Origin of the sequence: Pseudomonas sp. UBA6310, from assembly GCF_002438225.1 — a bacterium.
GTDB lineage: Bacteria > Pseudomonadota > Gammaproteobacteria > Pseudomonadales > Pseudomonadaceae > Pseudomonas_O > Pseudomonas_O kuykendallii.
The window spans coordinates 94,568-137,765 of the sequence record NZ_DJTK01000024.1 but is presented as its reverse complement, the minus strand read 5'-3'; the positions used below and the strand labels follow the sequence as shown (position 1 = coordinate 137,765).

General features: G+C 65.4%; 34 protein-coding genes. 19 read left to right on the top strand and 15 right to left on the bottom strand.

What is annotated here, in order from left to right:
* On the top strand, positions 1-552 hold a 552-nt coding region (locus tag B3E91_RS05345), incomplete at its 5' end, for a nitrilase-related carbon-nitrogen hydrolase (RefSeq protein WP_287028624.1).
* Positions 553-668: 116 nt separating this feature from the next.
* Here the strand turns inward: B3E91_RS05345 and B3E91_RS05340 are convergent.
* The 5 genes from B3E91_RS05340 to xseA all read right to left on the bottom strand — a co-directional run bounded on the left by B3E91_RS05340 (position 669) and on the right by xseA (position 6,909).
* Complete coding sequence (locus B3E91_RS05340) at positions 669-1,730, bottom strand: NAD(P)-dependent alcohol dehydrogenase (RefSeq protein WP_273232190.1); 1,062 nt, start codon at positions 1,728-1,730, stop codon at positions 669-671.
* A gap of 181 nt (positions 1,731-1,911) precedes the next feature.
* Positions 1,912-3,588, bottom strand: a complete 1,677-nt coding sequence (gene leuA / locus B3E91_RS05335) for a 2-isopropylmalate synthase (protein ID WP_273232193.1) — start codon at positions 3,586-3,588, stop codon at positions 1,912-1,914.
* Positions 3,589-3,886: 298 nt separating this feature from the next.
* Entirely contained in the window at positions 3,887-4,555 is a 669-nt protein-coding gene (locus B3E91_RS05330) for a glutathione S-transferase (RefSeq protein WP_287028623.1), read from the bottom strand.
* A 92-nt stretch (positions 4,556-4,647) separates the two neighbouring features.
* Positions 4,648-5,478, bottom strand: a complete 831-nt coding sequence (locus B3E91_RS05325; protein ID WP_273232198.1) for a peptidoglycan DD-metalloendopeptidase family protein — start codon at positions 5,476-5,478, stop codon at positions 4,648-4,650.
* 54 nt (positions 5,479-5,532) lie between these two features.
* Positions 5,533-6,909 carry an exodeoxyribonuclease VII large subunit gene (gene xseA, locus B3E91_RS05320; protein WP_287028622.1) on the bottom strand — a complete coding sequence of 459 codons (1,377 nt, stop codon included), beginning with the start codon at positions 6,907-6,909 and terminating at the stop codon, positions 5,533-5,535.
* 106 nt (positions 6,910-7,015) lie between these two features.
* Between xseA and B3E91_RS05315 the strand changes: the two genes are divergently transcribed.
* From B3E91_RS05315 to B3E91_RS05295, 5 genes are all read left to right on the top strand, one after another.
* Positions 7,016-7,567: a sugar ABC transporter ATPase gene (locus B3E91_RS05315; RefSeq protein WP_273232204.1), complete on the top strand. Its 552-nt coding sequence runs from the start codon at positions 7,016-7,018 to the stop codon at positions 7,565-7,567.
* Positions 7,568-7,627: 60 nt separating this feature from the next.
* Positions 7,628-8,518, top strand: coding sequence for an alpha/beta fold hydrolase (locus B3E91_RS05310; protein WP_287028621.1), 891 nt, complete (start codon positions 7,628-7,630; stop codon positions 8,516-8,518).
* A 193-nt stretch (positions 8,519-8,711) separates the two neighbouring features.
* Complete coding sequence (gene guaB, locus B3E91_RS05305; protein ID WP_090227159.1) at positions 8,712-10,181, top strand: IMP dehydrogenase; 1,470 nt, start codon at positions 8,712-8,714, stop codon at positions 10,179-10,181.
* Between the two features lie 150 nt (positions 10,182-10,331).
* Positions 10,332-11,909, top strand: coding sequence for a glutamine-hydrolyzing GMP synthase (guaA, locus tag B3E91_RS05300; RefSeq protein ID WP_273232210.1), 1,578 nt, complete (start codon positions 10,332-10,334; stop codon positions 11,907-11,909).
* A 145-nt stretch (positions 11,910-12,054) separates the two neighbouring features.
* Complete coding sequence (locus B3E91_RS05295) at positions 12,055-16,677, top strand: ATP-binding protein (protein WP_287028620.1); 4,623 nt, start codon at positions 12,055-12,057, stop codon at positions 16,675-16,677.
* A gap of 445 nt (positions 16,678-17,122) precedes the next feature.
* Here the strand turns inward: B3E91_RS05295 and B3E91_RS05290 are convergent, their stop codons facing one another.
* The gene (locus B3E91_RS05290) at positions 17,123-18,058 is read right to left on the bottom strand and encodes a LysR family transcriptional regulator (RefSeq protein WP_287028619.1); all 936 of its coding nucleotides are present in this window, start codon (positions 18,056-18,058) and stop codon (positions 17,123-17,125) included.
* A gap of 89 nt (positions 18,059-18,147) precedes the next feature.
* Between B3E91_RS05290 and B3E91_RS05285 the strand changes: the two genes are divergently transcribed.
* Positions 18,148-19,164: an NADP-dependent oxidoreductase gene (locus tag B3E91_RS05285; protein WP_287028618.1), complete on the top strand. Its 1,017-nt coding sequence runs from the start codon at positions 18,148-18,150 to the stop codon at positions 19,162-19,164.
* A gap of 127 nt (positions 19,165-19,291) precedes the next feature.
* Here B3E91_RS05285 and B3E91_RS05280 read toward each other — a convergent pair whose 3' ends face one another.
* The 3 genes from B3E91_RS05280 to B3E91_RS05270 form a co-directional block, all read right to left on the bottom strand.
* On the bottom strand, positions 19,292-20,011 hold the full coding sequence (locus B3E91_RS05280) for an SDR family oxidoreductase (RefSeq protein WP_287028647.1): 720 nt from the start codon (positions 20,009-20,011) through the stop codon (positions 19,292-19,294).
* Between the two features lie 41 nt (positions 20,012-20,052).
* A complete protein-coding gene (locus B3E91_RS05275) occupies positions 20,053-20,718 on the bottom strand; it encodes a peroxiredoxin-like family protein (RefSeq protein ID WP_273232217.1) in 666 nt (221 codons plus the stop codon).
* A 68-nt stretch (positions 20,719-20,786) separates the two neighbouring features.
* On the bottom strand, positions 20,787-21,557 hold the full coding sequence (locus B3E91_RS05270) for an enoyl-CoA hydratase/isomerase family protein (RefSeq protein WP_273232219.1): 771 nt from the start codon (positions 21,555-21,557) through the stop codon (positions 20,787-20,789).
* A 130-nt stretch (positions 21,558-21,687) separates the two neighbouring features.
* Here B3E91_RS05270 and B3E91_RS05265 point away from each other — a divergent pair, with 130 nt between their 5' ends.
* Positions 21,688-22,572 carry a LysR family transcriptional regulator gene (locus B3E91_RS05265; RefSeq protein WP_287028617.1) on the top strand — a complete coding sequence of 295 codons (885 nt, stop codon included), beginning with the start codon at positions 21,688-21,690 and terminating at the stop codon, positions 22,570-22,572.
* A 51-nt stretch (positions 22,573-22,623) separates the two neighbouring features.
* Here the strand turns inward: B3E91_RS05265 and B3E91_RS05260 are convergent, their stop codons facing one another.
* Positions 22,624-23,385 (bottom strand): glucose 1-dehydrogenase, encoded by a 762-nt coding sequence (locus B3E91_RS05260; protein ID WP_273232222.1) that lies wholly within the window; start codon positions 23,383-23,385, stop codon positions 22,624-22,626.
* Positions 23,386-24,588 (bottom strand): MFS transporter, encoded by a 1,203-nt coding sequence (locus tag B3E91_RS05255; protein WP_287028616.1) that lies wholly within the window; start codon positions 24,586-24,588, stop codon positions 23,386-23,388.
* Positions 24,589-24,670: 82 nt separating this feature from the next.
* Here B3E91_RS05255 and B3E91_RS05250 point away from each other — a divergent pair, with 82 nt between their 5' ends.
* Positions 24,671-25,579 carry a LysR substrate-binding domain-containing protein gene (locus B3E91_RS05250; RefSeq protein ID WP_287028615.1) on the top strand — a complete coding sequence of 303 codons (909 nt, stop codon included), beginning with the start codon at positions 24,671-24,673 and terminating at the stop codon, positions 25,577-25,579.
* A gap of 96 nt (positions 25,580-25,675) precedes the next feature.
* Here the strand turns inward: B3E91_RS05250 and B3E91_RS05245 are convergent, their stop codons facing one another.
* The 3 genes from B3E91_RS05245 to B3E91_RS05235 all read right to left on the bottom strand — a co-directional run bounded on the left by B3E91_RS05245 (position 25,676) and on the right by B3E91_RS05235 (position 28,504).
* Positions 25,676-26,656 carry an aldo/keto reductase gene (locus tag B3E91_RS05245; RefSeq protein WP_287028614.1) on the bottom strand — a complete coding sequence of 327 codons (981 nt, stop codon included), beginning with the start codon at positions 26,654-26,656 and terminating at the stop codon, positions 25,676-25,678.
* An 81-nt stretch (positions 26,657-26,737) separates the two neighbouring features.
* A complete protein-coding gene (locus tag B3E91_RS05240) occupies positions 26,738-26,974 on the bottom strand; it encodes a hypothetical protein (RefSeq protein WP_090227195.1) in 237 nt (78 codons plus the stop codon).
* A gap of 291 nt (positions 26,975-27,265) precedes the next feature.
* Positions 27,266-28,504 carry a hypothetical protein gene (locus B3E91_RS05235; RefSeq protein ID WP_287028613.1) on the bottom strand — a complete coding sequence of 413 codons (1,239 nt, stop codon included), beginning with the start codon at positions 28,502-28,504 and terminating at the stop codon, positions 27,266-27,268.
* 35 nt (positions 28,505-28,539) lie between these two features.
* Here B3E91_RS05235 and B3E91_RS05230 point away from each other — a divergent pair, with 35 nt between their 5' ends.
* From B3E91_RS05230 to tadA, 9 genes are all read left to right on the top strand, one after another.
* Positions 28,540-29,436 (top strand): ATP-grasp domain-containing protein, encoded by an 897-nt coding sequence (locus B3E91_RS05230; RefSeq protein WP_287028612.1) that lies wholly within the window; start codon positions 28,540-28,542, stop codon positions 29,434-29,436.
* A complete protein-coding gene (locus B3E91_RS05225; RefSeq protein ID WP_287028611.1) occupies positions 29,433-30,311 on the top strand; it encodes a succinate--CoA ligase subunit alpha in 879 nt (292 codons plus the stop codon). The genes B3E91_RS05230 and B3E91_RS05225 overlap by 4 nt, the downstream gene beginning before the upstream one ends.
* Before the next feature lie 381 nt (positions 30,312-30,692).
* Entirely contained in the window at positions 30,693-32,024 is a 1,332-nt protein-coding gene (locus B3E91_RS05220; protein ID WP_287028610.1) for an MFS transporter, read from the top strand.
* Positions 32,025-32,093: 69 nt separating this feature from the next.
* Positions 32,094-33,341, top strand: a complete 1,248-nt coding sequence (locus tag B3E91_RS05215; protein ID WP_287028609.1) for a molybdopterin-dependent oxidoreductase — start codon at positions 32,094-32,096, stop codon at positions 33,339-33,341.
* Between the two features lie 11 nt (positions 33,342-33,352).
* The gene (locus tag B3E91_RS05210; RefSeq protein WP_273232237.1) at positions 33,353-33,688 is read left to right on the top strand and encodes a c-type cytochrome; all 336 of its coding nucleotides are present in this window, start codon (positions 33,353-33,355) and stop codon (positions 33,686-33,688) included.
* Positions 33,689-33,948: 260 nt separating this feature from the next.
* Positions 33,949-34,968 carry an iron ABC transporter substrate-binding protein gene (locus tag B3E91_RS05205; protein ID WP_090227221.1) on the top strand — a complete coding sequence of 340 codons (1,020 nt, stop codon included), beginning with the start codon at positions 33,949-33,951 and terminating at the stop codon, positions 34,966-34,968.
* Positions 34,969-34,970: 2 nt separating this feature from the next.
* Complete coding sequence (locus B3E91_RS05200; RefSeq protein WP_414708197.1) at positions 34,971-36,557, top strand: ABC transporter permease; 1,587 nt, start codon at positions 34,971-34,973, stop codon at positions 36,555-36,557.
* A gap of 189 nt (positions 36,558-36,746) precedes the next feature.
* Entirely contained in the window at positions 36,747-38,114 is a 1,368-nt protein-coding gene (locus B3E91_RS05195) for a multicopper oxidase family protein (RefSeq protein ID WP_273232241.1), read from the top strand.
* A 7-nt stretch (positions 38,115-38,121) separates the two neighbouring features.
* Positions 38,122-38,598, top strand: coding sequence for a tRNA adenosine(34) deaminase TadA (gene tadA, locus B3E91_RS05190; protein WP_273232242.1), 477 nt, complete (start codon positions 38,122-38,124; stop codon positions 38,596-38,598).
* Between the two features lie 43 nt (positions 38,599-38,641).
* Here tadA and mltF read toward each other — a convergent pair whose 3' ends face one another.
* Positions 38,642-40,123, bottom strand: coding sequence for a membrane-bound lytic murein transglycosylase MltF (gene mltF / locus B3E91_RS05185; RefSeq protein ID WP_287028608.1), 1,482 nt, complete (start codon positions 40,121-40,123; stop codon positions 38,642-38,644).
* A gap of 175 nt (positions 40,124-40,298) precedes the next feature.
* Between mltF and purL the strand changes: the two genes are divergently transcribed.
* The coding region (purL, locus tag B3E91_RS05180) for a phosphoribosylformylglycinamidine synthase (RefSeq protein ID WP_287028607.1) at positions 40,299-43,198 on the top strand (2,900 nt) is incomplete at its 3' end.

Here is a 43,198-nt window from a genome sequence, read left to right as displayed (position 1 = left end):
GATGCGGTCGTGACCGGCAGCCTGATCGTGCGCGATGCTTCCGGGTTTCACCGCAACCGGCTGCTCTGGGCAACGCCGGGCGGCGAACTGCTGCACTATGACAAACGCCATCTGTTCCGCATGGCGGGCGAGCACCAGCACTACACCCCGGGCGAGCGCCAGGTGCTGTTCGAACTCAAGGGCTGGCGGGTGCGCCCGTTGGTCTGCTACGACCTGCGCTTCCCGGTGTGGAGCCGCGATCCCCACGATACCGACCTGCTGCTGTACGTCGCGAACTGGCCGGCGGCGCGCCGGCAGCACTGGAACCGCCTGCTGCCGGCGCGGGCGGTCGAGAACCTCTGCTACGTGGCGGCGGTGAACCGCATCGGCGAAGACGGCAAGGGGCACGCCTACAGCGGCGACAGCCAGGTGCTCGACTTCCAGGGCGACTGCCTGCTGGATGCGCGGGATGCGGACGGCGTGTTCCGCGTCAGCCTGTCGGCGGCCGGGCTGAACGCCTATCGCGAGCGTTTCCCGGCCTATCGGGATGCCGACGCCTTTCATCTCGAATAGGCGGTGCACGCGGCGTACCCGCCGACGCAAAACGGCGCCAGGGGATCACTCCCGCTGGCGCCGTTCGGTTTTTCCGTAGGGTGCGCCGTGCGCACCCGTTTACCGTCGCAAGAACATCAGGCTGCGCTGGCGTTCTTCAGGGTCGCCATGTCGATCACGAAGCGGTACTTCACATCGCTCTTGAGCATGCGCTCGTAGGCTTCGTTGATGTCCTGCATCGCGATCATCTCGATGTCCGAGACGATGCCGTGCTCGGCGCAGAAGTCGAGCATCTCCTGGGTCTCGGCGATGCCGCCGATCAGCGAACCGGCCAGGCGGCGCCGCTTGAAGATCAGGCTGAACACTTCCGGCGACGGATGCGGCGTTTCCGGGGCGCCCACCAGCGTCATGGTCGCGTCGCGCTTGAGCAGGCCGAGGAAGGCGTCGAGGTTGTGCGGCGCGGCCACGGTGTTGAGGATGAAGTCGAAGCTGTTGGCATGCTCCGCCATCTCGTCCGCGTTCTTCGACACCACCACTTCGGCGGCGCCCAGGCGCAAGGCGTCTTCACGCTTGCCCGGCGAGGTGGTGAACAGCACCACGTGCGCGCCCATCGCCGCGGCGATCTTCACGGCCATGTGGCCAAGGCCGCCAAGGCCGACCACGCCGACCTTCTGGCCCGGCTGGACCTTCCACTGGCGCAGCGGCGAGTAGGTGGTGATGCCGGCGCAGAGCAGCGGCGCCACCGCGGCCAGGTTGTCGCTGTGGCTGATGCGCAGAACGAACTTCTGGTTGACCACGATGTTGTCCGAGTAGCCGCCGAAGGTGTTCTCGCCGCCGAATACCGGACCGTTGTAGGTGCCGGTGAAACCGCTCTCGCAGTACTGCTCCAGGCCTTCGCCACAGGACGGGCAGGACTGGCAGCTGTCGACCATGCAGCCGACGCCGGCGGCATCGCCGACCTTGAAGTTCTTCACGTTGGCGCCGACGGCGACCACCTTGCCGACGATCTCGTGGCCGGGCACGGACGGGTAGAGGGTGTTCTTCCATTCGTTGCGCGCGGAGTGCAGGTCGGAGTGGCAGACGCCGCAGTAGAGGATGTCGATCTGTACGTCGTCGGCACCGACTTCACGGCGCTGGAACGAGTACGGCGCCAGGGGAGCGCTGGGGTTCTGGGCGGCATAGCCGAGGGTCTTGATCATGTCGGGTTCCTCTTGCGGATGGTCAAAGGCAAAGCCTACGGCCGATGCCGCGCCAAACGGTTGCTCAGAGCTGCTCGGTCGTTGCCTGATCGTCCGAGAGAGAGAGGGCTGCAGCATCTCGGCAGCGACGGCAACGAAAAAGGGATGCCGAAGCATCCCTTTTGCGTTCCAGCGCGACGGATCAGGCGGCGCGGTGCTTCTGCCCGGCCTGTTTCAGCGCGCGGTTGAGGGCGCTGAACAGCGCGCGGAAGCTCGCCGTGGTGATGTTCTCGTCGATGCCGATGCCGTGCAGCGGGCGTTCGCCATCGAGACGGATCTCGATGTAGGACGCGGCCTTGGCGTTGGCGCCGGCACCGATGGCGTGCTCGTGGTAATCCATGATTTCCACCTTCACCGGCAAGGCGGACACCAGGGCTTCCAGCGGACCCTTGCCGATGCCGTGCAGGTGCCGGGCCTCGCCGTCGACCAGCACGTCGAGGTCGACCGCGCTGGTGCCGTTCTCTTCCTGCAGACGATGGCTCTTGAGTGCGTAAGGCGTGCTGGTCTGCAGGTATTCGCGCTCGAGCAACTGGTGGATCTGCTTGGCGGTCATCTCCAGGCCGAGACGGTCGGTCTCGCCCTGTACCACCTGGCTGAACTCGATCTGCATGCGGCGCGGCAGGCTGATGCCGTACTCCTGCTCGAGGAGGAAGGTGATGCCGCCCTTGCCGGACTGGCTGTTCACCCGGATCACCGCCTCGTAATCGCGGCCGATGTCGGCCGGATCGATCGGCAGGTACGGCACTTCCCAGAGGGTGCCTTCCTTCTGCTGGGCGAAGCCCTTGCGGATGGCGTCCTGGTGCGAACCGGAGAACGCGGTGTGCACCAAGTCGCCCACGTATGGATGGCGCGGGTGCACCGGCAACTGGTTGCAGTCCTCGACCACCTTGCGCACCGCGTCGATGTCGGAGAAGTCCAGCTGCGGGTCGACGCCCTGGGTGTAGAGGTTCAGCGCCAGGGTCACCAGGCAGACGTTGCCGGTGCGTTCGCCGTTGCCGAACAGGCAGCCTTCTACGCGATCGGCGCCGGCCATTACGGCCAGCTCCGAAGCGGCGACGCCGGTGCCGCGGTCGTTATGGGTGTGCACGCTGATCAGCACGCTGTCGCGCTTGTTCACGTGGCGGCCGAACCACTCGATCTGGTCGGCGTAGTTGTTCGGCGTGGCGCATTCGATGGTGGCCGGCAGGTTGAGGATCAACGGGTTCGCCGGGGTCGGCTGGAACACCTCGATCACCGCGTTGCACACCTCGACGGCGAAGTCGATCTCGGTGCTGCTGAACACTTCCGGCGAGTACTCGAAGCCCCACTGGGTGTCCGGCGCGGCGGCGGCCAGACGCTTGATGGTGGTGCCGGCGGCCACGGCGATGGCTTTGACGCCCGCCTTGTCCTGGTTGAAGACGATCTTGCGGAAGCTCGGCGCGCAGGCGTTGTAGTAGTGGACGATGGCCTTCTTGGCGCCCTTGAGGGACTCGAAGGTGCGCTCGATGAGGTCGTCACGCGCCTGGGTCAGCACCTGGATGGTCACGTCGTCCGGGATGTGGCCGCCTTCGATCAGCTCGCGGACGAAGTCGAAATCGGTCTGCGAGGCGGACGGAAAGCCCACTTCGATTTCCTTCAGGCCCACGGCGACCAGGCACTTGAAGAAGCGCATCTTCTTCTCGGCATCCATCGGCTCGATCAGCGACTGGTTGCCATCGCGCAGGTCGGTGGACAGCCAGATCGGCGCCTTGTCGATGATCTTGTCCGGCCAGGTGCGGTCGGGGATATCGATGCGCGTGAAGGGGCGGTACTTGTGCGACGGGTCTTTGAGCATGCTCATGGGGCGTTCCTGAAATCGTGGGTTGGCCAACCGGCCGGAGAGGTTGCGGGCGTCGATCAGAGGAAGCGACGCAGTCGCGGACTGACCAGGCTCAGGCAGGCGAGTTGGCGAAGCAGCAGGAGGGTTTGATCGTTTGGCATGGGTCCACACTAATCAGCGTGGATGCTTATGGCAAGGAAGTTGAAAAAAACGATAGAAAAGCGCGCTGGGAGACTTTTTTCTATATTTTCAGCCAAGCCTTGCGCTTGAAATGCAGAATTATTGCGAAGGTATGGCGCGCCGCGACGCGCCCGGGCGATCACTCGGCGTAGGCGTATTCGCCGCCACGCTCCAGGGCGCGCCGGTAGGCGGGGCGTGCGTGGATGCGTTCGAGGAAGGCCTTGAGCCGTGGCCGGCTGGCATCCAGTCCACCGCGCGAGGCGGCCGCTTCCAGGGGGAAACTCATCTGGATGTCGGCGGCGCTGAAGTCGTCGCCGGCGAACCATTCGCTCTTGCCCAGTTCGCTTTCCAGGTAATCCAGGTTGCGCCGCAGTTGCGGCTCGATGAAGGCGCCCTTCACCTTGCCGGCGATGCCGCGCGCGATGGGCTTGGCTAAGAACGGCATCGGCGCCGTCTCCATCTTGTCGAACACCAGCTTGAGCAGCAGCGGCGGCATCGCCGAACCTTCCGCGAAGTGCAGCCAGTAGGTGCAGCGCAGGCGTTCGGGCGAGCCGGCGGCCGGCAGCAGCCAATCGCCATAGCGGCCAGCGAGGTATTCGACGATGGCCCCGGACTCGGCCAGGGTCAGCTCGCCATCGGTGATCACCGGCGACTTGCCCAGCGGATGTATCGCGCGCAGTTCGGGCGGCGCCAGCATCGTCTGCGGGTCGCGCTGGTAGCGTTTGATCTCGTACTCGGTGCCGGTTTCCTCGAGCAGCCAGAGGATGCGCTGCGAGCGCGAGTTGTTCAGGTGGTGGACGGTGATCATGCAAAGCTCCCTGGAAGGATGTTGTTGTTCGAGTGACGCCTGCGCGCATCGTGCGGCCATTACCGGCTATCCACAACGGGTGTCGCGCGGCATCAGGGCTTGAACGCGCCGATGAAGATCGCCGGATCGACGCGCACGCCGTTGAGGCTGACGTTCCAGTGCATGTGCGGGCCGGTGGCGCGCCCCGTGGAGCCGACGCGGCCGACCACGCCGCCGCGCGGGACTTCGTCGCCGACCTTCACGTCGATCTTCGACAGGTGGCAGAACATGCTGATCAGGCCCTGGCCGTGGTCGACGAACACCGTGTTGCCGTTGAAGAACAGGTTGCCGACCAGGGTCACCTTGCCGGCGGCCGGCGCCTTGATCGGCGTGCCGGCGGGCACCGCGAAGTCCAGCCCGGAATGGGCGTTGCGTTCCTCGCCATTGAAGAACCGGCGCAGGCCGAAGGGCGACGACAGCGGTCCGTCCACCGGCTTGTCGAACAGCAGGTTGCTCGGCTGGCGCGCGGCGAAGTTGTCGTAGGCGCGGTTCTGTTCGGCCAGCTCGCGGTCGATGCGGATCAGGTCCTCGGCCAGCGGATTGACCTGGCGGGTGTTCTTCAGGGTGATGCGCTGTTCCTTGTAGTGCTTGGCGCCGACCTGGAACGCCAGCGTGCGCCCCGAGCCTTCGAGCCTGAGCGACTGCGCGCCGGGCTTGGCGCTCAGCGGGATGCCGACGATGGCGATCCACCGCTTGCCATCTTCCTTCACCACCAGCACCGGTTTGCCCAGGTAGCTGGCGCGTGGCGCCTGTGCCTCCTCGCCCAGCGGCACCACCGCCACGCCACCGGGCACCGGCTTGTTCAACAGGCGACTGACGAAGCCCTCGGCCTGTACGGGCAGCGCGAGGATCAGGGCGAACAGCATCAGCAGCGGGCGGGGCATCGGGGGTTCCTGGTGGAAGGCGCGGCCGGGGCCGCGCGGAGAAGGTCGAGTAACTCAGAGCAGCGGCAGTGTCACCGGTTCCAGGTGATTGTCTTCCACCCGGACTTCCAACTCGCCATCGCCCAGGCGCGCCTTCAGGCGTTGGCCGGGGTGGGTCTGCGCGGCGGCGCGGATCGCCTTGCCGTGGTCGTCGAGGAGTATCGAGTAACCGCGGCCGAGGGTGGCCAGCGGGCTGACCACATTGAGTGTCTGCGCCAGCGCATGAAGGTTCTGGCGCCGTTGCCGGAGGGCGTCGTTCATCGCCCGCGGCAGACGCGACTGCAGGTGTTCCAGACGCTGGCGCAGCAAGGTCAGCACGCGCCCCGGATGCTGCGCGGCGAGCCGTGTCTCCAGGCGCGCCAGGCGTTCGTGGGAGATCGCCAGGCGCCGTTCCAGGGCCCGGCTCAGGCGTTGTTCCAGATCGTCGATGCGCTGCGATTGCTGCAGCAGGCGTTCGCCCGGATGACGCAGGCGGCGCGCCAGGTGCTCCAGGCGCTGGGCATCGCGGTGCAGGCGATCCTGCATGCGCAGCAGCAGGCGGCGACGCAGGCCGTCGATGCGCAGGCGCAGGTCGGCGCTGTGCGGGGCGAGCAGTTCGGCGGCGGCGGAAGGCGTCGGCGCGCGCACGTCGGCGACGAAGTCGGCGATCGACACGTCGGTCTCGTGGCCGACGGCGCTGACGATCGGCGTCACGCAGGCGTCGATGGCGCGCGCCACGGCTTCCTCGTTGAAGCACCAGAGGTCCTCCAGCGAGCCGCCGCCGCGGGCCAGGATCAGCGCGTCGAAACCCTGGGCGTCGGCCAGTTGCAGCGCGCGCACGATCTGCGCCGTGGCCTCGCGCCCCTGCACGGCGGTGGGCACCAGGGTCAACGCGACCTGCGGCGCGCGACGGCGGAACACGCTGATGATGTCGCGGATCACCGCGCCGGTCGGCGAACTGACGATGCCGATGCGTTGCGGATGGGCGGGCAGGGCGACCTTGCGTCCGGCGGCGAACAGGCCCTCGTCGCCGAGCTTGCCCTTCAGCGCCTCGAAGGCCAGGCGCAGCGCGCCGTCGCCGGCGGGCTCCACCGAATCGAGGATCAACTGGTAGTCGCCGCGACCCTCGAACAGCGAGACCTTGCCGCGCACGCGCACCGCCAGGCCGTCGCGCAGGGCTTGGCGCACGCGCAGGGCGTTCTGCCGGAACAGCGCGCAACGCACCTGGGCGGTGCTGTCCTTGAGGGTGAAATAGAGGTGCCCGGAGGCCGGCTTGGCGAGGTTGGAAATCTCGCCCTCGACCCAGACCTGGGCGAACACGTCCTCCAGCAGCAGCCGCGCGCGGCCGTTGAGTTGGGTGACGGTGAGGATGTCGCGGTCGAGGCCGAGTCGTTCGAAGGAGTCTTTGCGCATGCCGGCATGATAAGCGCCACGGCCGCCGCGCAGAAACTCCCGGCGGACGGATGCGGCGGGCCCGGGTGATATAGTTTTGCCCCGTCGTGCCCAGCCGAGCCCGTTCATGAGCGACAACCAGGCGATCATCGTCCCGCGTATTTCCACCTTTCCCGGTCACGAGACCAAGGCCTGGGCGATCCTGCGCTGGCTGGTCCGCCTAGACGTGGTGGCCGAGCTGCCGACCACCTGCGGGCTGGGTGGCGCGCGCATGGCCTATGCCATCGGCGAGGGCGCGCGGCGGGTGGTCGAGCATCCCGAGCGGCTGCCGTTCGGCCTGCCGGCGAACGGCCTGGAGGTCGTCACCCGGCGCTGCATCTATACGCCGACCCGCGGCTTCAGGGAGGAGGCCGGCTGCCCGGAGTGCCGCCAGGAGATCGGCGAGGCGTTGTTCGATTCGCTGGACGAGTGGATGCCCGCCGAGACCGATCATTTCACCTGTCCGGAATGCCATTACGAGGACGAGATCAACAACTTCCTGTTCCTCCAGCCATGCGCGTTTTCCAACCTGGGCTTCATCTTCAACGGCTGGGCCGAGGCGCAATTTCGTCCCGGTTTCCTCGAACAGTTCGGCGAGCGGCTCGGCTTTCCGGTGGCGCTGGTGCGGGTCGACGGCTGAGGGAACCGAATCCTGCCGGGCGCTTCTACTGAGAAGTCCCTCGAACAGCAGGAGCGCCGCATGACCGCTACCGTCCGCGCCGGGGTTCTGGACGTCGCCTACGAGGCGCACGGCCCGGAGCAAGGCACGCCCGTGGTGCTGCTGCACGGCTTCCCCTACGACATCCACGCCTACGACGAGGTCGCGCCGGTCCTCGCCGGGCATGGCTGCCGGGTGCTGGTGCCCTACCTGCGCGGCTACGGACCGACGCGTTTCGTCTCCCGACACACGCCGCGCTCCGGGCAGCAGGCGGCGCTCGGCCACGACCTGCTGGCGTTCCTCGACGCGCTGGGCATTTCCCGCGCGCTGCTCGCCGGCTACGACTGGGGTGGGCGCGCTGCGGGGATCGTCGCCGCGCTCTGGCCGCAACGGGTGGCCGCGCTGGTGATCGCCGACAGCTATCCGATCCAGGACATCGCCGCCGCGTCGCAACCTGCCGATCCACAGGCCGAGTGGCGCTATTGGTATCAGTACTACTTCCATAGCGAACGCGGCCGCGCCGGCCTCGCGGCCAATCGGCAGGCGCTGTGCCGGCTGCTCTGGGAGCTGTGGTCGCCGACCTGGCGTTTCGATGCGGCCACCTTCGAGCGCAGCGCAACGGCCTTCGACAACCCGGATTTCGTCGAGGTGGTGATCCATTCCTACCGCCACCGCTACGGTCTGGTGGAGGGCGACCCGGCCTACGAGGACAGCGAGCGGGCCTTGCGGGCGCAGCCGCGCATCGAGGTGCCGACCACGGTGCTGGCCGGCGGCGACGACGGTGTCTCCAGCCTGCGCGGCGGCGCGGCGGAAGCCGCGCATTTCGGGGCCGCCTACCACTATGAGGCGATCGCCGACTGCGGCCACAACATTCCCCAGGAACAACCGCAGGCGTTCGCCGGGGCGATCCTGCAGCGGCTCGGTCTGGCCTGACGCATTCCGCGCCTGGCCCGGGTCTGGGCCGGCGTTGCAGCCCCGGGGCCCGCGATGGGCGTGCAGGTGCCGGCGTTTGCTGCCGGCGCAGGCCGCCGCGCCTGCCGCGAACCGCCTGCGAAATCGCATTGAGACGCCGCGTGCGGCTAGGTATAATGCCGCGCTTCCTTTTTCCCGCCTGGGAGCCCCCGCCATGCTGCGCATCAGCCAAGAAGCCCTGACTTTCGACGATGTCCTCCTGATCCCCGGTTATTCCGAGGTTTTGCCGAAAGATGTCAGTCTCAAGACCCGTCTGACCCGTGGTATCGAGCTGAACATCCCGTTGATCTCCGCGGCCATGGACACTGTCACCGAATCGCGCCTGGCCATCGCCATGGCCCAGGAAGGCGGCATCGGTATCATCCACAAGAACATGAGCATCGAGCAGCAGGCCGGCGAAGTCCGCAAGGTCAAGCGCTTCGAGGCCGGCGTGGTGAAGGACCCGATCACCATCGAGGCCGACGCCAGCGTGCGCGACCTGTTCGAGCTGACCCGCATGCACAACATCTCCGGCGTGCCGGTGCTGTCCGATGGCGATCTGGTCGGCATCGTCACCTCGCGTGACGTGCGTTTCGAGAACCGCATGGACGCCCGCGTCCGTGAAGTGATGACGCCCAAGGAGCGCCTGGTCACGGTGCGCGAAGGCGCCGACAAGAACACCGTGCGCGAGCTGCTGCACAAGCATCGCATCGAGAAGGTGCTGATCGTCGATGAAGCCTTCGCCCTCAAGGGCATGATGACCGTCAAGGACATCGAGAAAGCCAAGGCTTACCCGTTCGCCAGCAAGGACGACGCCGGTAGCCTGCGCGTCGGCGCTGCGGTCGGCACCGGTGCCGATACCGCCGAGCGCGTCGCCGCACTGGTCGCCGCCGGCGTCGACGTGGTGGTAGTGGACACCGCCCACGGCCATTCCAAGGGCGTGATCGAGCGCGTGCGCTGGGTCAAGCAGACCTACCCGCAGGTCCAGGTGATCGGCGGCAACATCGCCACCGGCGCCGCCGCCAAGGCCCTCGCCGAAGCCGGCGCGGATGCGGTCAAGGTCGGCATCGGCCCGGGCTCGATCTGCACCACGCGGATCGTCACCGGCATCGGCGTACCGCAGATCAGCGCGGTCTCCAACGTCGCCGCGGCCCTCGAAGGCACCGGCGTTCCGCTGATCGCCGATGGTGGCATCCGCTTCTCCGGCGACCTGTCCAAGGCCATCGTCGCCGGCGCCAACTGCGTGATGATGGGCTCGATGTTCGCCGGTACCGAAGAAGCGCCGGGCGAAGTCGAGCTGTTCCAGGGCCGCTCCTACAAGGCCTACCGCGGCATGGGCTCGCTGGGCGCCATGTCCCAGGCCCAGGGTTCCTCGGACCGCTACTTCCAGGATTCCTCCGCCGGCGCCGAAAAGCTGGTGCCCGAAGGCATCGAAGGCCGGGTGCCGTACAAGGGCCCGCTGAGCGCGATTATCCACCAGCTGATGGGCGGCCTGCGTGCGTCCATGGGCTACACCGGCAGCGCCGACATCGAAGAGATGCGCACCAAGCCGGAGTTCGTGCGCATCACCGGCGCCGGCATGGCCGAGTCGCACGTGCACGACGTGCAGATCACCAAGGAAGCGCCGAACTACCGGGTAGGTTGAAATCGATTTGCCGCCGCCGCGCGTCCTCTTTCGGCTTCGCGGCGCGGCAATCGATTCGAGAAAAGGCTGAAAGCACGGGGCTGTTCCATTCAGCCCCGTGTTGTTTCTGAATCAAGACTGTTTCCGAACCCTTTCAAGCGAGACCGAATCATGTCCCTCGACATTCACGCTCACCGCATCCTGATCCTCGACTTCGGCTCGCAGTACACCCAGCTGATCGCCCGTCGCGTGCGCGAAATCGGCGTGTACTGCGAACTTCATCCGTTCGACATGGACGATGAGGCGATCCGCGAATTCGCGCCAAGGGGCGTGATTCTCGCCGGCGGGCCGGAGTCGGTGCACGAGGCCGACAGCCCGCGCTGCCCGCAGGCGGTGTTCGACCTCGGCGTGCCGGTATTCGGTATCTGCTACGGCATGCAGACCATGGCCGAACAGATGGGCGGCAAGGTCGAGGGTTCCGACCTGCGTGAATTCGGCTACGCGCGCGTGGATGTGGTCGGCAAGAGCCGCCTGCTGGACGGCATCGAAGACCACGTCGACGCCGATGGCGTGCTCGGTCTCGATGTGTGGATGAGCCACGGTGACAAGGTCACCCGGATGCCGGAAGACTTCCACATCCTGGCCAGCACCCCGAGCTGCCCGATCGCCGGCATGTTCAACGACGAGCGCCGTTACTACGGCGTGCAGTTCCACCCGGAAGTTACCCATACCAAACAGGGCGGTCGCATCCTGTCGCGCTTCATCCTCGACATCTGCGAGTGCGAGGCCCTGTGGACGCCGTCGAAGATCGCCGAGGACGCCATCGCCCAGGTGCGCTCCCAGGTCGGCACCGACAACGTGCTGCTCGGCCTGTCCGGCGGGGTCGACTCCTCGGTGGTCGCCGCACTGCTGCACAAGGCCATCGGCGACCAGCTGACCTGCGTGTTCGTCGACAACGGCCTGCTGCGCCTGCACGAAGGCGAGCAGGTGATGGCCATGTTCGCCGAGAACATGGGCGTCAAGGTGATCCGCGCCAACGCCGAGGACCAGTTCCTCGCCAACCTCGCCGGTGAAGCCGACCCGGAGAAGAAGCGCAAGATCATCGGCCGCACCTTCATCGACGTGTTCGATGCCGAGTCGAGCAAGCTGCACAACATCAAGTACCTGGCCCAGGGCACCATCTACCCGGACGTAATCGAGTCGGCGGGCGCCAAGAGCGGCAAGGCCCACGTGATCAAGTCGCACCACAACGTGGGCGGCCTGCCGGAAGAGATGAACCTCAAGCTGGTCGAGCCGCTGCGCGAGCTGTTCAAGGACGAAGTGCGTCGCCTGGGCCTGGAACTCGGCCTGCCGTACGACATGGTCTACCGTCACCCGTTCCCGGGCCCGGGCCTGGGCGTGCGCATCCTCGGCGAAGTGAAGAAGGAATACGCCGACCTGCTGCGCCGCGCCGACCACATCTTCATCGAAGAGCTGCGCAAGGCCGACTGGTATCACAAGGTCAGCCAGGCCTTCGTGGTGTTCCAGCCGGTGAAATCGGTCGGCGTGGTCGGCGACGGCCGTCGCTACGCCTGGGTCGTTGCGCTGCGCGCGGTGGAAACCATCGACTTCATGACCGCCCGCTGGGCGCACCTGCCCTACGAACTGCTTGAAACCGTCAGCGGACGCATCATCAACGAGATCGACGGCATCTCGCGGGTCACCTACGACGTCTCGAGCAAGCCGCCGGCGACCATCGAGTGGGAGTGACTCCGCAGCGCAGCATGAAGGAACCGGCTTTTGCCGGTTTTTTCATGCCCGAGCAAATGACTTACTCTCGCTATTGAAAGAGCCGCATTGTGTTGGTGGCGGCTCTCTGTCGGTAGCTGGATATCGTCAAACACGGAAGATCAGAATGAAACTCCTCACAGATGATGAGATTAACGTTGCATACGCTCACGTCGAAGCCGTAGACGAAGGACGCGTGGGACCAGATAGAGCAAATTATCTTGCGTTAATGGACGCTGATTTTGAACTCCTCCTGTACAGCATCTATCGAGGGCGTGCATCTGGGTCGTCGTGGTACAGCAATGCTCGCTTGATGGTCACAGGAGCTGATCAAGGGCGGGATGTTTGGCTCACCAAGGATGAGCGGCCAGTTGGGCTTATTCAGTGCAAAAAGGTTAAGGCCGGTTTTACCCGGCCGGACACGCTCCGTGAGGTAATCAAGTTTCTTCTAAATGCCGTGCTTGAGCCGGCACTTATGCCGGAACCGGCCGATTTCCGATTTATTCTTGCCCTTGCTTCAGATCCTGCCAGCACTACAACCGATTTTTTCGATGCGCCACAGACTTGGTTAACTGCCAATGAAACAGAGCTTTTAGGTCTGGCTACCGACGTCATTAAAAAGTATGAAGCTTTCTCGATGCTGAAGATCGAGGCTGTCATGCCAAGCATTAGGGCGGGCCTGAAGAACTTAAAATATGAGCTTCTTAGACCAGTCGACCTCGATGCGTTACTGGAGTGCATCCCTGCTGTCCGTCAGCGGTTTTTCAAAGTTCAACTTGTCGTTGCTGTGGAGGATGCCGAGGCCATGATTGAGGCTCGGTTCGCCGCAGTTGGCTTGGTCTCAAAGACCACACAAACACTCACCAGAGCTGATGTTGAGGAAGACATTACGCGGGGGGCCCGCGGTCTGGCCGACTGGCCCCAACTGATTTGGGGGCAGCATATAGAGCGACCAGAGTTCGACGATCTGATCCACCGGATCAATCGGCATCCTGCAGGCTCCACGCTGGTTGTTGGAGGAGCAGGGACTGGGAAGTCAGCACTGCTCGCTGAGCTGTATTGTGCCATCAAAGCCCGCGGCCAGATTGTGCTAGCGATAAAGGCCGACATGCTTAGCCCTAATATTGTGAATTTCGCCGACCTCGCTCGCGATCTTGGTATGTCAGGTGATATCGAAAAGGAGCTTGTCTCGCTGGCGGTTGAAGCCCCGGTTGTGCTGATCATTGATCAGCTTGACGCTGTCAGTGAAGTGATGGACCAGAGTTCACAGCGCATGCAGGTCTTACTTCGCCTTGCGTCTCGGCTACAGGAGGCAAAGAGTCAAGAGGGCAATAAGCTTCCCATTCATGTCATCGTTTCTTCGCGACCATTTGAGGCGAAGTTCGACGCTCGATTTAGGTTGCTTGAAGCGGATGAGTTACTACTTGCTCTTCCTCCGTTCGAGCGGATATCCACACTGCTTGGTGAGCTCGGTATCGACTCCACTGTCGTGCCGGATAGTCTCAAAGAGGCGCTGCGTACACCGTTTGCTCTCGGTATATACGTCGATCTTTCCAAATCTGGCTTGAATCCTGCGGATTTTACGGCAGCAAACTTACTTGATCGATGGCTCGACAAAAAACTACCTGTAGGGCCCGCGCGTGCTTCGTGTCTGGCGTTCTTGCGCCAGCTCGCGGCTGACATGACGCAGTATGAGAGCCTCTGGCGGCCGGCCGCTTACTATGACCCGGACTACAGCGAGATGCTGCGTTGGGCCGAGTCGATTGGCATCGTCATCCGTGAAGACGCCAGCATTGGATTCAGGCATCAGTCATGGCTCGATGATTTCCAGGCTAAGACACTCCGAACTGCAGAAGGGCTGGCTGATTACGCGTGGAGTCGCCAAGAAGGGTTGTTTGCACGGGGAACAATCTTGCGCGGTCTTGAGCACATGCGAAGGGTTGATATGGCGTCTTATGAGGCGGCTATTCGCTTGTTGTTACCAAACCCCAAGACACGCAGACATTTGCGACATCTTGTGGCCGATTATTTGGCGAGTGCTGATGATCCGAGCGCAAGTGATATTGCTTGGGTCGATTGGATGGCGCGTAACGATTATGCACTTGCGAATCGGGCATTCAGGCAGGTAGCGCTAAGATGGCCGTGCTGGAGATCAGGGTTACTGCCGATCCTTCCTTTCCTTCTGCAGGACGAAAAGCATCGCTGGAATGCGACCATGCTGCTCGTTCGAGAAGTTGATGAGGACTCAAGCCAAGTTATGGATCTGGTCGACCGCTATTGGTCGGATGCGTCACATGATGGAGACGTGTTTAGTCTCTTTGAGCGTTCTGGTATTGCGACCGACCGTGCAATCGCCCATGTCCGTAAGATCTTTAATCGTACGAAGTTGGCAGATTGGGCGATATCCCATTACGCCAAGACTTTGCATGAGAACGGTAATACCCGAGTTGCTTTGAATCTCATCTCATTTTGGGCTGAGTTGCAGCCTGAGGATCGGTACAACGGCATCAGGGTTTATGGTGTTGAAAAGATTGCGGCAGCCGCACCGCTCTATTGTGCCGAACGGCTCCTGCCCTGGTTTGTCGGGGTGGTGTCGCGAGAGGTTGGTGATGGCCGGCCCGGGCATCGGTATCCGCGATCGATATCTGTTCCATACGATTGGAAATATGACGATGGCGAGGGGCATTTGACGCAGCTTCTGCGGAGTGTGCTCGAAGAGTCAGCAGTTTCTGATCCGCTAGGTGTGCGCGCCTTGCTTGCGACTTTTGTAGCTGTAGAAATTGACGAGGTTCAGTCGCTAGTGGCCGATACCCTGGCGGCGAACTCGGCTGTATTTGCTGAGTATGCGCTCGCGTTTCTCTTGGCCGATCAGCGGCGTCTTCATCTACGTAGCGACATGTTCGACGATGAAGAAGGTGTTGGTCAGATGATCTGTGGCTGGTCATCAAGTAATCTGATCGGCTTGATTATTCCCTACCTCTCCCCTGGAGATGTTGAGCAAATTCGTGACTATATCGAGTCATGGGAGCCTTGGAAGGAAGACCTACAGGAAGAGCGAGATCCTGCACAGCGAAGGAATTTGCTTCGTTGGTCTGATGAGCGGAGATTGCGGTTGCTTGCCGAGCTGCCAGTACAAGTGCTGACGGCCCGTCGTCGTAGGCAAGTTGAGGAGTGGAAGGTCGAGCAGCCCACACTGCAAGCAAAGCACCGAGGTCGGATGCTGGCGCGGATGGTTGAGTCCCCCATGGGCCATGATCAGATGGCCAAAGCAAATGACGACGCGATTATCAAAATGCTCAATGCAGTCAACGATCACGCTGGTCGCCATGAGCATGCGAAGCATTGGCTAAAGGGCGGTGTCACTGAGTTGTCTCGGGCTTTTGCCTCATTTTCGAAGTCGTTCCCAGATCGTGCTCTTCGTATCATCCCGCGTTTACAACCGGGTCTGCACGAGCAGGTCACGGGCGCTGCGATTAGGGAGTTGTCGGCGGTTGAGGCAGTTGACGCTCAAGCACTAAAGGCTTTGATCTGGGATTCCCAATCCCGTGGGTTTTCGTCGACTAGCTTTCGCCACGATGTTGCCAGCGCCATGGAGGCGCTCGCTAAACGTCTGAAAGGTCTTGAGGGGCGTAACATCGAGTTGCTCAGGGGTTGGCTGCAGCGCGACCCTAATGTATTGGCTGCAGAAACAGTGCGTCATGCCGAGCTAAACAAATCCAATCGTGAGCGGAATGAGAAGCCAGATCAGCGCCCTGAGGCCATGCTATTTGGCAGGGGCGGCGGGATGCATTTTCTTCCTCAGCGCAACTTCACGCTGCTGTCAGCGATCGCAGCGGGATATGTCCACCGTGACGGCGTGGATTGTGATGGTTGGCTCGCGGAGTTGGAACTACACGTTACTCATCCTGAAGATCCCGAGGTTTGGAGTGCGATCCTAATGTTCAGGTCGCATGAACTTTGGTGGGCAGATGCGGCAAGAGTGGGCGAGCTGACTGAGGCGATCTGGCGGAGGTTTCCAGCGGCGTTTGAAGATGCAGCTGTAGTCCAGTCGTTGTGGCGCCTGCGCGTTCGCATGCATACGAACCTACAGCAGGAGATTGTCAACTTTTGGCTCAGTCATAGCGATCATAAACTTAGGCAGATTGGTGGTGAGTTCTCTGCTGCTAGCGTAATTGTCGATAGTGCTGCTTCTTGTGGTATGGGCGAGATAGTCGAAGCGGTGATGGCCGGGAATGATATTTCTGCCAGGTCTGGCGTGTTATTTGCGGCTGCAGCGGGGTGGGGGGAACTTAATCTCGATATTCGAAGCCGCTCGCATGCCTACCTCATTTCTGTCGCCAGCATTGTCAGTGGCTTCGAGGCTCATGCTCTATCTACAGCTGTAGATCGTGGCGAGCGATTACCTCCCGATGAGATGACGCGAGCCCTGCTGGCTTCTGTTGCAGTAAATATTGATCTGCTCAGAGAATCGATGGGGCTGCTGTTTGTACGCTCGCTTCAGTACCTGTTGCTTTATCCTGGCTTTGAAATGCTGGTGCTTGAAATCGCAGAGGCTGCAACTGAGCTTGCACGTACATCGCCAGATAGGACCGTTGGAGGATTGTACGACGGCGAATTTATAGGGCTTGTGATTGCACTTCAGCGCTCACCAATAGAGATCAAAGCTCGTGCGATGACGATCTACGAGCGCCTACTTGACGCCGAGGTTCACGGCGCAGAGGAGGCTGCAGCATCTGCGCTGCGCCGTTAAGGCCCAAGCCATATAGGCTCAACCCGTCCGCTTCTTGGCCTCTCGCAGGTTGGATGAGACGATATCCCAATCGGTCGCCCGATTCGATTATGGGCTGGTGCTCTCCAGATTCCGGTGTTGATGCGGCAGCTTTATACCGGCGTTGCCCTGAGAAGGTGTTTTCTAGCGATATCACCCTCAAGAGGGGTTTCCAGTATGGTACTTCTCATGGTCTCGAAATAGCAGTTGCTTTAAAAAGTGCGGTTCCAAGGGTTTATATGTGCCTATTGATAATAGAGTGGGAATGAGGGATACAACTGGCGGTAATGATGTAGGTCCTGCGGTGGTTTTCGCCTTCGCCTGAGTGTCGTTACCGTTGTATTTCACTTCCGTCCGGGGGTGTCGATGCCAGAGGCCATGCGCGCATCTGGCGCTCGACGCCGCAAGTCCGTCATCGCGCTGGCGATTACCGCAGCCCGGTTTCGGCCAGCTCTGACACGGTCGTCCTGCGCTCGAACGCCGGTCCCAGCATGTCCAGGAAGGCGCGAACCGCCGGATTGCTGCGTCGGCTCTCCGGCCACAGGGCGGTGACATTCTGCCGTTCCACCGCGAAGTCGACGAGCACCGGCGACAGCTCTCCGCGCGCGATATAGGGCGCGGCGGCGAACGACGCGCCGATCCCGATCCCGCCGCCGGCGACGAGCGCGGCCATCACCGCCTCGCTGGCATCCACGACGATCTCGGACCTCGGCAGGATCTCGATTTCCTGGCCTCCGATCATGAAGGGCCAGCGGAACGGCTGGCCTGTGCTCTGGTAGCGCAGGTTTACCGTGTCGTGGCCGTCGAGGTCGTGTGGATGCGCGGGCGCGCCGCGCGCGGCGAGGTAGGCGGGCGAGGCAACGCAGCAGAGCCGGTACGGCGCCAGCTTGCGCGACAGCAGGCGACTGTCCGGGAGGTCGCCGATACGCACGGCGACGTCGATCCCTTCTTCTATCAGATCGGTCATCCGGTCGCCGAGCCGAAGCTCGATCGTCACCTCGGGAAAGCGCCGCCGGAACGCGGGCAGGGCAGGCGCGATCACGTGCAGGCCGATCGGCAGGGAGGTGGCCACCCGCAGCGTGCCGCGCGGTTCGGAGCGCGCCGTCAGCGCCATCTGCTCGATTTCCTCGGCCTGGCGAATCAGGCTCAGGGCGCGCTCGTGGAGGTCGCGGCCTTCGGGCGTGAACGCCAGCGAGCGGGTCGTGCGGGTGAACAGCGAGACCCCCAGGCGCTGCTCGAGTCGCTGGATGCTCTTGCTGACAGCCGAGGGGGAAATCGACAGCGACCGCGCCGCCGCCGCATAGCTGCCCAGCGCGCCGACCCGCGCGAAGGCGATCAACCCGGTGAGACGGTCAAGGTTCATTCTTTCCATGGCGGAAGTATAGAAGCGATTTGCGGCCTGATTATCAACTCAAGAGTGTGCCGCTACAGTGGCTCGCAAAGGAGAACGCCATGAGCGAGACGATGAAAGCGGTTCGATTGCATGCCTTCGGCGGGCCTGAAGTACTGACCTACGAGGATGCGCCCAGGCCCGAGATACAGCCGGGCGAGGTCCTGGTCCGTGTCCGGGCGGTCGGCCTCAATCCTCCAGACTGGTATCTACGCGACGGTTATCGCGCCCTGCCGCCCGAATGGCGGCCGGACGCCGACTTCCCGCTGATCCTTGGCACCGATATTTCCGGCGTGGTCGAGGCGACCTCGGCCGGCGTCGCTGGGTTCAGGGCCGGAGACGAGGTCTACGGCATGCTCCGCTTCCCGGAGGGCGTGATGACTGGCAGCGGCGCCTACGCCGAGTACGTCAGCGCGCCGGCCGCACACCTGGCCCACAAGCCGGCCGGGCTGGATCACATCCACGCCGCCGCCGCGCCGATGTCGCTGCTGACCGCGTGGCAGTTCCTGGTCGAGCCTGATCACGACGCAGCCAATCCCTTCCAGGACGTCCCGCATGCACCGGTCGAGCTTGAGGGCCGGACGGTGCTGGTCAACGGTGCGGGCGGGGGTGTCGGCCATCTGGCGGCGCAAGTGGCCAAGATGAAGGGCGCGCGGGTGATCGCCGTGGCTTCGGCCAGGAACGCGGCGAAGCTCGGCGAGTTCGGCGTGGACCAGTTCATCGATTACCGGGAAACCGTCGTGGAAGAAGTCGTCCGGGAGGCCGACCTGGTGCTCGACGCGGTGGGCGGACCGCGGATGGAGCGGTTCCTGGAGGTGATCAGGCCTGGCGGAGCGCTGTTCCTGGTCAACCCACTCGGCTTCGAGGGTCACGCTGCCGCGGCAAGGCGCGGGATCAGGGTGTCCTCGACCCAGGTGCGCTCGAGCGGCGCGCAACTGGCGCAGTTGGCGACGCTGCTCGACCGACGCACTGTCGAGGTCGTGATCGACAGTGTTTTTCCGCTGTCGGATGCCTCACGCGCGCACCGGCGCGTCGCCGAGGGCGGCATCCAGGGCAAGATCGTCCTGACCGTCTGCTGATTGCGACAGGCCGCGCCCACTGCGGCTGCCCGCGTTTGTTCGCTCAGGCTTCTCGCGGCGCCCGGCCGTCGCGGCCGGGCACCGTGCTCCTGCGCGATGCTTCACGCACACGCCGTGTCGCCCTGCATCAGAACGCGGCGCGTCCGAGCGATGCGCCGCCATCGACGTGCAGCGTCTGTCCGGTCATGAAGGCCGCGTCGTCCGACAGCAGGAAGGCGATGGTCGCGGCGATCTCGTCCGGCATGCCGAAGCGTCCCATCGGTACACCCGAGAGGTAGCGCCGTTCACCTTCGCTGCCCGGCGGGTTGTTGGCGCGAAACAGTTCGGTTTCGGTCGGGCCGGGCGCCACGGCGTTGACCGTGATGCCGGTACCGGCCAGCTCCAGTCCCCAGCTGCGGGTGAAGCTCACCAATGCGGCCTTCGCCGCCGCGTAAGCCGTGCGCTGCGGCATGCCGAGGACGGTCAGGCTGGAGATGTTGACGATGCGGCCCCAGCCGCGCGCCTGCATGCCGGGCAACGCGACCTGGGTAGCCAGCAGCGCGGAATGCAGGTTGACGCGCATGACGTCATCCAGCGCGGGCAGGGTCACCTCCGCCAGCGCCGCGGCATTGACCAGGCCGACGTTGTTCACCACACCGTCCAGCGCGAACCGTTGGGCGATGTCGTTCAGCGCCGAGCGGGTGGCATCGTCATCGCCGAGGTCGACGGCGACGAAGGTGCCGGGAAAACTCGCCGGCGCGTTGCGCGCGAGGCCGACGACGTGGTGGCCGGCGGCGGCGAGCCGTGTCGAGAGCGCCAAGCCGATGCCCTTGCTGGCGCCGCTGATGAGAAAGGTACGGGACATGATTGCTCCTTCGCGCTCGCCCGTGGCGAGCGGCATTGGGTGGTTCAGAGCGCGGCCTTGCGGATGGCCGGCAGCATTTCCGCCGGATCGGGGCGGCGCGTGTAGTCGGGGTTGACCTCGGCATAGACGATGGTGCCGTCCGGTGCGATCACGTAGCGCGCCGGCATCGGCAGCGTCCAGCTCGGATCTCCGTTGAACGCAGGCAGGTCATTCTTCAACGACTTGTAGAGTTCGACCAGATAATCCTGCAACTCGAAGCGCAGACCGAACGCGGCGGCCACGTCGTTGTGCGGGTCCGACAGGATCGGGAATTCCAGGGCGTTCTGGCGCACCGACTTCCGGCTGTTGGCGGCCACCTGCGGCGAGATGGCCAGCACGCGGGCGCCTGCGGCTCGGATGTCCGGCAGCGCGGCTTGCAGCGCCTGCAGTTCCAGATTGCAGTAGGGGCACCAGACGCCGCGGTAGAAGGTGACCACCAACGGGCCTTCGCGCAGCAGGTCGGCAGACGACACAGGATGGCCGTCCGGGTCGTCGAGCGTGAAGGAGGGCGCCGGGTTGCCCGCCTTCAGGGCGTTCTGCGCCGCGCCCGAGGCGATCAGTTCGGCGGTGGCGCGCTGCATGGTGGCGATGACCGAGGGCGGCACGTTGTAGGGCGGTTTGCCGGCCTGGAAGTCGGCCTTGAAGGCATCGAGTCTGTCTTGCAGTGACATGGGGCGTTCTCCGGGAAAAGGACGGGGAGCGGCAGGCGGTCCGCGCCGCGGTCCACCTGCCACGAGGATCAGGCGGGCGGATTCATCGACCGCGCCACTTCGGCGGCGCTGATGCCTTCCAGCGCCAGGCCGTAGCCGGCGCCTTCGTCGACGATCCGGCGCAGCTTCTGGGTCAGGGCGATGCGGGTGTAGCGGCTGGTCAGCGGCGGCAGCTTCGCCAGTTCTCCGGCGATCTCATGGGCGCGCGCCAGCAGGCGGTCGGCGGGCACGATCTCGTTGACCGCGCCCCATTCCTTGGCGGTCTGCGCATCGAGTTGCTGGCGGGTCAGGATGAAGTAGCGGCCGCGCACGCTGCCGATGACTTCCGGCCACAGCAGGTTGACCCCATCGCCGGGGACGATGCCGAAGTCGAAGTGCGGCTTGTCCTGGAACACCGTTTCCGGCGTGGCCAGCACGATGTCGGCCAGCAGCGCGTACTCCGAATGCAGCAGCACCGGGCCGTTGAGCGCGGCGATCAGCGGCACCTCGATGTCGAGGAGGTTCATCAGCACCTTCTTGCCCTCGCGGAAGATCTTGTCGTAGCCACGCGGGGTGAAGAAGTCGAAGCCTTCGGGGCTGATGGCATCCATGAAGGCATCGCCGGTGCCGGTGAGAATGACCACGCGGTTGTCGGGATCGCTGCCGACGTCGTGGAACAGGTCCACGAACTGCTCATGGGTGTGGCCGTTGAAAACCAGTTTGCCGCCGTCGGTGTGCAGGGCGATTTCCAGCACGCCTTCGGCAGAGCGGGTCAGGCGGGCGTTGGGATAGGCGTTCTGGTAAGTGTCGAAGCGGGGCATGGCGGATTCCTTATCGAGGTGAGGTTGTTTCAGCAGAAGTGCTGAAAGACCGTGATCGAGATTGTGGATACCCGCTAAATGGAATGGCAGATATGATGCGGAGATAACCTCTATTCCATTAAGGAATAAAATGGACCGTTTGCTGGCGATGACCGCATTCGTGCGAGTAGTGGAGGCCGGTTCCTTCTCCGCGGCTGCCCGCGTGCTGGAGGTCGGGCAGCCGGCGGTATCGAAGACCGTCGCGCAACTGGAACAACGGCTGGGCGTGAAGCTGCTTCTGCGCTCCACCCACGGGCTGACGCCGACGGAAGCCGGCGTGCGCTTCTACGAGCGCGCGCGGGTCGCCATCCAGGAGGCGGACGAGGCCGAACTGGCCGCACGCGGCGCGGGCACCGGTCTGTCCGGGCGGCTGCGCATTTCGGCGGCGCCCACCTTCGCGCGCCTGCACGTCATCCCGCATTTGCCGCGCTTCCTCGCTGCGCACCCCGATCTCGAGGTGGACGTGGTGCTGGACGACCGCACGATCGACCTGATCGCCGAAGGCATCGACGTCTCGCTGAGGATGGGCGCATTGGCCGACTCGGCCGTCGTTGCGCGCAAGCTGGCGTCCTCGCCGCGCTCGGTGTTCGCCACCACCGCATACCTCGCGCGTGCCGGTGTGCCGCGGGTTCCCGCCGACCTCGCCGATCACGAAACGGTGCTGTTCAGCCAGTCGGGCAATGTGTGGAACTTCACCCGCGAGGGCGCGGAAGTCTCGGTGCTGGTGCGCGGCCGGGCGCGTTTCAGCGCCGCCGAAGGCATCCGCGCCGCGGTGCTTGCCGACCTGGGCCTCGCCATCGCGTCGGACTGGATGTTCGCGCCGGAACTGGCCGATGGCCGGGTACTGCGGCTGCTGGAGAACTGGTCGCTTCCCGACATCGACCTGTGGGCGGTCTTCCCGACCGGGCGCCTGGCCACGGCCAAGGCCCGCTCGTTCGCCGAGTTCGTCGAAGGCGTGATGCGAAACGGCGCTTGACCCAGGCTGGCGCGCCGGCCGGCGGGCGGGACGAAGGCTCGTCGTCGCTGCCTACTTGCCCCCGGTGGCGTCGAGGAAGGTACCCGTCACGAAGGAGGCTTCTGCGCTTGCCAGCCAGAGGATCGCGCGGGCCACTTCTTCGGGCTGGCCACCGCGTCCCATCGGGATGCTGTCCTTGATGCGATCCACCCGTCCGGGTTCGCCGCCGCTGGCATGCATCTCGGTGTAGATGTGTCCCGGCCGGACGCAGTTGACCCGGATTCCCTCCCGTGCGACCTCCTTGGCGAAGCCGATGGTGAAGGTCTCCAGCGCGCCCTTCGAGGCCGCGTAGTCGACATACTCGTTCGGGCTGCCGAGCCTGGCCGCTGCTGATGAAACGTTGATCACCACGCCGCCCGGTCCGCCGTGGCGATGGGACATGCGCCTGGCGGCCTGCTGCGCGCAGAGCATCGGGCCGATCGCATTGACCGCGAAGATGCGCTGCATCCGCTCGAATCCGAGGTCTTCCAGGCGGGACTGTCTGGCGATGATGCCGGCATTGTTCACCAGCACGTCCAGGCGCCCGAAGCGTTGGTCGATGCGCTCGAACAGCTGGGTGACCTGCGTGGGGTCGGCGCTGTCCGCGCGCACCGCCAGCGCCTGGCGGCCCGCCGCTTCGACATCGGCCACCACGGCCCGGGCGGCGGCCTCGTTGGACGCGTAACTGATGGCGACGTCGTAGCCCTTTTCGGCGGCGAGGCGGGCCGTCGCCGCACCTACGCCACGGCTTCCGCCGGTAATCAGGATGACGGGAGTGTCCGAAGTCTTGTTCATTTACTCACCTTCGTGCGATGGCTGTTGAATGAAACGGCTCAGTACCAGCACCAGTGGTACGACAGCGGCGGCGGTTGCCGCGGTGGCCAGCAGGCCGACCGTCTGGCTGCTGTGATCGGCGATGGCGCCGTAGAGGATCGGTGCGACGCCGCCGGAACCGATCACGCTGGTATAGAAGACGGCAAACGCACGCCCGGTGTCCCCATCGGACAGTTCGGGGACGGTGCCGTAGAGGACCGACGAGGTGCCGTTCAGCACGATCCCCAGCAGCGGCAGCAGGAGGAGCGTCGGGATCAGTGGGGTGAACAGCGTCCCGATGATCAGCAGCGCCGTGACCGTCTCGGCCAGCGCCACGCATCTGGTGACACCTACCTGCTCACCGAGCCAACTGAAGGTGAATTTGCCGAAGGCGCCGCCGAGGAACAGCAACGCCAGCGCCAGGCCCACCGTCGGCGAGTCGCCGCCGCGGGCATGGATCAGGAAGGGCAGGAACAGCAGGTAGCCCATGCGTGTGGCGGTATCGAGCGCGCCTATCGTCGTCAGGATGCCGAAGCCACCACGGCCGCGCCCGGCCCTGGCCTGCGCGGGCGCATGGCGGACCACGCGCGTATTGGGTGCCAGCGCCAGCAGGGCGATCACCAGCGCGACGCCCAGCACCGCCATCAACGCCAGCACCGGCCGCCATGCCAGAAGCGGCAGCAGCAGCGCGACCACCGCCGGCAGCACCGCCTTCCCGAGATCGCCCGAGAAGTTGTAGATGCCCAGGGGCCGTCGTGAATCGGCCCCATAGGTATCGGTGACCAGCATGGAGCCCCTCGGGTGCTGGATGCTCGACCCGATGCCAGCCACGACCAGCCCGACGCACAGGCCGGCGAAGCCGAGCGGCAGCGCCATCAGAAGCAGGCCGGCCGACGCCAGCAGGGTCGAGAGAATCAGCGTCGCCCGCGGCGACCAGTTGCGCAGCACGCGGTCGGCCGGAATCTGCAATCCGCCCATCGTCCCGTAGTAGAGCGCGCGAACCATGGCCAGCGCCGCGTAGGAGAGACCGAACTGTGCCTGCCACACCGGCAGGAAGGCATACAGGCCATCCGTGTAACCGTCATGCAACGCATGGGTCAGGCACGCGGCCAGCAGGCTGCGGGACCTGGGCGTCGTGGCGGTAGGTGAAGTCGATGCTGCACGGAGATTGAGTGACGTCTTCATGCAATCAGGGTAAATATGATAGAAAAAATTGAAAATCGATATCTTATTACCTATAAATTTCAGATTTTCTAAAGGAATAACGATGCGCCGTCTTCCTCCTCTCAATGCGCTGCGTGCATTCGAAGCCGCCGTCCGCACGGGCAGCTACGCCGATGCGGCCCTGCAGCTCGGGGTCACTCATGGCGCGGTGAGCCAGCAGATCGCCACGCTGGAAGGCTGGTTGGGCGAAAAGCTCTTCACCAAGGAAGGCCGCCGCATGGTCGCCACGGCGATGGCCCGCGCCTTCGCCGCGGAGGTCGGCCTGTCGTTCGATCGCCTGGCGGTTGCCGCGAGTGCCTGCGGCCGGCCAGGTGTGCGGCGGATACTCCGGGTCAGCGCTCCGACCAGCCTGGCGATGCGCTGGCTGATCCCCCGGCTGCACCGCTACCACGCCGGGCATCCAGACGTCGAAGTCGTCGTCACCACCGTTTCATGCGTGGTCGAGGACATGCGCGGCGGTGTCGACGTGGCGATTCGGCGGGGCGTCGCGAGGAACGACCTCTGGCCGCAACACCACGTCGTGCCGCTGCTGGAGGACGTCGACACGCTGATCATGAGCCCTGCGCTGTTCGCCCGGCGACCGATCCAGGCACCGGGCGACATCGAGGGGCACAACCTGCTCGCCAGCGAGACCAGGGCCGGCGACTGGGACAACTGGCTGGAGGCGGCCGGGCTCCAGCACCTGGCGGGGTTGCCACGGCAGACCTTCGATCACTTCTTCGTGACCCGCCAGGCGCTGGAGGATGGGCTGGGGATCGGCATCGGCCCGATGCCGATGCTGGAGATCGACATCGCCCGCGGCAACCTGATGATGCCGCTTCCGGACATCCGTGTTCCGCGCACAGGCTACGTGGCGATCTACCCGCGCCAGGCCGATCCTGCGCAGCTGTACGCGGGCTTCGTCGACTGGCTGGCGGGCGAAGCCTCGCGACCCGCGGGCGTGGCGCCCTGATTCAAGGCGCCCGACCAGGCGAAGGCTTCAGCGGTGAGGGTTATTCGTCGACGCTGCCGGGTGTCGCACGGTCCCGGCAGCGGACCGATTCGCCGATCAGGAGAAACCGACCACGGTGTGCGGCACGTAGGGCGCCTCGAGCTGGGCGATTTCTTCTTCGCTCAGCGTCAGTTGCAGGGCGGCCAGGGCATCGGGGAGGTGCTGGGGTTTCGAGGCGCCGATGATCGGGGCGCTGACGCCGGGCTTTGCCAGTACCCAGGCCAGCGCCACCTGCGCAGGGGGGACGCCGCGCGCCGCGGCGACCGCCGCCACCGCCTCGATCACCTTGCGGTCGGCCTCGGCGGTATGGGCGTAGAGCGACTTGCCGAACTGGTCGCTTTCCGCGCGCTCGCTGGTCTCGTTCCATGGCCGCGTGAGGCGGCCACGCGCCATCGGGCTCCACGGGATCACACCGATGCCCTCGGCCCGGCACAGCGGCAGCATCTCGCGCTCTTCCTCGCGGTAGAGCAGGTTGAGGTAATTCTGCATGGTGGCGAAACGGGTCCAGCCATTGGCGCGGGCGACGTGCAGCATCGAGGCGAACTGCCAGGCGTACATCGACGAAGCCCCGATGTAGCGGGCCTTGCCGGCCTTCACCACGTCGTGCAGCGCCTCCAGGGTTTCCTCGATCGGCACCTGATAGTCGAAGCGGTGGATCTGGTAGAGGTCGACGTAGTCGGTGCCCAGGCGGCGCAGCGAGTTATCGATCTCCTGCATGATCGCCTTGCGGCTCAGCCCGGCGCCATTCGGCCCGGCGTGCATGCGGCCGTTGACCTTGGTGGCGATCACCACTTCTTCGCGGCGGGTGAATTCCTTCAGCGCGCGGCCGACGATCTCCTCCGAGGTGCCGTCCGAGTAGATGTTGGCGGTGTCGAAGAAGTTGATCCCGGCCTCCACGGCCTGGCGGATCAGCGGCCGGCTCTGCGCCTCGTCGAGGGTCCAGGGGTGGCTGCCGCGGTCGGGCACGCCGTAGGTCATGCAGCCGAGGCACAGCCGCGATACGTCGAGGCCGGTGCGGCCGAGCTTGTGGTACTCCATGCGGATCTCCTGATCGGTGAGGGCGGCGTTGTGGCCGCCGGTGGAGGCGTATTCGTCGCGCCTGTCGCCTGGCGCCGGGGCTCAAATGAATAGGCGCAGTTCCGGCTTGAACAGGCCGATGAGAAACCATATGGCCTGGAACACCAGGATGCACAGCGCATAGAGCCTGATCTGCTCGGCGTTCCAGCTCGGCGCCATCCAGTGGATCAGCCAGAACGATGTCCAGCCTTCGACGACACGAGCACCGCCCCAGCAGAGAATCCATAGCCAGAACGTCGCGGTCAGCGCATGCCAGGACAGCCAGGCGAGTGTGGTCATCATCGGACTCCTTTCCAATCGGATAAGTGCCGGCGGGGCACGCCCAGCGGCCGCACGCCCGTGCTCTGCATGCCTGGGCGCAGTGGACAGGGTACGCGAAACAGGGCGCTTTTTGAGCGGTGCAGAAGCGGGGTTCGAGGCGCACGGCGGTGCGTATCCAGCGATCCGGCGCCGAGCCTCCTGCACGAGAAGGGCGCGCGGCGGATGCGCGTGGGCGTTTGCGGCGAGATTCCTTCGCCCATGAAAAAGGCCGCCGGGTTGCCCCGGCGGCCTCTGGTCCTGCAGTACTGGTTACTTCGCTTCGAACACCAGGTTGCCGTTACCGTCCTCTTCGAAGCCGGTGGCGGGCTGGATGTCGCCTGCATTCAGCGGGCCGGCGACGAGCAGGGTGCTCATCGGGTTGCGTGGCTGCAGCGCGGTGTGCACCAGGTTGTCCATCGCCCGACGGGTGTCCTCGGTGAGGTTGCCGCCGATCAGTCGATCGTCCTGGTTGACCTGCGCCGCACCTCCGAGATCACCCACCAGGTCCTTGATCAGACCCGAGCTGGTGCTCGGCGATTTGACGTCCACCACCCAGCCCTTGACGTTGCCCACGCCGGGCATGGCATCGAGGATCTGCGGCGCGATGAAGGTCACCGTGCCACCGCTGCGTGCGGAGCTGGTTTCGATCTGGCCGATGCTCAGGCGATCCTTCGCGGAGTAGCTGATGTTGCCGCTGTCCGAGGTGGTTTTCGCCAGGTTGCCCATGTCGATGGAGCCGCCGCTGACCAGGGCGATGGCGCCGCGGCCCTTGGTGCTGATGGTGCTGTCCTGATCGATGTCGCCGCCGGCGTTGATCGCCACGCTACCGGCACCGCTGGCGATCGCCGCGGCCTGGTGTACGTCGCCGCCGGACTTGATGACGATGTTGCCCTTGGTGGTGTTGATCGCCGCATCCTGCTCTACGTCACCGTTGGCATTCAGCGTGATCGCGCCATTGTTGGTGCTGATCGCTGCGCTCTGCTGGATGTCGCCCGCCGCGTTCAGGGTCACATCGCCGGTGCCGGTGTGGCTGACGCCGCCGTTCACCTGCAGATCGCCCGCGGTGGTCACCTGGATGGCGCCGCCGGTGGCCTTGAGCGCCGGGTAGGACACCACGTTCATGCTGCGGAACAGCGAGGCGTAGGTGGGCGTCAGCTCCAGGGTCTGGGTGCCCTGGTTGTTGACGTAGATGCCACCCGTGCCGCCGTTGGCGTAGAGGCTTTCCAGCTTCACCTGCAGCGCATCGCCGGACTGGCCGATGCCGTTGCCGGCGATGGCCTGCAGGCCATGGGCGGAAACGTCCAGCAGACCGGCCGCCTGAGTGCCGCGGATGCTGCCGCCGGCGGTCAGGCTGACGGTGTGGCTCAGGCCGGTGTCGCTGATCGCGTTGGCCAGTACCAGCGAGCCGTCGGTGTCGAGGCTGATGTCGCCGTCGCCGGAGACGCCGGTCACCGCGCCCTGGGTGGAAACGGTGAGCAGCTTGCCGCCGTTGGCGTTGCTGATCGACACGCGAGGCGCGCAGCGCCGCCGGACAGATACTCGGCATGAGCATCGGTGGGTACAGGGTTCCCAGCGTGCTGGTCGAGCAGAAGGCGGCGATCAGCCGCGAGTTCTATGCCGCGGTGATGAACGACACCGCCGCGCGCCAGCCGCTGGTCCTGTTCTCCGCCGAGGGCGGGATGGACATCGAGGAACTGGCGCAAAGCCGGCCGGAGGCGATCTGCCGGATCGCCGTGGATATCGAGAAGGGGCTGGATGCCCGCCAGGTCGGCGCCGCTCTGGCGGCGGTCGACCTCGGTGCGCAGCGCGACGCGGTCGCGGAGCTGCTGGTGCGCCTCTACGAGGTCTATCTGCAGCGCGATGCCGAGCTGGTTGAAATCAACCCGCTGGCGGTACTGGCCGATGGTTCCCTGGTGGCGCTGGACTGCAAGTTCCGTATCGACGATTCGGCCGGCTTTCGCCAGGCCGAGCAACTGGCGCAGGGCACGCCGGAGCCGCGCAGCGAACTGGAGGCGCGTGGCGCCGAACTGGGGTTCAAGTACATCGAACCGGACGGCGAAGTCGGCCTGCTGGCCAACGGTGCCGGGTTGACCATGACCACCATGGACGTGATCGCCCACTGCGGAGGCCGTGCGGCGAACTTCCTGGAAATCGGCGGCGACGCCTACACCAAGGCGACGCCGGCCCTGGAGCTGGTGCTGGCCAATCCGAAGGTGAAGAGCCTGGTGGTGAACTTCTGCGGGGCCTTCGCGCGCACCGACGTGATGACCCAGGGCGTGGTGGACGCCTGGGCGACGCTGCGGCCGACGGTGCCGGTGTTCTTCTCGATCCACGGCACTGGCGAGGAGGAAGCGGTGGCGATCCTTCAGCAGCACCTGGGTATCGAGCCCTATGACCGGATGGAAGACGCGGTGCAGGCCGCGGTGGAGGCTGCCCGATGATTCTGAGAAAACAGCACAGCGTTCTGATCCAGGGAATCACGGGCCGCCAGGGCCGTTTCTGGAGCGCCAAGATGCAGGAGTACGGCACCCGTATCGTCGGCGGGGTCAATCCCAAGCAGGCCGGCGAGACCTGCTGCGACGTACCTGTGTTCGCGTCGGCGAGGGAGGCCGCCGATGAACTGGGTGGCATCGACATGTCGGTGATGTTCATTCCCCCGGTGTCGGCCAGGGACGCCGCCATCGATGCCATCGAGGCCGGGGTTCGCCAACTGGTGGTGCTCACCGAGCACATTCCCTCGCAGGACGTGATGCGCATCCATGCCGCCGCGCGTCACCACGGCACACGCATCGTCGGGCCGAACACCGCGGGCATCGTCACGCCCGGCGAGGCGTTCGCCGGGATCATGCCGGCCTTCAATCGGCGCGTATTCATGCCCGGCGACATCGGCGTGATCTCGCGCTCCGGCAGCCTTGGCACGCTGATCTGCCTGAACCTGGTGAATGCCGGTTTCGGCCAGTCCGCGTTTCTCGGCATCGGCGGGGACCCGATGCTTGGCACGACCACCGTCGAGGCGCTGCGCGCGCTGCAGGCCGACGAGGGCACGCGGGCCATCGTCATCGTCGGCGAGATCGGCGGTGCGATGGAGGAGGAGGCTGCCGACGCGCTGCGCGAGGTCGGCAAGCCGGTGGTCTCCTTCATCGCCGGCCGCGCCTCGCCACCGGGCAAGAAGATGGGGCACGCCGGCGCCATCGTGATGGGCAACCAGGGCAGCTACCGCTCCAAGCGTGAACGCCTGGAAGCCGGCGGCGCGCAGGTGGTCGATACCCCCGGCCAGATCGCCGACGCGCTGCGGCAGGCCCTGGCCAGCGCATGAACCAACGTCTGCAAGGAGATCGTTGAACGGAGTCAGCAACCGGGGAATCCCTCGCCCCGATCGGCCTGAAGATCAATAACAAGACAGGCGGGACCGCCCATGCGGTTCCCGCGCAGGAGAATACCGATGCCCGCTGAAAACAACCGCCTCACCGTTACGCCACGCCCTGCCGTTTGCTTTGCGCAACGAACGCCGTTGCCCCGCCGCCTGTGCCTGTTCTGGACGACGTTCGCCGCGGCACTGATCAGCGCGTCCAGCCACGCGCTGCTGCCGCCACCGCTGCAGGACAGTACCTCGCACCAGCCTTGAGTTGTAACCCGGCGCCTGCGCGCGTCGGGTGTTCCCGGCTTTTCCTCTCGGCACTCACAGGTGACAACAACAATGAACACCACACCTACCTCGGCGGCCGTAGGGCCGCGCGTGAAGAATCCTGCTACCCACACCGGGCTCGACGGCTTTCGCGGTCGCGTGCGCGGGAGGGTCCTGCTGCTGCTCTGCGCGATGTATTTCATTACCTACGTCGACCGGGTGAACATCGCCACCGCGGCGCCGTTCATCAAGCAGGACCTCGGGCTTTCCAACAGCGAACTGGGCATGGTGCTCTCGGCCTTTGCCATCCCCTATGCGTTCTTCCAGATATTCGGCGGCCTGCTCGGCGATCGTTTTGGACCGCGCAAGGTGCTCACCGTCGTCGGCATCATCTGGGCGATCGCCACCGCCGCCACCGGCTTCTCGATCGGCCTCGCCTCACTGTTCGCCGCGCGCCTGGCGCTGGGCTTCGGCGAGGGCGCGACCTTCCCGACCGCCACCCACGCCATGGCGAAATGGATGCCACCGGATCGTCGCGGCTTCGCCCAGGGCATCACCCACGCCGCGTCGCGCCTGGGCAACGCCGTCACACCGCTGCTGGTCGCCGGCTGCATCGCGCTCTACGACTGGCGCCTGAGCTTTTGGCTGTTCGGCGCCATCAGCCTGATCTGGGTGTTCTTCTGGAACCGCGAATTCCGCGATTCGCCCTCGGACCACCCCAAGATGACCCAGGCCGAGCTGGATGAACTGCCGCGTGAGCAGTGGAAGCACGAGCACAAGCGCGTGCCCTGGCGGATGCTGCTCAAACGCATCCTGCCGGTGACCTTCGTCGACTTCTGCTACGGCTGGTCGCTGTGGGTGTTCCTCACCTGGATTCCGTCGTTCTTCGAAAAGAGCTACGGGCTGGACCTGAAGAACTTCGCGCTGTTCACCACCCTGGTGCTGTGCGCCGGAGTGGTCGGCGACACCCTCGGCGGCATGCTCTCCGACAGCCTTCTGCGCCGCACCAACAGCCTCAAGCTCGCTCGCCGCACCAATCTGGTGGTCGGCTTGCTCGGCTCGCTGGTGTTCATCATGCCGGTGCTGTTCATCCACGACCTGTGGGTCGCGGCGATCTGCCTGTCGCTGTCGTTCTTCTTCCTGGAACTGACCAACGCCGTGCTCTGGGCCATCCCGATGGACATCGCGCCGCGTCACTCGGGTGTCGGCGGCGGGCTGATGAACACCGGCTTCGGCATCGCCGGAATCCTCTCGCCGATGCTCTTCGGTTTCATGCTCGACCTCACCAGCAGCTGGACGATTCCGTTCGCGGTGTCCGTCACGCTGCTGTTCATCGGCGCCATGGTGTCGCTGGGGATCGATCCGCGACCGATGGCCGACGAACCGCAGCAGGCGCCCGCCTGAGCCTCGCCCGGCGTCGGTGCGCCGTGCCGGCGCCGGGCGTTTTCCGATAACCCTGACAAGGAGAAACAGATGGAACATGACCAGGCCGCACCGGCCCCGGACGCCTCGCGTCGACGCCTGCTGAGAGCCCTCGGAGTGGCGGGCGCCAGCGCGCTGGCCGGAGCCCCGGCATTGTCTGCGCTGGCCGCCGACGCCAAGGTGACGCTGCCGTTCGATAACGGCGAACGCGATCTGCTCAGCTTTCCGCAGAAACGTCCGATGATTGTGCTGACCAGCCGGCCGCCGCAGCTGGAAACACCGTTCTCGGTATTCAACCAGGGGCTGATCACACCCAACGACGCCTTCTTCGTGCGCTACCACTGGGCGGCGCTGCCGACCTCCATCGACCCGCAGGCCTACCGGCTGAAGGTCGGCGGCAAGGTCGACGCGCCGCTGGAGCTGTCCCTCGACGAGATAAAGAAACTGGCCGATCCGCTCGAGGTGGTGGCGGTGAACCAGTGCTCGGGCAACAGCCGCGGGCACTTCCAGCCACGGGTGAATGGCGGCCAGCTGTCCAACGGCGCGATGGGCAACGCGCGCTGGACCGGCGTGCCGCTCAAGGCACTACTGGACAAGGCGGGCGTACAGGCCGGCGCGCGGCAGGTGACGTTCAATGGCATGGATAAACCGCCGCTGGGCAACGGGCCGGACTTCGTCAAGGCGCTGGACCTGGACCATGCGCGGGACGGCGAGGTGATGCTCGCCTGGGCAATGAACGGGGAAGATTTGCCACTCCTCAACGGATACCCGCTGCGCCTGGTGGTCCCCGGCTATTACGGCACCTACTGGGTGAAGCACCTCGACAACATCGAGGTGATCGACGGGGAGTTCGATGGCTTCTGGATGAGCAAGGCCTATCGTATTCCCGACAATGCCTGCGGTTGCGTGCCGCCCGGCACCGCGCCGGAAAAGACCATTCCGATCAATCGCTTCTCCATCCGCTCCTTCATCACCAGCCTTCAGGACGGTGAGAAGGTGCCGGTCGGACGCGCGACCCAGGTTCGTGGCATCGCCTTCGACGGCGGCTATGGCATTACCGAGGTGGCGTTTTCCGCCGACGACGGCGCGTCCTGGCAGAAAGCCCGGTTGGGCAAGGACCTCGGTCGCTATTCGTTCCGCGAATGGACGGCGGACTTCACCCCACCCAAGCGGGGCGACTATGCGCTGAAAGTGCGTGCGCTCAATCGGATCGGCCAGCAGCAGCCGCTGGAAGCGCAGTGGAACCCCGCCGGCTACCTGCGCAACGTGGTGGAAACCACCCGGGTGGTGGCCGCATGAGGAGTACCGCCATGAGTTCACGATTCCTCGTCGCGCTGGCATTCGTATCCGCCTGTATGCCGCTGACCGCTACCGCGTTACAGGTCGAACTGCCGGCGGAAACCGCCGTGTACGTGGCCAGCGATTTGCCGGGCTATCAACTGGTGCAACAGAACTGCCTGATCTGTCATTCGGCGCAGTACGTTCTGACGCAGCCGCGGACGTTGCCACGTAGCTACTGGGAGGCCACTGTCGGCAAGATGAGCAAGGTCTTCGGGGCCCCCTTTCCCGAACAGGACACCGCCGCCATGGTGGATTACCTGAGCAAGACCTACGGCGCCGAACGCTCCACAGCTGCAGCACCCTAGGTGCGGGGGCGGTTGCGTAGCCCGCCATGCGGCATCGGCGCGCAGCGGGGCGTCTGCCAATAGGACCGGCGCCCCGAGCCCGAGCGGCCAGACCTCCTGCCGACCGCTGCAGGCCGCGCATTTGGCGCAGCTGAAGCCCTGCCTGCGGCCGCGCGCAATGGACAAAAAAACCGTAACTCTTGTTGCGAATCAAGTGCAGTTGCCAGTGGCATGCCCGTATAATTCTGCCGCGAATCTTCGACGACGAGAGGAACGGCTAGATGACGGTACGGTTTTCCACGGCACTGACACGGCTTTGCAGCGCAAGCGTCCTGAGCATCGGCCTGTCGGCCGCGACGGGCGCCTGGGCCGACGATCCGGTCACGCTGACGCTCTATAACGGCCAGCACGAAGCGACCGGCGTCGCCGTCGCCGAGGCCTTCGAGAAGAAGACCGGAATCAAGGTTCAGATTCGCAAGGGTGGCGGTGGCCAGCTGGCCAACCAGATCGCGGAAGAGGGTTCCCGCTCGCCCGCCGACCTCATCTACACCGAGGAAGCGCCGCCGCTGATCAAGCTGGCCAATCAGGGGCTGCTGGCGAAAGTCGACGACGCCACTCTGGCGCAGATCGACCCGCAATTCTCCGACAAGAATGGCAACTGGCTGGGCATCACCGCCCGCGTCCGCGTCATGGCTTACAACCCCAAGGAAATCAGCGAGCAGGACCTGCCCGCCAGCGTGCTGGACGTCGCCGGCCCGGAGTGGAGCGGCAAGATCGGCTTCGTGCCGAGCAGCGGCGAGTTTCTCGGTCAGGTCGCGGCGATCATCAAGCTCAACGGCCGCGAAGCCGCCGAGGACTGGTTGACCGGCCTCAAGGCGTTCGGCGCCACCTACACCAACAACGTGGTGGCGATGAAGGCGGTGGAGAACGGCGAAATCTCCGCGGCGCTGATCAACAGTTACTACTGGGCGGCGCTGAAGAAGGAAAAGGGCGAGCTCAACACCAAGCTCTACTACTTCGACAACGGCGATGCGGGCGGGCTGGTCAGCGTGTCCGGCGCGGCCGTGGTGAAAGCCAGCAAGCATCCGAAGGAGGCCCAGCAGTTCCTCGAATTCATGGTCAGCGAGGAGGGCCAGAAGGCCATCCTCAGCAAGTCGGCCGAGTACCCGATGAACAGCAACGTGCCGGCCGATCCGCTGCTCAAGCCGTATAGCGAACTGCGTCCGCCGAAACTGACCGCGTCCGACATCGGCCTGGCCGAGGACGCCCTCGAACTCGAACGCGAAGTCGGGCTGAACTGAACATGCAGGTCGAAGCGGCGGATGGCCTGGCGACTCCCGTGAGCGTCCGCGCGGTGTCGCGTCATCGGGCGCCGCCGTTCTGGCTGCAGGTGCCGGTGCTGTTGCTGGTGCTGGTCGCGGCACTGCCGCTTTTCTATGTCGCGGTGAAGAGCTGGGAGTCCGGCTGGCACGCCGCCTGGCAACTGCTCTGGCGACCCTTCGTCTTCGGCCTTTTGGCCAACACCCTGAAACTGATGGTGCTGGTGACCGTCGGCTGTGCGCTGCTCGGTTTGCTGCTGGCCTGGTGCATCGAGCGCAGCGACCTGCGCGGCAGCCGCCAGTGGAACGTGCTGCTGTGCCTGCCGTTCGCCATCCCCGCGTTTGTCAGCGGTTTCACCTGGATTTCCATCAGCCCGATGTTCGAGGGCCTGGGCGGCACCGTCCTGGTGATGATCCTGTCGAAGTACCCGCTGATCTACCTGCCGGTGGCGGCGACCCTGCGCAGCCTCGATCCGGCGCTGGAAGAATCGGCGCGGATGCTCGGCTACAGCCGCGCCCAGGTGTTCTGGAGAGTGACCCTGCCACTGCTGCGGCCGACCCTGTTCGGCACCAGCCTGCTGGTGGCGCTGCACATGCTGGTGGAGTTCGGCGCGCCGTCGATCATGCGCTACCAGACCTTCACCACGGCGATCTACCAGCAGTTCGAGCTGGAGTTCAGCAACACCAACGCGGCGATGCTCTCGGCGTTGCTGCTGGCGTTGTGCATGGTGCTGCTGTGGCTGGAGTTTCGCCTGCGCGGTCGCGGCTATGCGCGGACCGGGCAGGGCGTAGCGCGGCGCTCGGCGCCGGTGCGCCTGGGCCGCTGGGGCCTGCCGGTGCAGGCGATGATGCTGGGGTTGGTGGTGATCGGTTGTGGCACGCCGCTGGTGATGCTGGGCTTCTGGATCGTCGAGGGCAGCTCGGCCAGTTTCCCGCTGATGAAGATTCTCGAAACGCTCGGCTCGTCGCTCTCGCTGGCCTTCGGTGGCGCGCTGATCAGCGTGCTGCTGGCGGTGCCGATCGGCCTGCTGGTGGTGCGTTATCGCGGCCGCCTGGCGACGCTCGGCGAGCGCCTGCCGGTGCTGCTGCACGCGCTGCCCGGCCTGGTCATCGCGCTGTCGCTGGTGTTCTTCTCGCTGCGCTATCTGCCGGCGCTGTACCAGACCACCAGCCTGCTGCTGATCGCCTACGCGCTGCTGTTCATGCCGATGGCGCAGTCGCCGATCCGGGTGGCGCTGGAGAAAGCCTCGCCGCAGCTGGAAGAGGCCGCGCGTACGCTCGGCTACACGCAATTGCTGGCCTTCCTCAAGGTGACCCTGCCGATCATCTTCCCGGCCATCGCCGCCGGCTTCGTGCTGGTCTTCCTCGATACCATGAAGGAGCTGACCGCCACGCTGGTGCTCGGCCCCACCGGGCTGGACACGCTGGCGACGGCCGTCTGGTCGCACACCGGCAACCTCGAGTACGCGGCGGCGGCGCCTTACGCGGCGCTGATCGTGCTCTGCTCGGGCCTGCCGGTCTACCTGATGACCACCCGCGCCTATCGTGGGCGGAGCGGCGATGCGCGTTGAGTCGGCGTTCGCTGCCAATCCCCGTTTTTCCGCCGTTCGCCACCTGGCGCCGGCCTGCGAAGCCTGCCCGGACGCCGCGGCAGGTCGCCTGTATCCGCGCCTCCGTCAGAGTGGCGGCCACGGCAATCGCTCCTGCGACTGCTGCATGCCCGGTGTGTCAGCGAAGTCCTTCTGACTGGAGTTTCGAACATGTCCTTCACCCGTAGACAGATTCTTGGCGGCCTCGTCGGCCTTGGTGTGGTCGGTCTCGGCGCCGGTGGCGTGCGCTACTGGCTGGGCAAGCCGATGTTCGCCGACACCCACGATTACGAGCTGATCGCCGCGCCGGTCGACCTGGAGCTGGTCGCCGGGCATACCACGCCAGCCTGGGGCTACAACGGCCAGGCGCCGGGCATGGAGCTGCGCGTGCGCCAGGGCGACTGGCTGCGGGTGCGTTTCATCAACCACCTGGAGCAGGACACCACCGTCCACTGGCACGGCATCCGCCTGCCGCTGGAGATGGACGGCGTGCCCTACCTGTCGCAGCTGCCGGTGAAGAAGGGCGAGTATTTCGACTACCGCTTCCTGGTCAAGGACGCCGGCAGCTACTGGTATCACCCGCACACCAGCAGCAGCGAGCAGCTCGGCCGCGGTTTGGTCGGCCCGCTGATCGTCGAGGAGCGCGAACCAAGCGGTTTCCAGCACGACCACACCCTGGTGCTGAAAACCTGGCACATCGACGAGGAGGGCGCGTTCACCGCCTTCAGCGTGCCGCGCGAGGCGGCCCGGGAGGGCACCCGCGGGCGCCTGACGACGATCAACGGCAAGCCGGCGCCGACCCTCGAACTGCCGTCTGGCCAGGTAGTGCGCCTGCGCCTGCTGAACCTCGACAATACCGTCACCTACCGGCTGAACATGCCGGAGGCCGACGTGCGCATCTACGCCCTCGACGGTCATCCGGTACAGCCGCGCCCGCTGGGAAAGGAGTACTGGCTCGGGCCTGGCATGCGTATCGACCTGGCGCTGAAGGTGCCGGAGGCCGGCGTCGAGTTGCCGCTGCGCAACGGCCCGCTGCGCCTGGCCACCTTCAAGGGGTTGGCCAGCGAGCAGCCGGCTGGCGAATGGCCCGCGGCGCTGCCGGCCAACCCGGTTCCGGAGCCGGACCTGGAAAAGGCCGAGACTATCGGCTTCAACTTCGAATGGTCGGCGACGCTGGCCAAGCCCAACGACAAGGGCCCGGCGAAGTACTGGCAGATCAACGGCCAGGCCTGGGACATCAGCGACAAGACCTGCACCGATCGGCCGATCGCCACGCTGAAGAAGGACGGGCACTACATCTTCGAGCTGCGCAACATGGCCCAGTACCAGCACCCGATCCATCTGCACGGCATGGCCTTCAAGGTGATCTCGTCGAACCGGCGCAAGATCATCCCGTACTTCACCGACACCTACCTGCTGGGCAAGAACGAGACGGCGCGCGTGGCGCTGGTGGCCGATAATCCGGGGACCTGGATGTTCCACTGCCATGTCATCGATCACATGGAAACCGGCCTGATGGCCGCCATCGCCGTGGTGTGAGCCGCCCATGAAGAACCCGATCATCGTCGACCGCAGCCAGGACCAGCGCTTCATGGCCGAGGCCCTGGCGCTCGCCGCACAGGGCGCGGCCCTCGGCGAGGTGCCAGTGGGCGCGTTGCTGGTGCGGGACGGCGAGGTGATCGGCAGCGGTTTCAACTGCCCGATTTCCCGTCACGACCCCAGCGCCCACGCCGAGATGGTGGCCATCCGCGCCGCCGCCGAGGCCGTGCAGAACTACCGGCTGCCGGGCAGCACGCTGTATGTGACGCTGGAGCCGTGCAGCATGTGCGCCGGGTTGATCGTGCACGCCCGCATCCAGCGCGTGGTGTTCGGCGCTGCCGAGCCGCGCGCCGGCGTCGCGCTGAGCCGTGGTCAGTTCTTCGCCCAGGACTTCCTCAACCACCGCGTGCTGGTGGAGGGCGGCGTGCTGGCGGAGGAATGCGGTGCGGTGCTCAAGGCCTTCTTCAAGGCGCGCCGGGACTGAGTTTGCTGCGCTTCGGCGGGTAGAGGTGCGTGCGGCGCCGGACCTACAGCGGCGGCGTCTGCCGGTCGAGGACCTCGTCCTTGGCGACGCCGGGTACGTGCAGGCCGCTCTCGACGATCTGGTTGGACTCCATCTGCGGCTGGGTCACCCAGGTGAGGATGTCGTAGTAGCGGCGGATGTTGGCGACGAACTGCACCGCCTCGCCGCCGCGGGCGTAGCCGTAGCGGGTCTTGCTGTACCACTGTTTCTGCGCCAGGCGCGGCAGCATCTTCTTCACGTCCAGCCACTTGTTCGGGTCCAGCCCCTCGGCCTCGGCGAGCTTGCGCGCGTCGGACAGGTGGGCGATGCCGACGTTGTAGGCGGCGAGCGCGAACCAGGTGCGGTCGGGTTCGGTAAGGTCGTCGGCGAGGCCTTCGTGGATCTGCGCGAAATACTTGCTACCGCCGATGATGCTCTGCCGCGGGTCGAGGCGGTTGGCCACGCCCATCGCCTGGGCGGTGCCGAGCGTCAGCATCATCAGCCCGCGCACGCCGGTCTTGGAGGTGGCATCGGGTTGCCACAGCGACTCCTGGTAACCGATCGCCGCCAGCAGCCGCCAGTCGACCTTCTCCGTCTGCGCCGCCTTGCGGAAATGCTGCTCGTAGCGCGGCAGGCGTTGCTGCAGGTGCGTGGCGAAGGTGTAGGCGCCGACGTAGCCGAGCACGTCGACGTGGCCGTAGTAGCGCTCCTTCAGGCGTTGCAGGGTGCCGTTCTTCTCGACCCGGCCAATGAACTGGTCCACCTCGTCGAGCAGGCTGCGGTCGCCGCCGCCGGCCACCGCCCAGGCCAGGCTGCGCGCATCGCCGAGGTCGAACGCCACGCGCACGTTGGAGAAGTACACCTGGTTCATCGCCAGCTCGTTGGAATCGACCAGGGTCAGGTCGATCTGCCCCTCGTCGACCATCCACAGCAGGTCGACCACCTCCACCGCGTCGGACACCTCGTAGTTCAGCTCCGGATACTGCAGCTTCAGCTCGCCGAGCTGCTCGGCGTGGCTGCTTCCCTTGAGCACCAGAATCCGTTTGCCGATCAGGTCTTCGGGACGGGTAGGGCGCTGCTGGCCGTTGCGATAGATGACCTGCGGGGTGACGGCGAGGTACGGCACGGAAAAACTGGCCTGGCCCTGACGGCCCTCGGTGGCGACCAGGCCGGCGGCGGCCAGCTCGGGGCCGGCGGGGTTGTTCAGGCGGATGAACAGGTCGTCGAGGTTGTCGGCGGTTTCGATCTGCAGCTCGACGCCGAGGTCCTCGGCGAAGCGCTTGACCAGCTCGTACTCGAAGCCGGTCTCGCCGTTGCGGTCTTCGAAGTAGGTGGCCGGGCTGTTGCGGGTGACCACCCGCAGCACGCCTTCATCCTTTATACGTTCGAGTGCCGACGGCCTGGGAGCAGGCGCGTCATCGTCGCTGCAGCCCGCCAACGACAGGACGATGCCCGCCGCCAGGAGCCCGATGAGACAGCGTGTGCGCAACGCCATGAATGAAAACATCGGCGCAGTATACGCAATGGCGTAGCGTCGCCATATCTGGACAGGCGGGAGGCGCTCTGCTAGGCGCAAGTGCCGATCGCCGGCGGCTTTGCGAGCGCCGGCTTTGGCCTCATGCGGCCGGTATAGGGTAGAATGCGCGCCTCCCAAAGCTCCCCCTTCCGAGGCTGTCCCGACGATGTTGATTCTGCGCGGCGCTCCCGCCCTTTCTGCCTTTCGCCACGGCAAATTGCTCGAGCAACTGACCTCCAGGGTCCCCGCCGTGACCGGGCTGTATGCCGAATTCGCGCATTTTGCCGACGTTGCCGGCGCATTGACCGCGCACGAGGAGCAGGTCCTGGCGCGCCTGCTCAAGTACGGGCCGAGCGTGCCGGTGCAGGAGCCCAGCGGGCGGCTGTTCCTCTGCGTACCACGCTTCGGCACCATCTCGCCCTGGTCGAGCAAGGCCAGCGACATCGCCCGCAACTGTGGCCTGGCGAAGATCGAGCGCCTGGAGCGCGGCATCGCCTACTACGTCGCCGGCGAGCTTGGCGAGGCGGAGATCGAGCAGGTCGCCGCGCTGCTGCACGACCGCATGACCCAGATGGTGCTGGGCCGCATGGAAGACGCCAGCAACCTGTTCAGCCACGCGCAGCCCAAACCGCTCACCGTGGTGGACATCCTCGGCGGCGGCCGCGCGGCGCTGGAGAAGGCCAACGTCGAGCTGGGCCTGGCCCTGGCCGAGGACGAGATCGATTACCTGGTCAATGCGTTCCAGGGCCTTGCGCGCAACCCGCACGACATCGAACTGATGATGTTCGCCCAGGCCAACTCCGAGCACTGCCGCCACAAGATCTTCAATGCCAGCTGGGACATCGATGGCGAGAGCCAGGAAAAGTCGCTGTTCGGCATGATCAAGAACACCTACCAGATGCACAGCGAGAACGTGCTGTCGGCCTACAAGGACAACGCCTCGGTGATCGTCGGCCACACCGCCGGGCGCTTCTTCCCCAATCCTGAAACCCGCCAGTACGGCGCGGTGCAGGAGCCGGTGCACATCCTGATGAAGGTGGAAACCCACAACCACCCGACCGCCATTTCGCCGTTCTCCGGTGCGTCCACCGGCTCCGGCGGCGAGATTCGCGACGAGGGCGCCACCGGTCGCGGCGCCAAGCCGAAGGCCGGCCTGACCGGCTTCACCGTCTCCAACCTGAACATCCCCGGTTTCGAGCAGCCCTGGGAGGTGCCCTACGGCAAGCCGGAGCGCATCGTCACGCCGCTGGACATCATGATCGAAGGCCCGCTGGGCGGCGCCGCGTTCAACAACGAGTTCGGCCGTCCGGCGCTGACCGGTTACTTCCGTACCTTCGAGCAATCGATCGCCACGCCGCACGGCGACGAAGTGCGCGGCTACCACAAGCCGATCATGCTCGCCGGCGGCATGGGCAACATCCGCGAAGACCACGTGCAGAAGGCCGAGATCACCGTCGGCGCCAAGCTGATCGTGCTCGGCGGCCCGGCCATGCTGATCGGCCTGGGTGGCGGCGCCGCTTCCTCGGTCGCCACGGGCGCCAGCTCGGCGGACCTGGATTTCGCCTCGGTGCAGCGCGAGAACCCGGAGATGGAGCGCCGCTGCCAGGAGGTCATCGACCGTTGCTGGCAACTGGGCGACGCCAACCCGATCGCCTTCATCCATGACGTCGGCGCCGGTGGTATTTCCAACGCCTTCCCGGAACTGGTCAACGACGGCGGCCGCGGTGGCCGCTTCGAACTGCGCAACGTGCCCAACGACGAGCCGGGCATGGCGCCGCACGAGATCTGGAGCAACGAGTCCCAGGAGCGTTACGTGCTGGCCGTCAGCGCCGCCGATTTCGAGCGCTTCCAGGCCATCTGCGAGCGCGAGCGCTGCCCGTTCGCGGTCGTCGGCGAGGCCACCGAAGCGCCGCACCTGACCGTCACCGACCGCCATTTCGGCAACACCCCGGTGGACATGCCGCTGGAAGTGCTGCTCGGCAAGCCGCCGCGCATGCACCGTTCGGTCACCCGTGAAGCCGAGCTGGGCGATGACTTCTCCGCCGCCAGCGTCGCCCTCGAGGACGCCGTCAGCCGTGTGCTGCACCACCCCGCGGTGGCCAGCAAGAGCTTCCTGATCACCATCGGCGACCGCAGCATCACCGGCCTCGTCGCCCGGGACCAGATGGTCGGCCCGTGGCAGGTGCCGGTGGCCGATGTGGCCGTGACCGCCACCAGTTTCGACGTCTATACCGGCGAAGCCATGGCGATGGGCGAGCGCACCCCGCTGGCGCTGCTCGACGCCGCTGCTTCCGGGCGGATGGCAATCGGCGAGACGCTGACCAACATCGCCGCCTCGCGCATCGAGAAGATTTCCGACATCAAGCTGTCCGCCAACTGGATGGCCGCCGCCGGCCACCCGGGTGAGGACGCGCGCCTGTACGACACCGTGAAAGCGGTCGGCATGGAGCTGTGCCCGGCGCTCGGCATCACCATTCCGGTGGGCAAGGATTCCATGTCGATGAAGACCAGGTGGCAGGATGAGGGCGCCGAGAAGAGCGTGACCTCGCCGCTGTCGCTGATCGTCACCGGCTTCGCCCCGGTCACCGACATTCGCCAGACCCTGACCCCGCAACTGCGCCTGGACAAGGGCGAGACCGACCTGATCCTGATCGACCTCGGTCGCGGGCAGAACCGCATGGGCGCCTCGATCCTCGCCCAGGTCTACGGCAAGATCGGCCGCCACGCGCCCGACGTCGACGACGCCGAGGACCTCAAGGCGTTCTTCGCGGTGATCCAGGGCCTCAACGCCGATGGTCACCTGCTGGCCTACCACGACCGTTCCGACGGCGGCCTGCTGGCCACCGCGCTGGAAATGGCCTTCGCCGGCCACTGCGGCCTGCAACTCACCCTCGATGCTCTCGCCGACAGCGCCGATGGCCTCGCCGCCGTACTCTTCAACGAGGAACTCGGTGCCCTGATCCAGGTTCGCCAGGACGCTACTCCGGACGTGCTGGCGCAGTTCAGCGCGGCTGGCCTGGGCGACTGCGTGGCGGTGATCGGCCAGCCGGTCAACGGCAGCAGCGA

Bases quoted from the DNA above. Each gene is read 5' to 3' on its own strand.
- B3E91_RS05255 (WP_287028616.1), bottom strand. From the start codon at position 24,588: ATGAAGACGTCACTCAATCTCCGTGCAGCATCGACTTCACCTACCGCC.
- B3E91_RS05285 (WP_287028618.1), top strand. From the start codon at position 18,148: ATGAGCGAGACGATGAAAGCGGTTCGATTGCATGCCTTCGGCGGGCCT.
- B3E91_RS05240 (WP_090227195.1), bottom strand. From the start codon at position 26,974: ATGACCACACTCGCCTGGCTGTCCTGGCATGCGCTGACCGCGACGTTC.
- B3E91_RS05310 (WP_287028621.1), top strand. From the start codon at position 7,628: ATGACCGCTACCGTCCGCGCCGGGGTTCTGGACGTCGCCTACGAGGCG.
- guaB (WP_090227159.1), top strand. From the start codon at position 8,712: ATGCTGCGCATCAGCCAAGAAGCCCTGACTTTCGACGATGTCCTCCTG.
- B3E91_RS05330 (WP_287028623.1), bottom strand. From the start codon at position 4,555: ATGATCACCGTCCACCACCTGAACAACTCGCGCTCGCAGCGCATCCTC.
- B3E91_RS05230 (WP_287028612.1), top strand. From the start codon at position 28,540: ATGAGCATCGGTGGGTACAGGGTTCCCAGCGTGCTGGTCGAGCAGAAG.
- mltF (WP_287028608.1), bottom strand. From the start codon at position 40,123: ATGTTTTCATTCATGGCGTTGCGCACACGCTGTCTCATCGGGCTCCTG.
- B3E91_RS05290 (WP_287028619.1), bottom strand. From the start codon at position 18,058: ATGAACCTTGACCGTCTCACCGGGTTGATCGCCTTCGCGCGGGTCGGC.
- B3E91_RS05195 (WP_273232241.1), top strand. From the start codon at position 36,747: ATGTCCTTCACCCGTAGACAGATTCTTGGCGGCCTCGTCGGCCTTGGT.
- tadA (WP_273232242.1), top strand. From the start codon at position 38,122: ATGAAGAACCCGATCATCGTCGACCGCAGCCAGGACCAGCGCTTCATG.
- B3E91_RS05270 (WP_273232219.1), bottom strand. From the start codon at position 21,557: ATGCCCCGCTTCGACACTTACCAGAACGCCTATCCCAACGCCCGCCTG.
- guaA (WP_273232210.1), top strand. From the start codon at position 10,332: ATGTCCCTCGACATTCACGCTCACCGCATCCTGATCCTCGACTTCGGC.
- B3E91_RS05245 (WP_287028614.1), bottom strand. From the start codon at position 26,656: ATGGAGTACCACAAGCTCGGCCGCACCGGCCTCGACGTATCGCGGCTG.
- B3E91_RS05250 (WP_287028615.1), top strand. From the start codon at position 24,671: ATGCGCCGTCTTCCTCCTCTCAATGCGCTGCGTGCATTCGAAGCCGCC.
- B3E91_RS05200 (WP_414708197.1), top strand. From the start codon at position 34,971: ATGCAGGTCGAAGCGGCGGATGGCCTGGCGACTCCCGTGAGCGTCCGC.
- leuA (WP_273232193.1), bottom strand. From the start codon at position 3,588: ATGAGCATGCTCAAAGACCCGTCGCACAAGTACCGCCCCTTCACGCGC.
- B3E91_RS05340 (WP_273232190.1), bottom strand. From the start codon at position 1,730: ATGATCAAGACCCTCGGCTATGCCGCCCAGAACCCCAGCGCTCCCCTG.
- xseA (WP_287028622.1), bottom strand. From the start codon at position 6,909: ATGCGCAAAGACTCCTTCGAACGACTCGGCCTCGACCGCGACATCCTC.
- B3E91_RS05225 (WP_287028611.1), top strand. From the start codon at position 29,433: ATGATTCTGAGAAAACAGCACAGCGTTCTGATCCAGGGAATCACGGGC.
- B3E91_RS05325 (WP_273232198.1), bottom strand. From the start codon at position 5,478: ATGCCCCGCCCGCTGCTGATGCTGTTCGCCCTGATCCTCGCGCTGCCC.
- B3E91_RS05215 (WP_287028609.1), top strand. From the start codon at position 32,094: ATGGAACATGACCAGGCCGCACCGGCCCCGGACGCCTCGCGTCGACGC.
- B3E91_RS05260 (WP_273232222.1), bottom strand. From the start codon at position 23,385: ATGAACAAGACTTCGGACACTCCCGTCATCCTGATTACCGGCGGAAGC.
- B3E91_RS05210 (WP_273232237.1), top strand. From the start codon at position 33,353: ATGAGTTCACGATTCCTCGTCGCGCTGGCATTCGTATCCGCCTGTATG.
- B3E91_RS05295 (WP_287028620.1), top strand. From the start codon at position 12,055: ATGAAACTCCTCACAGATGATGAGATTAACGTTGCATACGCTCACGTC.
- B3E91_RS05205 (WP_090227221.1), top strand. From the start codon at position 33,949: ATGACGGTACGGTTTTCCACGGCACTGACACGGCTTTGCAGCGCAAGC.
- B3E91_RS05220 (WP_287028610.1), top strand. From the start codon at position 30,693: ATGAACACCACACCTACCTCGGCGGCCGTAGGGCCGCGCGTGAAGAAT.
- B3E91_RS05275 (WP_273232217.1), bottom strand. From the start codon at position 20,718: ATGTCACTGCAAGACAGACTCGATGCCTTCAAGGCCGACTTCCAGGCC.
- B3E91_RS05265 (WP_287028617.1), top strand. From the start codon at position 21,688: ATGGACCGTTTGCTGGCGATGACCGCATTCGTGCGAGTAGTGGAGGCC.
- B3E91_RS05315 (WP_273232204.1), top strand. From the start codon at position 7,016: ATGAGCGACAACCAGGCGATCATCGTCCCGCGTATTTCCACCTTTCCC.